The sequence below is a fragment of the Cupriavidus sp. 10L43_2 genome (assembly GCF_056395265.1).
In genome coordinates, this window is record NZ_JBFTJE010000025.1 from 1 (window position 1) to 57671 (window position 57671).

Below are 57671 nucleotides of genomic sequence, written 5' to 3' on the forward strand. Positions count from 1 at the left end.
TGTGCCGCCGATCTGTGTGCCGCCGATCTGTTACGGCACCACGGTGAGCGCCAGCGGCAGTGTGAGCAGCGGCAAGACGGATAGCACCTATGCATCCGTGGTGGAGCAAACCGGGCTCTATGCCGGCAAGGGCGGGTTCGATATCAACGTGGAGGGGAACACCGACCTGAAGGGCGCGGTGATCGCCAGCACGGCGGACAAGGACAAGAACACCTTGACTACCGGCACGTTGACGACGAGCGATATCGAGAATAAGGCCGAGTACAAGAGCGATACGTCGACGATTGCGGGGAGCTTTACGGCTGGCAGCAGCGTTCCAGCGAGCAATCCGATGGACGGCCCGGTCCAGCAGGCGCATACCAACTGGGGCAACACCGACGTGATGGGCGCCGCAGCCGCGACGGCAATCGCGACGCTGGCCGGCAATAGCAGTGCGCCGATCAAGGGCAACGCCGCTGGAACAACGCGGAGCGCGATTGCGGAGGGTACGGTAACGATCACGGACGCCGAAGGCCAGAAGGCGCGTACCGGCAAGACGGCGGAAGAAACCATTGCCAGCCTGAACCGCGATACGGAAAACGCCAACAAGAGTGTCGGCAAGATCTTCGACGCGGAGAAGATCAAGGAACAGCAGGCCTACGACCAACTGAAGCAGCAGACGCTTCAACAGGCTGCGCCCTATCTGTATGACGTGGTGGGCGATCAACTGAAGGGGGCGCCGGAGCCGGTAAAGGTGGCTGTCCACGGGCTGATCGGTGGGCTGGTGAGCAAGGCGCTGGGCGGCGAGTTTGGATCTGGAGCGGCAGGGGTTGCGGCGGCTACGGCGGCGATTATGTTGTTGGATGAGAACATGGGTAGCCTCGGCGTGGAACCTGGAACCCGCGACAAGATGTTGCAGGTTGTTGGTATGGCGATTGCCAAGATTGTTGGTGGCAATGCAACTGCGGCGACGGCAGGGATGGCGGATGCTTACAACCGGCAGTTGCATCCAGAGGAACGTGATCTGGCGAAGCGCATGGCGGCGAACAGCAACGGTAAGTACACCGTGGATGAGATCGAAGCCCAAATGCGCCTGTCCAACCGAGTAGACATGAGCGGCAAAGTGGTTGAGACAGGTGGGCCGGACCAGATTAATGCTGCTACAACGAAGCCTACAGATGATGGTGCTAAATGGATCAGCGTCGCTGGAACCACTCAAATCCGTGAAATACCGGCACAGGCAAACGCGGAGATCATTGCTTATATTGAGGCACAGCAAAAGCTCGCGTTAGGGGATGTACCCTACGAGACCCGTCAAGATTACTCGAGCGTTCCGAAGATCAGTTATACGACTCCCCTCCCGACCGCGCGATGCGGGTCTGGTCAAGCAGACTGCGTAGCCGGCTTAGCAATGCCATACGGCTCGGAAGAGCTCGCGCGTAGAAGACAGTTCGTTGCGGACGCCGCTAGCAACTTTGGTACTCAAGCGGGGCGCGTTGGTGCAATTTCGGGTGCCGTTGCGGGTGTGAGTAGCGCGAATCCCTTAATAGCCCTACCAGCCGGAGCTTTCTCCTATGCGATGACAGGGGCAAGTCTAATCGCCGGGGGGATCGAGCAAGTAGCAAGGCCCGACGTGGGGCAGTACACGGCCGAGTCTACGCTTGCAACGATGGGATTCTATTTCGGTGAGCGGTACCCCGTGGCAGGTCCAGTCATTAACGAAATGGGCGAAGCTGTGAAGTCGACTGATAGCATGGGTGCTATAAAGACATGGATAAATGATAAATGGAATGGAGTTTTTCAAAAATGAAGATATGTGTCGTAAAAAATGGGAATGTTAGCCCAATGTTCCGAACAATATTTATTGTGGGGGGGGTCGCTATTGGGTGGTCCGGCCTTTATTTTGAATGGCTCATGCCGATTCTAAGAGTCATCATGTTTATGGCTGGGTTCTTTTTAATGATAGTTGGAGGTGTTGCTTCTCGGGCGGCGTTGCTAGGAATTAGGCCATTTGAGAAGTCGGCGTGGAGGCGTGCAAAGGAGACGTACAAGGAGCGCGGTGAAGAGTGAGGGTTATTAATAAGATTCCAATTATTGTGGTATTACGCGCGCTGCTGGCAGCAGCGTTCTGGCGAGTGACCCCCACATCGATCTGGGCAAGACCGACGTGATGGGCGCGGCCGCCGCGACGGCAATCGCGACGCTGGCCGGCGACAGCAGTGCGCCGATCAAGGGCAACGCGGCTGGAACAACGCGGAGCGCGATTGCGGAGGGTACGGTAACGATCACGGACGCCGAAGGCCAGAAGGTGCGTACCGGCAAGACTGCGGAAGAAACCATTGCCAGCCTGAACCGCGATACGGAGAACGCCAACGAGAGCGTCGGCAAGATCTTCGACGCGGAGAAGATCAAGGAACAGCAGGCCTACGACCAACTGAAGCAGCAGACGCTGCAACAGGCTGCGCCCTATCTGTATGACGTGGTGGGCGATCAACTGAAGGGGGCGCCGGAGCCGGTAAAGGTGGCTGTCCACGGGCTGATCGGTGGGCTGGTGAGCAAGGCACTGGGCGGCGAGTTTGGATCTGGAGCGGCAGGGTTGCGGCGGCTACGGCGGCGATTATGTTGTTGGACGAGAACATGGGTAGCCTCGGCGTGGAACCTGGAACCCGCGACAAGATGCTGCAGGTTGTTGGTATGGCGGTTGCCAAGATTGTTGGGGGGGAAGGGGCGAGCGGAAATGCTGCTGCGGCGACGGCGGGGATGGCGGATGCTTATAACAGGCAGTTGCATCCGGATGAGCGGGCGCTGGCGCGGCGATAGCTGCGGCTAGCGGAGGGAAGTACACCGAGAAGCAAGTCAGTGACATTCTTCGGGCAGCCAGCAATGCGGAGCGGGGCGAAAACGTGACCACTGGGATGGTGGTGGACGGAGTCAGCAATCCGCAGGGTGTCTATGACAGTGGTGACGGCGGTGGGACGTTCACCGTGCCTTCGGGGGACGGGCGTACATTGGTGCAGTCTGTGCAGACTCAAGTTGATCCAGGGCTGGCCGCGTATGTTCAATTGATGACCGGTGGAAGCAATTCGCCGTATAGCTGGGATGCCGCGACGCTTGGGGCGGGTGCGCCTGTATTGGGCGACGGAGGAGAAAAGTACTCAGACTCTCGACCGTTTGTTCCCTCGGGCAATGGCTGTATATCGGCTGAGTGCATAGCACTGGGGAAGCCGCCAGTAGGTGTGCCTTGGTCGGTTGGCGCGGGCGTCTATTTCGGTTTGGGAGGCGAAGGCGAGATTGGGCTCGTCGGATGGACGCCAACTGATGTGAAAGTCGGATTCGGATTCGGTGCTGGAGGGCACGGTTGGGTGAAAGGTCAGTCCGCAGCGATTAAAGGCGACCTCTGGACGCAAGGAAGAGACGCTAATAGCGGGGAGTATCGAATTGGAACGTCGATAGGCGGGTCGGCCCTTGGTGTGGGCAGCGTTGAGACGTCCATCTCGGCTGGCGGCTGGTCCAATGTTACTGGCGCCGGCAAAGGAGTTGGAACATACACTCAAATGAAGGCGGGGGTGGCTGTAACACCCTCATATGGGCTGGTCCTTGAAGGTAAAGTCAATTTTATTGAGTTCACATATAAGCGAGGATTGAATGCTGGCATATAAAGATGACCTGCTAAGGTTTCATAGGGCTAGATGGATTTTAATAGGTGTAACCGAAATATTCATTTCCGTTTACTCCACGTTATTTGTAATTTCTGCGGGAATAATCTGGAATTTCGTCGTAGTGTTGGGGTATTTGCTGTGGATGTTTTATTGGGTATTTACGAAGTATAAATGTCCAAAATATAATTATATTCCTAGGTTGAGAGGGTTTAATGCCGTGGATTTGGCTCCGAAGACTTGCTGGAAGTGTGGCTTGAATTTTTACAATGGGGAGAGTCCTGGCAAGGACTCGTGAAAGCCTGATTTTCCAGCCACGATATCGCATATACCTGAAACAGGAGTACGCCTTTGAGGCGTTCCTGGCCCGAATTCGCCTGAAATGCATTCCATAACATTGCGGCTAGCGGTCGCGGCGTCGCTTGCGACTAGCATCGGCTTGCCTGTGTTCCCCGTTCTTGCACAGGCTCTTCCGTCACAATCCGCCGCCCTGACCAACGCCGAGCAGGACCAGCGTACGCGCCAGCAACAGGAAGCCCGTGAGCGCGCCGCGATCGTACAAGCGCCGGCCGTACGCGCCGAAGCCATCGCCGCAGCGGAGTTCCAGACGCTGCCCGAGGAAGCGCCGTGCTTCCGCATCGGCCGCATCCTGCTCGAAGTGCCGCAGGACCTGCCCGCCGATCTGCAGATCAGCGGCGCTTCCGCGCTGCCGATGGACCCGTTCGCCTTCGCGCAGCAATGGCTGGACCACTACACCGGTGCGTGCGTCGGCAAGGCCGGTGTGGAACTGCTGGTCAAGGGTATCTCGCAGGCGCTCCTGTCGAAGGGCTACGTCACCACGCGGGTGCTGGTGCCGGAGCAGGACCTGACCACGGGCACGCTAAAGCTGGCGCTGATTCCCGGTGTGGTCGGCGAGATTCGCTTCGCGGAGCCGGATCTATGGGGCACGTGGCGAACCGCGTTCCCGACCGGCCCTGGCGAACTGCTGAACCTGCGTGACCTGGAGCAGGGCCTCGAGCAGATGAAGCGCGTCGCCAGCCAGGATGTGGATATGCAGATCGTGCCGACTGCCACGCCGGGGCGCAGCGACGTCGTGATCGCGATCAAGCGCAACAAGCCGTGGACGGTGGTGGCGTCGGTCGACAACTCCGGCTCGCGTGGCACCGGGCGGTGGCAAGGGAATCTGAGCCTGGGAATCGATAATCCGCTCGGCCTGAACGACATGTTCAACGTCGGCTATAACCAGGACCTGATGCTGAGCAACAAGGAGCATGGCACGCGGGGCTGGAATGGCTATTACTCGGTACCTTGGGGTTACTGGACGGCCACGGTGTCCGCCTATAGCAGCAACTATTTCCAGCAGATCGCGGGGGTGAATACCACGTTCATATCGAGCGGGAAATCACAGAACGTTGATCTGAAGCTGCATCGCGTCCTGCATCGTAACCAGAACGATGTATTTGGTATGCAGGTCCGGCTAACGCGGCGCTTTGGCAAAAGCTATATCGAGGACACGGAGATTCCGCAACAGCGCCGCAACAACACGATCCTCGAGATTGGCGTAACAGATCGTCATTACTTCGGCCAATCGCAGCTAGACGCGTCATTCGGGTTTCGGCAAGGCATCGGCGCCTTGGGTGCCCAGCCCGATGCGTTGTCCGCCGAAGACGGTCCCACGTGGCGCTATCGGATGATGGTGCTGGACGCCAACCTGTCAGTGCCCTTCAAGATCGCAGAGCAGGGCTTCCGCTATGTGACCACGGTTCGCGGGCAATTCACCAATGATCGACCCTATTACGTTGACGATCTGACGATCGGCAGCCGCTATACCGTGCGCGGCTTCGATGGTGAAAGCCAGCTGGCTGGCGAACGCGGCTTCTACTGGCGCAATGAACTGCAGGCGCCACTCGGCGGCACTGGGCAGGCCATCTATGCCGGCATCGATTATGGGCGGGTATATGGACCCACTACCGCCGCCCTGGTCGGGACACAACTCGCGGGCGCGGTTGTCGGTCTCCGTGGTGGTCTCGGCTCCCGTTTCGGCAGTGTTTCCTATGACGTCTTTGTTGGAACACCTGTGTACAAGCCTGAAGCGTTCCATACCGCAGGCGTCACGGGCGGGATGCAACTCGTCTATCAGTACTAAAACGCCCCTGAAGACGGCATCAGACCGTTCTCTTTTCAATTTCCTATGGATGGGTCATTCATGAAGAAGTCACTCGTATTGACAATGGTTTCTGCCGCGGTGGCGATTGCGGCTTGCGGTGGTGGGTCGGACGACACCGGCAGCGCCGGTACATCCGCCGCACCGACGGACAACGGTCCCAAGGCGAGCAGCCGTTGGAGGCAGCGTGTTTGATGGCACCGGCACGACTTACACCAAATATCGCCGGTTCTCCTACTCGGATGTGACGTCGGGGGCATCCGGTGCGCCGAATCTGGTCGGGATGTTGCCGAACGAAACCCGCACCGTGACGATGAGCGAATTCCAAAAGTCCGCCTGTCGACCAACCCACAACCGGCCTTTTCCACCACGCCTAGTCGAACCGTGCAGTTGACGATCCAGTACCTGGGCCGGGAAGATGTCTCCGCCATGGGCAAGGCCTACCCAAATGCCTGCAAGGTGAAAGTCCGGTACGAGCGAGCAAACAGCCTGTTTCCCACGCTCGAAAGCACGGTCTGGCTCGCGCCAGGCGCGGGTCCGGTCAAGTTGACCGGCGCCCCGTTGCTGGGCGTGGAGACCATATCGGCCGAGACATCCGGCGTCGCCGTCAGCAACTGATTGCCGAAATGGGGTAACAGGCCGAAAGTGTGAGGGCGGCCCCATCTCTACCGCTGGCCACCCTCCCGCAACACCTCCGCCAACTTCCCCCGCACCAGTCCCAGCAAACAGTAAGCGTTATACGAAGGCTCGGACGTCTCGCTTTGCTTCTCCAGCAATTCCAGCACCCCGTCGAGGCCGGCCAGCACGGCCTCGGCATTGGCCGCGCGGCTCGATGGACCGGTTGTCGTCCCGGCGGGCGAAGGCAGTTTAGATTCGGACATACGCATCTTAGATCTGGGAGGTGGGCTGTTCAGTCGGATCAGTCTTCCCCATCCCACCCCGCCAGTCCATGAGACGATTCGCATTCTGTGGATCCCGGCACCTATACTCGACGGGCGCCCCAGAAGACAAGGCAAGCTATGACCCTGCCACCGCCCGCCCAGCAAGACGCCGCGTCCACCCCGCCCAAACCTCCCACGCCGCAAGTCGTTCCTTCCGGATTCCGACAAGGCATCATCACGGCGATCACGGTCCTACTTGGCTTCTCCCTGGCGTTCTGGAAATTCTGGGGGCTCGAGACACCGGGGCGATGGGGCACGCTCGCGATTCTCGCCGCTGCTGCACTGCTGATCGCCGTGGCGCTGCAGATCGTCGCGCTGTTTCGCGCGCTGCGCATCGAGGATGACGCCGTCGATGAATATCGGCAGACGGTGCGCTGGTTTATCGGCTCGGCCGTGGCCTTGCTCGTGGGGTTGGCTGTCGCGATGGTCGACGCCGCGTTGTAAAAAACAGCGCCCAAAACTTCAACCCGCGCAGGAATTCCACCCCGCACCGCATCACGTTTCTTGGTGTTCTTACACACCAGGCCTCAAGACAATGTGCCTTACATCACAGACGCGCGCAGTTCTTTCAAGCCATCGTTGCGAATTCGCACGCCCGTTGTAAAGCCCAAAACTGCCTCCTAAGCTGGCCTCAGGCAGCTGATCCATGACAGGGCTGTCTGGAACATTAAAAACATTAGGAGACTCCCCATGAAATCCATCAGGAGAATGCTCGGCGTTGCGCTCGCCGGCATTATGCTCATCGGCCTTTCGTCGTGCGGCGGAGGCGGGGATGATGACCCGGGCATCGCGCCCACCGTCCAACTGCTTTCGTCGCAACCCGACTATGTGACCGGCGGCAATGCGCTGATCGACATTGGCGTGCCCACCACGGTGAACAACGATCGCCCCCTCAAGGTTTCGCTGAACGGCAATGACGTCAGCGCCCAGTTCAAGACCAGCCCCACCGATTCCTCCCACCAGCAAGCCGTGCTGACCGGGCTCGTGAATGGCACGAACTCCGTGACCGCCAGTGTGGGCAAGGCTTCGAAGACCATCACGATGACCAACTACCCGATCACCGGTCCGGTGATTTCGGGGCCGTGGCAGACGCCGTTCATCTGCCAGACCAGCACGTTTGCGTTGCCGGATGGCTCCACGCTTGGCGCGCCGCTCGACGAGAACTGCAGCGTGGCTACGCGCGTGACCTATCTCTACCAGTCCACGCAGGGCGGGGCGCTGAAGCCGATGACCGACACCAGGACGCGCCCAGCGGACGTGGCGACGGTCACCACGCTCAGCGGCACCCAGGCGCCCTTCATCGTACGTGTGGAAACGGGCACCGTCGATCGCGGTATCTACCAGAACGCCGTCCTGCATGACCCGACGACGGAATCCGCGCCCACGCCGACTTCGCCGCCTAAAGCCTGGAACCGGCGCCTCATCGCCGTGGAAGGCTTCGGCTGCCCCGGCGGCTGGTATATCCAGGGCGGGGCGATTGGCAACATCCAGAGCGCCGGTTTCGACTTCAGCCTGTTGAACACGCAGCGGCTGGCCGAGGGCTATGCGACGTTCGCCAACACGCTCCAGCATGCGTCGAACAACTGCAACGCGGTGCTGGCCAGCGAGGCGGCGATGATGTCGAAGGAAGCCACGATCGAACGCTTCGGCGTGCCGGCGTTCACGGTGAGCGCGGGTTGCTCGGGCGGCTCCTATGGCAGCACGCAGCCGGCAGACCGCATCCCGGGACTGTTCGACGGCGTGCTCATCTCGTGCACCTTCCCCGACCCGCTGTCGATTGCTTTCGCCGGGTCTGATGGGCACCTGATCACGCACTACATCACGCTCTTCCCAACGGCGCTGACAGACGCGCAGATCGCGGCCGTAACCGGCTACAAGAGCCGCAAGGCCTTCGAGGACGCCGCCAACCAGGCTGGCCGGACCGATCCGGTGCCGGCGCGTGTGGACTACGCGGGCTACAACTCCGGCGTGTTCAACAGCGTGGTGCCGACGTCGGTGCGCTATGACCCGGTCAACAACAAGACCGGCGTGCGTCCCACGGTCTACGATGCCGCGAAAAACATCTACGGTGTCGACAAGGCCACCGGCTTCGCGCTCAGGCCCTACGACAACGTGGGCGTGCAGTACGGCCTCGCGGCGTTGAACAGCGGGGCGATCACCACCACGCAGTTCCTGGACCTGAACGAGAAGGTTGGCGGCTATGACCAGGATGCCAACTACGTGACCAATCGCACCGCGGGCGACCCCGGCGCTATCCTGCGGGCGCAGCAGAGCGGCCTGCAGATCGGCACCAACGGCGGGCTGGCGAGCATCCCCGTGTTCGACGTGACGGGTATCTACAACGACGACTCGGGTTACCACTACCAGTACTTCCACTTCGCCCTGCGCGAGCGGATGGTGGCGGCGAACGGCGACAGCAACAACCACGTGATGTGGCGCGGCAATCCCGTGCCGGCCGATACGGCGTGGAACACCTTCATCCAGTGGGTGGCGGCGTACAAGGCCGATGTGACGACCACCGCGCAGAAGGACAAGGTGGTCACCCACAAGCCGGCCACGGCGGTGGACGGCTGCTGGAGCGACGCCGCGACGTTCGTCAACGAGAAGCAGACGCTGAGTGCCATCGGCAACACCACCTGCAACGGGCTGTTCCCCTCGTGGACGGCCTCGCGCATCGCGGCGGGCGGACCTGTGGCGGGCAACATCATCAAGTGCACGCTGAAGCCGATTGCGGCGTCTGACTACACGGTGATGTTCTCGGGCGCCGAGATGACGCGCCTGCAGGCCATCTTCCCCAGCGGCGTATGCGACTGGTCGAAGCCGGGCGTCAACCAGTCCGGCGTGGTCCCGAACGGCTCGTTCGGCCCATCGCCGGTGAACGTGGTGTTCGATATCACCAAGTCCTAGGAGCGGGTAGGCGTAACAGGGGCGGACCGGCCGCAGAGCCGGCTCCCGCCCCACTTCATTTCCGAGCCGGTCAGAACCTTCCTATTCCCCTCCGGATCCCCCCCGAAAGCGGCGGATCTCGCCGCATCCCTTCCTTGATTTGCGCCAAAGATTTCTTCCTCGAATGGAGCGAAGGTGCCAGCCATCGTCTCTATAAGGAGGAAGGATCATGCGGGATATACGCTACGCACTGTTGAACGGGAACGCCACCACGACAGGTGGCGTGCTGATCGCGCTCAACACGTACACGATTCACCACGGCGTCAATGTTGGCGTGGAAGGCGACCATGCGACCTGCCCGGCGTGCAAGGTCGGCGGGCCGGTGTACAACGACTGCGATCCAAGATACTCGCTGCATGGGAAGCAGATTCTGGTTTCGGGGGCGCGCGTGTTCTGCAAGTGCAAGGAGCACCCGCGCGTGCTGCCGTCGCAGCATATCTTTTCGATCGAAGTAGACCGGTCGCCAGAGCAGGAGGAGGAAGCCGCGGTAGCCGCCACGCCGAATCCCGGTGTAACGCACTTGGCTGCGGAAAAACCGTCGACGAAGGAATACCTTCTGCGGCCGCGCGGGACGTTGTACTGGGGCGGAGCTGGGCTCGACGGAGACTACGTGCGGCCACAACTGGAGGCGTTCCGGAAGGCGGGGATCGAGCACTGTTTCGCTGGCTTGACGAACTCGGCGACAGCGGATTTGCCAGAGGGAACGGCGCCGGTTGGCATGATCCTGGACGCGATCAGATCCGGATTCAGTGTGCGCTATCGCGACGATGGCGAGTGGACGATTACGAGCGGAATGGTGCCTGAGGCGCCTCAGTTCAACCTTGTCGGCTACAGCTATGGCTCATTGCTCGCTGCGCAGACCGCGTGGTCATATGCGCGAGGAGGGCACGTGATAGACCATCTCGTCTTAATCGCGTCACCGATCGATGTCGAATTCCTGTCGGACCTACTTGCGCACCCGAACATCAGAAAGGTCGTGACGATCGATCTCGGGAGGCACGGTGACCCGATCTACGCGGGCATGCCTTGGGGTGAATTGATTGCCACTTCACCTGTTCTTGCAAAGCAGTTCATTGCCAATAAAGGGGAAGGCCACTTTTACTACGCGCATGTGATGGATGACAGCCCACGCCGCTGGACGGAGTTGGCAAAGCGACTGCGCCAAGAGGGGCTGCGATGAGGCCGAAAGCTGTGCTCCTGAGGGTTATGCAAGGGATCGCCGTGCTGTTTGCCCTGGACGGCATGATCTATTGCATCGCATTGATGCTGACACCGTTCAAGCGCAACGATCTGTACGTCGGACCTGCCGCCGCCTACTTCGCCATTGCCGCGTTCTTCGGACTCTTGCTTATCCTTGCCGGGCTGGTGGTGCTCGTGATCGCTTTCCTGAGGCGCCATGTTTATCGATGGCGAATGGTGGGGATGTTACTAGCCGGCATGCTCTTCTTGGTGATGTCGTACGCCGTCTCCGTGTTCTGGATTCGGGATCAGCTCAAACAAAAAAACCCCGGCAGCAATGCCGGGGTGGCCAGTACTACCGGTGTTTTCGGCGCCGGCACCTTCAAGATTCAGACGTCTAATCGGCCTGGATATTGAATTCCTTCACGAGTTTGGTGTAGCGCGCGGTGTCCGCCGCAATCAGCTTCTGGAGCACGGCGGGCTCGCCGCCGACTGGTGTGACGGCGATGGTCGCCATCCTGGCGATGACGTCGGGCTGCTTGAGGATCTCGTTCACATGGCCGTTCAGCGTGCGGACGATTTCCGGCGGCAGATTCTTCGGGCCCAGCATCGCCTGCCAGGCGCCAATCTCCACGTCCTTGTAGCCCAGCTCGCCCAGCGTCGGCACGTTCGGCGCGAAGGGGGAGCGCTTGGTGTCGGCCACGGCCAGCGGCACCAGGCTGCCGTTGCCGACGTACTGCGCCACGGCGCCGTAGGTGACGTAGGTCATCGGCACCTGCCCGCCCAGCACGTCGACGATGGCCGGCGCCGTGCCCCGGTACGGCACCTGCGCGATCTTCACGCTGGCCGACTTGTTGAACATCTCGCCCATGATGTGCATCGGCGAGCCATTGCCCGGCGTGGCGTACGTCTCCAGCTTGCCGGCCTTGGCGCGCGCCACGAGGTCGCTCATCTTGGTGATGCCGGTGGTCTTGGCCACCACCACGAACAGCGATTGCGTGCCGAGCTGCGCAATCGGCGTGAAGTCGTTCTGCACGTCGTAGGTGGCGCCGGTGCCGGACTTCAACACCAGCGGGGCGATCGACAACGTGTTGGGCGCCATCAGCAGCGTGTAGCCGTCGGCGGCGGCGCGCGCCACGTAGGCGCTGCCGATGGTGCCGGCGGCGCCGGTGCGGTTCTCCACCACTACCGATTGCTTCAGCCGCGCGCCGAGCTTGTCGGCCATCAGGCGGGCGAGCACGTCCACGTCGCCGCCGGCGGGGTAGGCCACCACGATGGTGATCGGCTTGTTGGGGTAGCCGCCCTGGGCCATCGCGGGCAGGGCGGCGAGCAGGGCAGCGGCGCCGAAGGCCGCACCCATGGCGGCGAGAACGTTGCGGCGGACAGTCTTCATGGTCGAAACACCTCTTGTCAGGGTTCGCGCCCGATGCGGGGGCATGGCGGCGCGAAGGAGTCGGGGAAACGGTGCTGTGCCGGATTTCCCATCGGGCTTGTGGCGAGCGGCGCGCAAGGCAGAGGACACGCTGCCCGGCGCCGCGTGCGTCCGCCGTTCTTAGAAGATGTGCTTGATGCCGAGCATGGCGCCAAACTGCTGGCCGCCCGGCTTCGTGTTGGCGCCGGCCTGCGCGCCGCTGACGGACAACGTCAGGTTGCCGTCGTTGTTGATAAAGCCGGCGGTCGCATACACGGCCGTGCGCTTGCTGAAGTTGTACATGCCGCGGATGGCGTACAGCATCGACTTGTTATCACTGCTGTTGTAGTTCAGATAGTAGACCTGGCCGGCCAGCGTGAAAGCGGGCGTGATGTCGTACGCGGCGCCGATGTAGTACAGCGCCGAGATCGGCGTGGCGCTGCCCTGGTTCTCGCGGCGGATCACGCCGGCGCCGATCTTGGTGCGATCGAGCAACACGTAGCCAGCCAGCGAGGCGCGGTCGTCACGGAGGCTGCTGCTGGTCAGGCCGGCGAAGGCGCCCGGACCGCCGCGCTGCGAGTCATACGCGGCGGTAATGCCCCAGGTCTTCTGGTCCCAGCCGATCATGGCGGACCACTCGCGGCACTGCGACTTGTCGGCCGGATTCTCGCCGGCGCAGTTCGTGCCGGCCGGGCTCGGACCGGCGTTGGCCACGTCGCGGCCGAAGCTGTACGTGCCGCCCACGGTCAGGCCGCCGAAGGTGCCCTTGTACGCGATGGCGTTGTCGGCGCGGGTGTTCGGGATGTAGCTGTCCAGCGAACCGGAGCCGAACGCGTTCGGCCCGAGGATGTCCGGATCGAGCACGGCCCAGAACAGCATGGTGTACTGGCGGCCGAACGAGACCTGGCCCCACTTGCCGCTCAGGCCGACCAGCGCCTGGCGCCCGAACAGGCGCCCGCCCTGGTTGGCGGTGCCGGAATCCGGCGCGAAGCCGGACTCCAGCACGAAGACGCTCTTCAGGCCGCCGCCGAGATCCTCGGTGCCGCGCAGGCCCCAGCGGGACGGCACGGTGCCGGTCAATGTATTCATGCGGGCCACGCTGTTGCCGGCCGCGCCGACGTTGTTGACGAACTCGACGCCGGTGTCCACCACGCCATACAGTGTGACGGACGATTGCGCCGAGGCCAGCAGGGGCGCTGCGGCCAGCAGGCCTGCCGCGTACTTTCCGATCTTCATCTACCGTTTCCTTCTCTAGTTTTCGTGGGCTCGTCTGCGTTTCCGTCCGGCCGGGGCATGTTGGGGGACCGATCCGTCTTTGAGTTTCATTAGTAAAACAATGAACTACATAGGAAACGTTCAGCGAAATATAGACAGGAGAGCCTGCGGCGTAGATCAGGGGGAACCCTAGTGAGGCGACATGGCGACGCCGTGGCATGGCGCGGATACCACAAAGGCCTGGAATCGTTGTGGTGCGCGGCTTCCAGGGCAGCGCACCGCCTTTGCGAAAGTGGCCGGGCGGGCGAAGTCAGTCCTCGCTCGGCAAACCGAGGCAGCAAGCCGCTTTCGGGTGAAATCTGACGATGCCCCGTTGCGGGGCATGCCGAGGCCGTCCGGACTGCGCGCGGCGGCGGCGCTTCAGACGTGGATTTTTTCTACTTGTTTACCCTGATCCCACCCCTCCCGGAACCCGGCCTATAGTCGAGGAGTTTTATTTATAAATACAGGTTTCACATATGGAACAAAACGCGCCCCATCGAGCACTTGAACCGGGCGCCGACCTGCTGGCGGCGCTGGACAACCATTTCGCCGCGCGTACCGTGATGGTCGATGCGCAAGGCACACGCGTGTCCTGCCGCGTCGGTGGCGCGCATGGTCCGGTGATCGTGTTGCTGCACGGCATCAGTTCCGGCGCGGCATCCTGGCTGCCCTGCGCGAGCCTGCTCGCCGCCGGCGCGCGGGTGATTGCCTGGGATGCGCCAGGTTACGGCGATTCCACCCCATTGCCGATGCCCGCCCCCACGGCCCGCGACTACGCCGCGCGGCTCGAGCAACTGATGGCCGCTCTCCAGATCCGCCCGGACCTGATCGTCGGCCATTCGCTCGGCGCGCTGATGGCCGCCGGCTACGCCGCCCAGGCCGCGCCGGACATGCAGCCGGCCAGCTTCCTTCTATTGAGTCCCGCACTCGGCTATGGCGCGCCGGGTAATGAGGCCAAGTCGCGCGAGGTCTCGGCCCAGCGCCTCGAAGCGCTCGACACCCTCGGCGTCGATGGTCTCGCCCAGCGCGGCCCCACCCGCCTGCTCAGCCCGGCTGCCACGCCCGATGCCCAAGCCTGGGTGCGCTGGAATATGCGCCGCCTGCATCCGGACGGTTATCGCCAGGCGGTCGCATTGCTCTGTGGCGATGACATCGATGAATACCTTGCCGATGCCTCCCGCCCCGTGGATGTCGGCTGCGGCGCGCAGGACGTGGTGACCACGCCCGCCGCCTCGTCCGCGCTGGCCGGGCGATGCCAGTTCCCGTTCCACCTGATCGCCGACGCCGGCCACGCCTGCTACATCGAGCAGCCCCAGGCCGTCGCCCAACGGATTCGCGCCACGCTGCACGACTAAGGCGAGGGTTTCAGCACTTCTCCGCCACGAACCGGCGCTTCACGGGGTTAACCCCAGTCAATTTTTGAAGCGTCGTTGTCTATAGTCGTACCTGTGTTCAATATTTAAACTCGTGTTTCACAGGTAAAACAAAGCGAGCCTGAGAACGCGAGCGCGGTTGAACCCGCCGTCCCCAACAAAGCCAGCCATGGAGCAAAGCGCAATGGAAAGCCTCTCGTACAACCCGAACCTGGTGCCGTGGGAGCGCCCCGCGCCGAACAACGTAGCGGGCAAGGGCCATATCGAGCAGCCGGGCAAGGTGGCCAACATCGTCTGGCAGACCCGTGCGGCGGCCCCCACCGCGTACGAGAACGCGCTCGCCGATGCGCTGGAGGCGGCCTTCGAGGGCGGCGCCAAGAACCCGGGCGACATCGTCCGCGCGCTCAACCGCACGAATTTCCTGGCCGCCGATGGCCAGCCGTGGACCGAGGAAGCCTTCCTCGCCGAAATGCGCCGCCTGGGCGCCTGACGCCGGAACCCCAGCGAGACAAGACATGGAATCGAACAAGCAAGCACGTGCCGAGGCGCGTCTGAACAGCGGCCTGCGCAACTACTGGTATCCGGTGGCGGCGTCGTGGCAGGTCACCCACGCGCCCATCGGCATCACCCGCCTGGGCCAGAACATCGTCGTGTGGCGTGATAACGCCGGCGCGCTGCACGCACTGGAAGACCGCTGCCCGCACCGTGGCGCGCGTCTGTCGATGGGCTGGAACCTCGGCGACCGCGTGGCCTGCTGGTACCACGGCGTGGAAGTGGGCGGCGACGGCCAGGTCAAGAGCGTGCCGGCCGTGGAGAGCTGCCCGCTGGAAGGCCGCACCTGCGTGCGCAGCTACCCGGTGCAGGAGCAGGCCGGCGCGATCTTCCTGTGGTTCGGCGACAGCGCCCCGGCCGAAGCCGATGCCCTGCGCCTGCCCGAGGAACTGGTCAGCGACGAACACACCAACTTCCTCTGCGTGGCCCACTGGGACTGCAACTACCGCTACGCGATCGACAACGTCATGGACCCGATGCACGGCGCCTACCTGCACGCCGTCTCGCACTCGATGGCCAGCGGCGAGAAGTCGGCCGTCATGCAGATCCGCGAGACCGACAGCGGCCTGATCTTCGAGAAGACCGGCCAGCGTGGCGTGAACTTCGACTGGGTGGAATTCGGCGAGACCGGCACGCTGTGGCTGCGCCTGTCCATCCCCTACCGCGACAAGGTCGGCCCCGGCGGCCCGTTCGGCATCGTCGGCATGGCCACGCCGGTGGACGAGGATCACTGCCTGGTGTTCTTCTGGCGCACCCGCCACGTGCAGGGCTGGGAGCGCGACGTGTGGCGCTTCCTGTATCGCAACCGCCTGGAAGGGCTGCACTGGGACGTCCTCGAGCAAGACCGCGTGGTGCTGGAGTCGATGGCGCCGAACGCGCGCGACCACGAGATGCTGTACCAGCACGACGCCGGCATCACCCGCGTGCGCCGCCTGCTGAAGCGCCGCGCCGATGCCGAAGTGGCCAACGAACCGGTGGCGATGCTGCAACCGGCAGGCGGAGTCCCCAGCCATGCGTGACGCCGCAACCGCCAACCTGCTGGCAGGGCGCAAGGTGCTGGTCACCGGCGCCGCGCGCGGCCTCGGGCTGGCCTTCGCCACCGCGATTGCCGAAGCCGGCGGCGCCGTGGCGATGGCCGACATCCTCGCGGACCGCGTGCAGGAATCGGCCGCCGCCTTGCAGGCGCGCGGCTTCAACGTGGTGCCGCTGACGCTGGACCTGAACGACCCGGCCTCGGTGCAGGCCTGCGCCGCCGCCGCCGCAGAGGCCCTCGGCGGCCTCGACGGCCTGGTCAACAACGGCGCGGTCACCGATTCCGGCGGCCGGGACCTGACCGCGCTGGACGTGGCCACCTGGGACCGCGTGATGAGCGTGAACGTGCGCGGCACCTGGCTGATGACCGCCGCCTGCACGCCCGCGCTGCGCGCCAGCGGCCGGGGCGCCGTGGTCAACCTGGCCTCGGACACCCCGCTGTGGGGCGCGCCCAACCTGCTCGCCTACGTGGCCAGCAAGAGCGCCATCATCGGCATGACCCGCTCGCTGGCCCGTGAACTGGGCGATGCGCAGGTCACGGTCAACGCCGTGGCGCCGGGCCTCACGCTGGTGGAAGCCACCGAATACGTGCCGCAGCACCGCCACGACCTGTACCGCAACCAGCGCGCGCTCCAGCGCGAGCAAGTCCCCGACGATGTCTGCGGCGCCGTGCTGTTCGCGCTGTCCGACCTCTCCCGCTTCGTCACCGGCCAGACCCTGGCCGTGAACGGCGGCTTTGTCATGCACTGAAACCAAGGAACCCGATCCAATGAGCGATATGTCCCAACAGGAAAACATCAAGCGTAGCTGGGAGCAACCTGCCGACGCCTCGTTCGACCAGTGGATGGAAAGCCGCGTGGCGCGCTTCTCCACCCGCCGGTACGACTGGGATGCCCTGAAGTTCCAGGCCGACTACGACCCGAAGTACCGCCGCGCCCAGATGCGCTACCTCGGTACGGGCGGCACCGGCGTGGCCGCGGACACCAACACGGTGCCGTCGGAGCATTTCACGTTCTCCACGATGATCATCCCGGCCGGCCACGAAGGCCCGTCGCACCTGCACACCGATGTGGAAGAGGTCTTCTTCATCCTGCGCGGCAAGATCAAGCTGGTCCTGGAGAAGGACGGCGAGCGCTTCGAGACCATCCTGACCGACCGCGACCTCGTGTCGGTGCCGCCGGGCGTGTACCGCGAGGAAATCAACATCGGCGACGAAGACGCGCTGATGTGCGTGATGCTCGGCGCCAAGAAGCCGATCACGCCGACGTACCCGCCCGAGCATCCGCTCACCCAGGTCAAGCGCTGAACCGCGCCGATCGTCGATCCATCCAGCCATCCGCCATGAGCACCCAACCACTGCCCGCCGAGATCCAGGACCGGTACATCGTGCCCGGCCTGGAGCGTGGCCTGCGCCTGCTGGCCGAGTTCAGCGCGCGTGACCGCGTGCTGTCGGCGGCCGACCTCGCGCGCCGGCTCGACGTGCCCCGCTCCACGGTGTTCCGCCTGCTGGCGACGCTGGAAGCCACGGGCTACGTGGAGCGTGCCGACGGCGGCCGCGAATACCGGCTGGGCCTGGCCGTGCTCCGGCTCGGCTTCGACTACCTGGCCTCGCTGGAGCTGACCGAACTGGGCGCGCCGCTGCTGAACAAGCTGCGCGATGAAATCGAGTACCCGTGCAACCTCGTGGTGCGCGATGGCCGCTCGGTGGTCTACGTCGCCAAGTCGGCGGCGTCGCGCCCGTTCGCCAGCAATGTCAACGTGGGCACGCGCCTGCCGGTGCATGCGACCGTGCTGGGGCGCGTGCTGCTGGAAGACCTCTCGCTGGCGCAGCTACGCGAGATCTATCCGGAGCCGCAGTTGCAGATCTACTCGGACAGCACGCCACGCACCGTGGACGCGCTGTTCGAGATGGTGCAGCAAGACCGCTCGCGCGGCTACGTGCTGCACGAAGGCTTCTTCGAAGCCAGCATCTCCACCATCGCCGCGCCGGTGCGCGACCGCACCGGCAAGGTCACCGCCGCGCTGGGCGCCACGATCCCGGCGTCGCGCATCGACCCGGAGCAGCTCGGGCTGATGGTGGAGCGGGTGAGGGAATCCGCGCGCGAGCTGTCGCGGCTGCTGGACTACCGGCCGCATCGCGCCAACGGGCACGGCAAGGTCGTGTCTTTACATCGGGAATGAGCAAAAGAGGGGAGTGAGGACGATGTCCATGATTCAACTCGACGGCAAAGTGGCCGTCGTGACCGGCGGGTCCTCCGGCATCGGGCTGGCGACCGTCGAACTGTTGCTGGAAGCCGGCGCCGCCGTGGCCATGTGCGGCCGTGACGAACGGCGCCTGCGCCAGGCCGAGGCCTCGCTGCGCGCGCGTTTCACCGGCTGCCGCCTCTACGCGGCCCAGTGCGACGTGCTGCAGGCTGCGCAGGTCAACGCCTTCGCCGCCGACGTGGCGCGCGAACTCGGCCCGGTGGACATGCTGGTCAACAACGCCGGCCAGGGCCGCGTGTCGACCTTCGCCAGCACCGAGGACGCCGCGTGGATGGAGGAGCTGCAACTGAAGTTCTTCTCCGTGATCCACCCGACCCGCGCCTTCCTGCCGCAACTCGAGCAGTCGGGGCAGGGCGCCGTGGTCTGCGTGAACTCGCTGCTGGCTACCCAGCCGGAGCCGCACATGGTCGCCACCTCGGCGGCGCGCGCCGGCGTGCACAACCTCGTGCGCTCGCTGGCCACCGAATTCGCGCCGCGCGGCGTGCGCGTGAACGGCATCCTGATCGGGCTCGTCGAGTCCGGCCAGTGGCGCCGCCGCTTCGACGCGCGCCCGGAGGAAGACCGCCACCTGGACTGGACCGCGTGGACCGCGCGTCTGGCCCGCCAGAAGAACATCCAACTGGGCCGTCTCGGCCTGCCGCAGGAAGCCGCGCGCGCCATCCTGTTCCTTGCCTCGCCGTTGTCTTCGTACACCACGGGCAGCCACATCGATATTTCCGGAGGACTCTCCCGTCATGCGTAACGAACAACAACAAGTCACCGTGGGCTGCGCCATCGCGGCCTTCCTCGAACAATGCGGTGTCAAGGCTGCCTTCGGCGTGATTTCGATCCACAACATGCCCATCCTCGACGCGATGGGCGAGCGCGGCAAGATCCGCTTCGTGCCGGCGCGCGGCGAAGCGGGCGGCACCAATATGGCCGATGCCTACGCCCGCACCACGGGTGGCCTGGGCGTGTGCCTGACCAGCACGGGCACGGCGGCGGGCAATGCCGCCGGCGCGATGGTCGAGGCCCTGACGGCCGGCACGCCGATGCTCCACATCACCGGCCAGATCGAAACGCCGTACCTGGACCAGAGCCTCGCCTATATCCACGAGGCCCCGGACCAGCTCACCATGCTGAAGGCCGTGTCGAAGGCCGCCTTCCGCATCCGCAGCGCCGACACCGCGCTCTCGACCATCAAGCTGGCCGTGCAGACCGCGCTGACGGCGCCGACCGGCCCGGTCAGCGTGGAAATCCCCATCGACATCCAGGCCGCGCTGATCCCGATGCCGGCCGACCTGCAACCGCTGCCGGTGCCGCAGCACCAGCCCTCGGCCCATGCGCTCGACGCGCTGGCCGACCAACTCGCCAAGGCCCGCCGGCCGATGCTGTGGCTCGGCGGCGGCGCGCGCCACGCCAGCCAGCAGGTCAAGCGCCTGCTGGACATGGGGTTTGGCGTGGTCACCTCCACGCAGGGTCGCGGCATCGTGGCGGAGGACGATCCGCGCTCGCTGGGCGCCTACAACCTCCACAAGCCCATCGAAACCTTCTACCAGACGTGCGATGCGATGCTGGTGGTCGGCTCGCGCCTGCGCGGCAATGAAACCCTGAAGTACGAGCTGAAGCTGCCGCGCCCGCTGCTGCGTATCGACGCCGATCCGGCCTCGGAAGGTCGCTGCTACCAGAGCGACCACTTCGTCAGCGGCGACGCCGCGCTGGCGCTGGATGGCCTCGCCGATCGGCTTGAAGGCCGCCTGAAAGTGGACTCCGGCTTCGCCGCCGACCTGCGCCGTGCCCACGACGTGGCCGTGGGCGCGCTGGTGGACGGCCTCGGCCCGTACAGCGCGCTGGTGCAGGCGCTCCAGCAGGCGGTGGGCCGCAACTTCAACTGGGTGCGCGACGTCACGGTGTCCAACAGCACCTGGGGCAACCGTCACCTGCAGATTTTCGATTCCCGCGCCGGCGTGCACGCGCTCGGCGGCGGTATCGGCCAGGGCCTGGCCATGGGCATCGGCGCCGCCATCGGCGCGGCGGCCACGGCTTCGGGCAAGAAGACCTTCACGCTGGCCGGCGATGGCGGGTTCATCCTGAACCTGGGCGAACTCGCCACGGCGGTGCAGGAGCGTGCCGACATGGTCATCGTGCTGATGAACGACAAGGGCTACGGCGTGATCAAGAACATCCAGGACGCGCAGTACGGCGGTCGCCGCCACTACGTGGACCTGCACACGCCGGACTACGCCCAGCTCTCGAAGTCGCTCGCGCTGCGTCACCGCCGTGTGAGCAACCTCGCCGACATCGGCGCGGCGCTGGAAGAGGCCACGGTCGAGCCGGGCCCGTTCCTGCTGGAAATCGACATGCTGTCCATCGGCAGCTTCAAGACCGTGTTCGCCGGCCCGCCGGTCAACAAGCAGCAGCCGATTGCAAGCCCGACTTCCAGCCCCGTATCGACCCCGGCGGCAGCAGCCGCTGCGGCGGCGGCTTAAGCCAACCAGGAGAACGTCCATGCTGCATGTGTCCATGGTGGGTTGCGGGGCGATTGGCCGCGGCGTGCTGGAACTGCTGAAGTCGGACCCGGATGTCGTGTTCGACGTCGTGATCGTGCCGGCGGGCACGATGGACGCGGCACGCGGCGCGCTGTCGGCGCTGGCGCCCAATGTGCGCGTGGTCACCGGGCTGGCCGATGGCGACCGTCGCCCGGACCTGCTCGTGGAGTGCGCGGGCCATCGCGCGCTGGAGGAGCATATCGTGCCGGCGCTGGAGCGTGGCATTCCGTGCATGGTGGTGTCAGTCGGCGCGCTGTCCGAGCCGGGCATGGCCGAGCGCCTGGAGGCGGCAGCCCGCCGTGGCAACACGCAGGTGCAGCTCCTGTCGGGCGCCATCGGCGCCATCGACGCGCTGGCTGCCGCCCGCGTGGGCGGTCTGGACGAAGTCATCTACACCGGCCGCAAGCCGGCCCGCGCCTGGGCCGGCACGCCGGCGGCCGACCTGTTCGACCTCGACGCCCTGACCGAAGCCACGGTGATCTTCGAAGGCACCGCGCGCGACGCCGCGCGGCTCTATCCGAAGAACGCCAACGTGGCCGCCACGGTCTCGCTGGCCGGGCTCGGCCTGGACCGCACGTTGGTCAAGCTGCTGGCCGACCCGCACGCGGAGGAGAACGTCCACCACGTGGAAGCACGCGGCGCGTTTGGCGGCTTCGAGCTGACCATGCGCGGCAAGCCGCTCGCGGCCAATCCCAAGACGTCCGCGCTGACCGTGTTCAGCGTGGTGCGCGCCCTCGGCAACCGCGCCCACGCGGTGTCGATCTGAAGTGAATCTGACATGAGCACACAACAAGTCCTCCCGATCTGCATCGCCGGCGCCTGGCGCCTGGGTTCGGGCGACCGCTACGCCACTCGCTACCCCGCCACCGGCGAAGTCGTGGCCGAACTGAACGCGGCCAGCCTGGCCGATGTGGAAGAAGCCGTGCAGGGCGCCCATCGCGCCTTCCTGACCAGCGGCTGGGCGCAGCGCAAGCCGCATGAGCGCGCCGCCGTGCTGTACCGCGTGGCCGAGATGATCCGCGCGCGCGCCGAGCCGCTGGCCCAGCGCCAGCGCCTGGACAATGGCAAGCCGATCAGCGAGACGCGTGCGCTCGTCGCCAGCGCCGCCGGCACGTTCCAGTTCTTCGCCGCCGCCTGCGAAACCATGGAGGAATCCATCACGCCGCAGCGGGGCGACTGCCTGACCATGAGCGTCTACGAGCCGATGGGCGTGGTGGCCGCCATCACGCCGTGGAATTCGCCGATTGCCAGCGAGGCACAGAAGATGGCGCCCGCGCTGGCCGCCGGCAACGCCGTGGTGGTCAAGCCGGCCGAGGTAACGCCGCTGATGGCACTGGAACTGGCCGCGATCTGCGAGGAAGCTGGCGTGCCCCGGGGCCTGATCAGCGTGCTGCCGGGCAAGGGCTCGGTGATCGGCGACGCCATCACCAAGCATCCGCTGGTGCGCCGCGTGTCGTTCACGGGCGGCACCACCACSGGCAAGCACATCGCCCACATCGCCGCGGACAAGATGATGCCGGTGTCGCTGGAACTGGGCGGCAAGTCCCCGACCATGATTTTCGACGACGCCGACCTGGACCACGCGGTGAACGGCGTGCTGTACGGCATCTTCAGTTCGTCGGGCGAATCGTGCATCGCCGGCTCGCGCCTGTTCGTGGCACGCGCGCAGTACGAGCCGTTCATGGACCGTCTGGCCGCCGCCGCCGCCAGGCTGCGCGTGGGCGATCCGGCCGACGAACGCACCCAGATGGGCCCGCTGATCACCGACCGGCACCGCGACAGTATCGAGTCCTACGTGGCGACGGGCGTGGAAGACGGCGGCCAGCTGCGCACGGGCGGCATGCGCCCGGACGTGGCGGGGCTGGCCAACGGCTACTTCTACACGCCGACCATCATCGAAGGGCTCGATAACCACGCGCGCATCTGCCAGGAGGAGATCTTCGGGCCGGTGCTGGTGGCGATGCCGTTCGACGACGAGGACGACCTGATCGCCCAGGCCAACGACAGCATCTACGCCCTGGCCGCCGGCATCTGGACGCGCGACTACAAGCGCGCCTGGCGGGTGGCACGATCCGTGCAAGCCGGGAACGTGTGGATCAACACCTACAAGCAGTTCTCGATCTCGACGCCGTTCGGCGGCTGGCGGGACAGCGGCCTGGGCCGCGAGAAGGGACGACTGGGCATCCTGCAATACATGGAACAGAAGGCCGTGTACTGGGGCCTGAACGAACAACCGCTGCCGTGGGCCAACTGAGCCCGGGTATCAACCGGCAGGACGGAGAAGCAAGATGAAGGTATTGGGAATCGACGAAATCACCTACGGCGCCGACGACTTCGACGCGTGCCGAGGCTTCTTCAGCGACTGGGGCCTCACGGTCAAGCGCGACGACGCCGAGGCGCTGGACTTCGAAACGCTGAACGGCTGCCGCGTGCTGGTGCGCAAGATCGCCGATCCGGCGCTGGCGCCGGCCATCGAGGACGGCCCCACGCTGCGCGAGGTGGTGTGGGGCGTGGCGGACCAGGCGTCGCTGGAGGCGATTGCCGATGCCATCGGCGCCGAGCCGACCTTCGTGCGCCAGCAGGACGGCGCGCGCGTGGGCTGCACCGACCCGAACGGGCTGGCCGTGCGCTTCCAGGTCTCGCGCAAGCGCGAGGTGGAGGTGGAATGCGCGGTGATGAACACGTGGAACGACAAGCCGCGCCTGAACCAGCGCAGCCCGGTCTACGAGCGCGCCGCGCCGATCGAGGTGGGCCACGTGGTGTTCTTCGTCACGGACGTGCAGGCCACCGAGCGCTTCTATGTGGAGAAGTTCGGCTTCGTGCAGTCGGACAACTATCCGGAGCGCGGCGCCTTCCTGCGCTGCGCGGCCGAGGGCGGCCACCACGACCTGTTCCTGCTGCAGCTGCCGCAGCCCAAGCGCGGCCTGAACCACGTCGCCTTCACGGTGCGGGACATCCACGAGGTCTTCGGCGGCGGCATGCACATGTCCCGCACGGGCTGGGACACCCAGCTCGGCCCGGGCCGCCACCCGATCTCGTCCGCCTACTTCTGGTACTTCAAGAATCCGGCCGGCGGCCTGATCGAGTACTACGCCGACGAGGACCAGCTCGACGCCCACTGGGAGCCGCGCGCGTTCGAGCCGGGCCCGACCGTGTTCGCCGAATGGGCCATCGAGGGTGGCATCGACGGCAATACGCGCCGGCAGAAGAACGCCGGCGGCCCGCAGGGCAAGTTCCTCACGGAAAAGCGTTGAATCGGTGTTGAAGTCGCTGTTGCCTCTGGCGAGGCAAGCATTGAGAAGGAAGCAGTCATGAGTGCCAGTCAATCCCTGACGATGCGCGTGCAGGCCATGCGGTTCGAGGCGCGCGGTGTGGTCAGCATCGAGCTGCGCGACCCCAGCGGCGCCACCTTGCCCGAATTCAGCCCGGGTGCGCATATCGACCTCCACCTGGCCAACGGCCTGGTGCGCAGCTATTCGCTGTGCGGTGCGCCCGAGGCGCGCGACCGCTACACCGTGGGCGTGCTGCAGGACCGCAACAGCCGGGGCGGCTCGCGCTTCGTGCACGAGCAGCTGCGCGTGGGCAGCACGCTCACCGTGGCGACGCCGCGCAACCACTTTGCGCTGGACGAGGATGCCGCGCACACGGTGCTCGTGGCCGGCGGCATTGGCGTCACGCCCATCGTCTGCATGGCGCGCCGGCTGGCCGAGCGCGGCCGGGCGTTCACGCTGGTGTACTGCGCCCGTTCGCGGGAGGAGGCGGCCTTCGTCGACACCCTGTCGGTCTATGGCGACGCCGTGCGCTTCCATTTCGATGACGAGCAGGGCGCGCCGCCGGACCTCCAGGCGATGCTGGCCGGGCAGGAGGCCGGCACGCATTTCTACTGCTGCGGCCCCGGCCCGATGCTCAACGCCTTCGAGGCCGCCTGCGCGGCCCACGGCTACGCCAACGTCCACATCGAGCGCTTTGCCGCCGACCCGGCCACCGAGGCGGTGCAGGAGGGCGAGTACAGCGTCACGCTGCAACGCACGGGCGCCAACGTGCGCGTGCCGTCCGGCAAGTCGCTGCTCGATGCCCTGCTGGAAGCCGGCGTGGCAATGGAGTACAGCTGCCGGGAAGGCGTGTGCGGCTCGTGCGAGACCGCCGTGCTCGACGGCTGCCCTGACCACCGCGACAGCGTGCTCAGCAACAGCGAGCGCGCCGCCAACAACACCATGATGGTGTGCGTATCCGGATGCAAGGGCCAGCGGCTCGTGCTGGATCTCTGAGCCGCCGAGGAAACCCCCACCGATGTATATCGATAGCGTAGACGGCGCGGCATCAGCCAGCGCCACGGCCCCCGCACACCCCCAGGCCAACCCCCGCGCCGTTACGCGCGGCCAGATCATCGCCCGTATCGAGCGGATGCCCGGCAACGCGATGCATATCCGCGCCCGGCTGCTGATCGGCCTCGCCACCTTCTTCGACGGCTTCGACGTGATCGCCATCGCGGCCACGCTGCCGCTGCTGATCGCCAACTGGTCGCTCACGCCGGGCCAGATCGGCTTCCTGATCGCGGCGCCCTCGGTGGGCCAGCTGGTCGGCGCGCTGCTGTTCCCGGCGCTGGCCGAGCGCTTTGGCCGGCTGCGTTCGGTGGGCTGGAGCGCGGGCATCATCGGCCTGATGAGCATTGCCTGCGGCTTCGCGCCGTCGTTCGAGATTTTCGCGCTGCTGCGCATCATCCAGGGGCTGGGGCTGGGCGGCGAACTGCCGGTGGCGGCCACCTATATCAACGAGGTCACCCGCGCGCATGGCCGGGGCCGCTTCGTGCTGCTGTACGAGGTGGTGTTCCCGATCGGGCTGATGGTGTCCAACGCGATGGGCGCCTTCCTGGTGCCGCGCTACGGCTGGGAGGTGATGTACTTCCTGGGCGGGGTGCCGATCGTGCTGTTCTTCGTGCTGCGCAAGCTGATTCCCGAGTCGCCGCGCTGGCTGGCCGAGAAGGGCCGGCTGGGCGAGGCCGACGCGGCGCTGAGCGCCTTCGAGGCCCGCGCCAAGCAGCCGCTACCACCAGTGGGCGATACCTCGGCCTTCGACGCCATGGCGGCCCGCCACCCGCGCCGCCGCGTGCGCGACCTCGTCGGCCGCGCCTATATCGGCCGCACGCTGGCTGTGTGGATGCTGTGGGCGACCTGCGGTTTCATCCAATACGGGCTGTCGACGTGGCTGCCCACGGTCTACAAGACCGTCTACCACGCGCCGCTGCAACTGGCGCTGAACCTCGCGGCGGGCGCCTCGGTGCTGGGCGTGGTCGGGTCGCTGATCTGCGCGATGGTGGTGGACAAGGTGGGCCGCAAGCCGGTGATCAACGTGTCCTTCGTGCTGTGCGCGGTGTCGCTGGTGCTGGCGGGCGTGTTCCACGCCTCCACGGTCTACGTGGTGGCCACGTTCTGCGCGCTGGCGATGGGCTTCCTGGCCTGCGGCTTCATCACGGCCTATGTCTACACGCCGGAGCTGTACCCCACCAGCATCCGCGCCATGGGCTGCGGGCTGGGCGGCGCGTGGCTCAAGATCTCGGCGATCTTCGCCCCGGGGCTGATCGCCAGCACCATCGGCAGCGGCAACCTGAGCCTGGCGTTCTACGGGCTGGCTGTGGTGCCGCTAGTGGCCGCCGTGACGGTGTTCTTCCTCGGCATCGAGACCAAGGGTCAGGTGCTGGAGGCGCTGGAGGCCTAGCCTCGGCAACGCTGAAGGGGGTCAGTCGCGGCCGGCGCCGGTGCAGATGCCGTGCAGCTTGCGCAGGCCCGTGTACAGCCCGTGGCGCTCCTCGGGCGTCAGCAGGCGGATCACCGATGCCTGCCCGCGCTGCGCCAGCGGAATCACCTGCGCATGGAGCGCCTCGCCAGCGGGCGTGATGCGGCAGATCAGGCGCCGGCGCGGCGTGCTGCCTTCCGACTCCAGTGTGACGAGCCCCCGGTCCTCCAGCAGCCGCAGGGTGCGGCTGACCAGCGCCTTGTCCGAGGTGGACTGCTTGACCATCTCCGCGAAGGACAGCTCCTTGCCATGCGCCAGCAGCGCCAGCATGCGCCATTCCGGCACGGTCAGTTCGAACTGCGTGGCGTACGGCTCGGTCACGCTGCTGCGCAGCGCCGTCACTAGCTGGCTCAACATCGTCGTCAGGAAGTCGTTGACGGTCAGTCCCGTGCCCGCCTCGTCGAGTTGGGACCAGGGATCTGCGGCCGGAGTGGCTTGTTCGTGTGCGGAGGTGGGGCTGGACATGGCGAAGTGGAAGGCGGGAAAGGATGCCGCGGAATGTCGCGGGATGCCGCAAGACGGCCGGAAACCGGCGGCGATTGTCTCACAGCTGGCGGGGCCCGCAACTTTGTACCACGCAGCAAAACACGACAGATCACAAGGGCTATGTCAATCCGGGATTAACTTAAGTTGAGTCATCAACAAAGTCGCCCTAATCTGAATTCGTTCCTGATGTGAATCCGGGTTTCATAGATAAAACATATCTGCTAGGGTTCGGAGTGGAGACGTGCGGGGGCTCGTGCTGTGCGCGACGCCGCATGTTATACGGATCCGTTGCCAGCCGGCTGAAGTGCGAAAAGCCGGCGGCAGGACCGAACGCTACGCAGAGAGAGACCATGAACCAGGACCTTCCCAGAGAGGAAACGCAGCAGGAAACGCAGCAGGAAGTACAGGACACACAAGATAAGTACATCGTGCCGGGGCTCGAACGCGGGCTCAGGCTGCTGGGCGAGTTCAGCAGCAAGGACCGCACGCTGTCGGCGGCGGAGCTGGCGCGGCGGCTGAAGGTGCCGCGCTCGACGGTGTTCCGGCTGCTGGCCACGCTGGAGATGATGGGCTTCGTGGAGCGGACCGACGGTGGGCGCGAGTTCCGCCTCGGCATGGCGGTGCTGCGGCTGGGCTTCGACTACCTGGCCTCGCTGGAGCTGACCGAGCTGGGCCGGCCGTTGCTGGACCGCCTGCGCGACGACATCCACTACCCGTGCAACCTGGTGGTGCGGGATGGCCGGTCGATCGTGTACGTGGCCAAGTCGGTGGCGGCGCGGCCGTTCACCAGCACGGTGAACGTGGGCACCCGCCTGCCGGCGCATGCCACGGTGCTGGGACGCGTGCTGCTGGAAGACCTCTCGCTGGAGGCGCTGCGGGAGCTGTATCCGGAGCCACGGCTGGAGGTGTACTCGGACAGCACGCCGCGCACCGTGGAAGAGCTGTACGAGATGGTGCAGCGTGACCGCCAGCGCGGCTACGTGCTGCACGAAGGCTTCTTCGAGGCCAGCATCTCGACCATCGCCGCGCCGGTGCGTGACCGCACCACGCGCGTGGTGGCGGCGCTGGGGGCGACCATCCCGGCAGCCCGGATCGATCCGGCGCTGCTCGATTCGATGGTCGAGAAGGTGCGCGAGGCGGCAGGGGAGCTGTCGCGCCTGCTGGATTACCGGCCGACCCTGCAGGGCAGGGTGGCCAACGAATGACGCCGGGCTGATGCCCCGGCGGATGGCGAAATCACGGAAGGAACGGGGCTGGCATGAGGAAAGCACGGTGGATGGGGATGGCGGCAGTGCTGCCGATGGTGGTGATGGTGGCGATGGGAGCAGCGGGTATGGCACAGGCCGCCCCGGCCTGTCACACAGTGCGGATCGTGGTGCCGTTCCCGGCCGCCGGCCCGGCCGACCAGCTTGCACGCACGCTGTCGCAGGGGCTCCAGCAGCTACCCCACCGCAAGGCCGCCACGATGGTCGTCGACAACAAGCCCGGCGCCAACGGCAATATCGGCATCGACGCGGTGCGCCGTGCGACGGGCGATGGCTGCACCTGGCTGGTGGTGCCGGCCGGCAACCTGACCATCAACCCCACGCTGTTCCCCGCGCTGTCCTATCAGGTCACGCGCGATTTCCGGCCCGTCTCGCTGCTGGCCAGTTCGCCCAACGTGCTGGCCGTGAACCCGGCGGTGAAGGCGCGCACCGTGCCGGAACTGATCGCGCTGGCGAAGCAGGCGGATCAGGCGAAGTCGCCGCTCGGCTACGCCAGCCCCGGCGTCGGCAGCGGCCTGCATCTGGCCGGCGAGCTGTTCCGCAACAAGGCCGGCGTGACCATGCTTCATGTCCCTTATAAAGGCACCACCCAGGCCGTGACCGATGTGGTGGGCGGGCAGGTGCCCGTGCTGTTCGGCACGTGGCCCACGCTGGCGCCGTTCATCCAGTCCGGCGCGCTGCGCGCGCTGGCCGTCACCCAGTCGAAGCGCTCCCCGGCGGCGCCGGACGTGCCGTCGCTGGCCGAGCAGGGCATGCCCGGCATCGACGTCAGTTCCTGGTACGCCCTGCTGGTGCCGTCCGCCACGCCCCAGCCGCTGGCCGATGCGCTGGCCGCCGATGTCCGTACGCTGTTCGCCACCGCGAGCGTGCGCGATGACCTGAAGCGCCAGGGCCTCGAGCCCGTGGCCAGCACCCCCGACGCCCTGGCCGCGCGCATCCGCGACGACACCGCGGCGTGGGCCACGCTGATCCGCACGTACCACATCACGGCGGAATAGCCTCCGGGCGTCCCTCAGACGCCCCTCCCCAAGTTTCCAACCCAGTCGTACCTGGCCGCACCCTGCGCCGTGCAGGGTGGCCTGCGGCCGTCATTTCAGCGTGACTTCTTGCACGAGCGAGGGCAATCATGGATTTTGTGTTGAACGGAAAAGCGACCCGCTTCGACGGCGACGGCGATACGCCGCTGCTGTGGGTGATTCGCGATGACGCCGGCCTGACCGGCACCAAGTACGGCTGCGGCATCGGCGCATGCGGCGCCTGCACCGTGCATGTGGATGGCAACGCGCAGCGGTCGTGCGTGACGCCGGTCTCCAGCGTGGCGGGCCGCAAGGTCACCACCATCGAAGGGCTCTCGCCGGACCGCTCGTCCAAGGTGCAGCAGGCGTGGATCGCCAAGGACGTGCCGCAGTGCGGCTACTGCCAGTCCGGCATGGTCATGGCGGTGACGGCGCTGCTCAAGCAGAATCCGCACCCCACCGACAAGGAGATCGACGCCTCGGTCAGCAACCTGTGCCGTTGCGCCACCTACCACCGCATCCGGGAGGCCGTTCATGCTGCCGCAAAGTAACCCCATCGCCAGCCCCGCGCGGCGCGGCTTCCTGAAGGGCGGCATGGCGCTGGCCGGCGCGCTTTGCATTCCGCTGCCGGCGCTGGCCTCCCGCACCGTGGACAGCGGCCCGCACGGCACGCACGAGATCACGGACTGGATCTGGATCGAGCCGAACGGCAAGATCACGCTCGGGCTGTCGCAGTGCGAGTGCGGGCAGGGCGTCTATACCGGCATGCCGCAGGTGCTGGCCGATGAACTGGACGCCGACTGGCAGCAGGTGGCCGTGACCTTCGTGACCGGCCGGGACGCCTACCGCACCGGCGCCGCGTACGAGGAGCCGCAGCAGTTCGTTGGCGCGTCGATGTCCGCCACGCTGTTCTACCAGCGGCTGCGCGTGGCCGGCGCGCAGGCGCGCGAGGTACTGGTGATGACCGCCGCCAAGCGCCTGCAGGTGCGCCCGGGCCAGTGCTACACGGAGAAGGGTCGCGTCTATCACGGCGCCACGGGCCGCTCGTTCAGCTATGGCGAGCTGGCCGAAGAGGCGGCGAAGCTGCCGCTGAACCCCACGCCGCGTCTCAAGAACGAAGCCGCGCACCAGCTCATCGGCAAGGACCTGCAGCGGCTGGACACCCCGGCCAAGGTCGATGGGTCCGCCGAATTCGGCATCGACGTGAAGGTGCCGGGCATGCTGTACGGCGCGCTGAAGTTCGCCCCCACCGTGACGGGCAAGGTCACCGGCCTGCGCAACGCCGAAGCCGTCAAGGCCATGCCGGGCGTGCAGGCCGTGGTGCAGGCGCCGGACGCGGCCATCGTGGTCGCCACGAGCTACTGGCTCGCCAAGAAGGGCGCCGATGCGCTGGAGCTGGAGGTCGATCCCGGCCCGTCCAGGTCGCTCGACAGCGACCAGATCCTGGCCGCGCGCCAGGCCGCGCTCGGCGCCCCCGAGGCCGTGGTGGCGACGCAGCTGGGCGACCCGGACGCGGTGCTGGCCGCCGGCGGCAAGCTCGTCGAGGCCGATTACCACACGCCGTACATCGTCCACGCCACGATGGAGTCGGTGAACGCCACCGTGCACGTGCGCGAGGACGCCATCGAGGTCTGGGGGCCGATCCAGGGCCAGGACTTCGTGCGCAACGCGCTCGGCAAGCTCTACCAGCGCAAGCCCGAGACGATCATCGTCCACACCACCTTCCTTGGTGGCAGCTTCGGGCGCAAGTTCCTGCCGGACTTCGTGGTGCACGCGGCGCGCGCCTCGGCGGCGGTGGGCAAGCCGGTCAAGGTCATCCGCTCGCGCGAGGACGACATCCGCCATGGTTTCTACCGGCCCGGGGTGTCGGGGCGCTTCCGCGCCGTGCTCGACGACAAGGGCCTGCCGCGCGCGCTGCATGCCCGGCTGACCGGCCAGTCGCTCTACGGCGTGATCAAGGCCGAGCGCATGGCCAAGCAGGGCGGCTGGGACGAGACCATGCTGGAAGCGCTCTACGACTGCGTCTACCGCGTGCCCAACCTGAAGGTCGACATGATCGACATGAAGCAGCCGATTCCGGTCAGCTTCATGCGCAGCGTGGGCTCCACGTCGAGCATCTTCATGCTGGAGAGCTTCGTCAACGAGATGGCCGACGCGGCCGGCATGGACCCGTACCGCTACCGCCGCGCGCTGCTGGCGCACAACCCGCTGGCGCTGCGGGTGCTGGACGCGGCGGCCAAGGCGGCGAACTGGGACCGCAAGCCGGCGCCCGGGGTGTCGCGCGGGTTCACGTTCAACCTCTACACGGGGCGGGGCGAGGCGTTCCAGACCTATGTGGCGATGGCGCTGGAGCTGGAGCGCAGCGGCAAGGCGTTCCGGGTGCGGCGCGTGGTCTGTGCGGTGGAGTGCGGGCGGGCGATCAACCCGAACCTGATCCGCGCCAATATCGAGGGCGGCATCGGCTTTGCGCTGACCAACACGCTCAAGAGCGAGATCACGTTCAAGGCGGGCGTGGTGCAGCAGAGCAACTTCCACGACTATCCGCTGCTGCAACTGGCGGAGATGCCGAAGATCGACGTGGTGATCGTGCCGAGCGACCGGCCCCCGCAGGGCTGCGGCGAGGTGTCGCTCGGCCCGGTGGCGCCCGCCGTGGCGCACGCGCTGTACTTGGCGACCAAGGCCCGGCGCAGGTCGATGCCGATGAAGCTGGAGGCTTGACGGTGGCCCGCTAGCGGGAGAGGGGCCGGGGGAGAGGGGCGGCGTATCCCGAAGCCGTTTAGCGCTTGCCCGCCCGATACCCCAGCAGCGCCGACAGGTCCTTCGCTGCCGCTTTCACTTCCTTTTCCACCCGTTCGCGCAGCGTGCCGTCCGCTTCGAAGCGCTGCTGCGGGCCGGCCACGCTGATCGCGGCGATCACGTCACCCGTGGCATCCATCACCGGCGCGGCGCAGGCGTCGATGCCCGGCTCGAAGGCCGAGAAGCTCCACGCGCAGCCGCGCTCCAGGTCCGCGCCGAGGATCTCCGCCAGCCTGGCGTGCGTGGCGGGGCTCTGGCCGGTCACGGTGGGCAGCGGGTCATCGCCCAGCCGCTCGCGCAGCGCCTCGGGCGACAGGTGCGCAATCAGCATCCGTCCCGGCGTGGTCAGGTGCGCCGGCACGCGGCTGCCGACCTGGATGTTGCTGACCAGCCCGGTGTTGGGCATGTCCCGCAGCAGGTAGAGCACGTGGCCGCCGTCCGGTACCGCCAGATAGGCCGACAGTTGCAGTGAGCCGCTCAGCTGCGCCAGCACGCGCCGCGCGAAGGTGGTGAGGTCGTTCGCCGCCAGCACGCGTGACGCCAGCTTCAGGAACGAGAACCCCACCGTGTGCCCGCCCTGCGGCAGCCGCTCGACCATGCCCTCGTGCTCCAGCGTGGCCAGCAGGCGCATCACCGTCACGCGGTTCACGTCGATGCGCCGGCCCACCTCGCTCAGATTGGCCGTCGAACCGCCTTCGGCAATGAAGCGCAGCAGCCGCAGGCCGCGCATGACCGGGGTCACGAGCGCCTGCGACGCGCCGCTGGCATCGTCGCTATCGAACGCATTGGGGTTGTCGAGGGAGTCGTCTGGCGCGGCGGTCTTGGGCATCGGCACGTGGAAAAGAAAAACGGAACGGGTGCAGGCAGGATCAGCCGAGCGCCACGTTCCAGGCGTTGTAATCGTACACCCAGTCCGCGTTGCCGCCGGCCTTGAGCCACTCGTTGCCGCGCGAGCCGATCTGGATGCGGCTGGTGCGGTCATGGCGGGCCGCCTGGTAGCGCGCCAGCGCCTCGGGGATGGTGTCGTCGCTGGCCTCGGCCAGGCAGCGCGCCAGCACCACGCCGTCCTCGATGGCCATGCCGGCGCCCTGCGCCATGAACGGCATCATCGGATGGCAGGCATCGCCCATCAGCGCGATATGGCCGGTCGACCAGGACGGCAGCGGGTCGCGCACGTACAGCGCGGAGATCAGCACGTCGTCGCAGGCGTCGAGCAGTGCGCGGGCATCGGGATGGAAGCCGGCGTAGGCGGCGCGCAGGTCCTCGACCCGGCCCGGCGTGGTCCAGGACTCGTTGCGCCAGCTGTCCTGCGCCACGGTGGCGAACACGAAGATCTCGCGGCCACGATTGAGCGGGAAGGTCACGATCTGGCTGGTCGGCTCGGGCCCCCACCACTTGGTGAAGGCGCCGAGATTGGGCACGCCGGCCAGCTTCTCCGCCGGCACCACGGCGCGGTAGGCCACCACGCCGGTGAAGATCGGGTGTTCCTCGCCCAGCAGGGCCGTGCGGACGATCGAGTGGATGCCATCGGCGCCGATCAGCACGTCCACCTCCTCGGTATTGCCGTTGGCGAAGCGCAGCGTGGCGCCGCGCCCGCCGTCCTTCGGCGCGATGTGGGTGGCCTTATGCGCCAGCCGCACGCAGGCGCCCGGCACGGCGGCTTCCAGCGCGGCCATCAGGTCGCCCCGGTGCATGGTGAGCTGCGGCGCGCCGTAGCGCTGCTCGGCTTCGTCCGACATGGCGAGGCGGGAGGTTTCCGCGCCGGTGTCCCAGGTGCGGCTGATGCGGTGCGTGGGCCGGGCCGCCGTTTCGCGCAGCGCGGCGCCCACGCCCAGGCCGTCCAGCGCGCGCACCGCGTTCGGCGTGAGATTGATGTCCGCGCCGACACGCGCGAACCGCGCCGCCTGCTCGTAGACCACGACATCCATGCCGAGCTTGCGCAGGGCGATGGCGGCGGCCAGTCCGCCGATGCCGGCACCGTTGATGCCGATCTTTCCTGAAACCATGGGGGCGCTCCGTCTTGTGGCCGATGCGTTACGCGTCGGCCGGCTGCTCAATGAAATGTTCAAATATGAACGACAAGTTCATAAAAAGAATATTGAGCATGGCGCGCCCCGTCAAGCGAGGAATCGAGCTATCTATTTAGGTGGCATCGCGGCGTGACGGTTCGATCGCCTGCTGAAGCGTGCGCGTCACCGGCGTATCGGTGGGGCTGACCACCGCATAGGAGTAGCGGCCCTGCCGCCAGTACTGCGCCAGCAGGTTGCCGTCCTGCCGGTTGCCGTTGCCGAAGCGCAGCAGGTTGCCCGGCGGCCGTACGTAATAGACGATGGTCTGGCCCTGGTCGTTGCGGTACAGGACCATCGCCGCCGTGCCCTGCTCGGTCGGCATCAGCCGCCCGCCGGCGGGCCGGAAGCCGTACTGGGTGAAATCGGGCAGCGGGGCGGGCTGGACGAAGTGACGGTCGAGCCAGGACTGGAGCGCGCGCGGATCGGTCGCGCTCACATCCACCACCTGCGGCCCCTCGCTGGCCGCGAACATGCGGTAGGCCTGCACGGCGTCGGCCATCGGCAGATAGTTCTGGCGCATGGCGAGTTCGCGGGTCTGCCAGCCGCCCACGCCGCCGATGCCGAGCGCCATCACCAGCGAGGCGGCCACGGCCATGCGGCGCTGCGCGCGGTCGCGCAGGGTGCGGCGGATGCGGAAGGGGTCGAGCCGCGCCGGGGTGTCCGCCGGGGAGGGCTCCGGCAGGCTCGCGCGCAGTTGCTGGGCGGCGGCACGGATGGCGTCGATCTGGCGGGCGAGGTCCGGGTGCGTGGGCAGCAGCGCGTCGATCTGGGCGCGGCGCGCAGTGTCGAGTTCGCCATCCACATAGGCGTGGAGTTCGGCGTCGGCGGGCATCAGGGAGTGTTGGGTCGTCTTGTGGATGGTCATTTCAGGACCTGGACGGTGGGACGGGCGGGTTGGCCTTCGGTCATGTCGCGCATGGCTTTGCGGGCGCGCGACAGCCTGGACATGATGGTGCCGATGGCCACGCCCAGCGTATCGGCGGCTTCCTGGTAGGTCAGGCCCTCCACGGTGATCAGCGTGAGCAGCGCACGCTGCTCGGCCGGCAGGTGGTTGAAGGCTTGCAGCGCGGAGCGGGCCAGCACCACGTCCTCGGTGGAGGGCGCCATGTCGGCATCGTCACCCACGCCGAACAGCGCCAGCACGCCGGCGTAGCGCTTGGCGCGGCGCTGGCCGTCGAGGAACTGGCGGTACAGGATTGTGAACAACCATGCGCGCAGGTCGCCGTCGTGGTGGCGGGCGGCGCCGCGCGACAGCGCGCGCTCCAGGCACGCCTGCACCAGGTCGTCGGCGCTCGCCTCCTGCCGGGTCAGCGTGAGGGCGAAGCGACGCAGGCGCGGAATGACTTCGCGCAGGGCGTCGTCGGTCAAGGTCTGGCTCATGGCGAGTGTCCGGAAAAGTTCTTGTACCGCTTGCAGCGTAAGACGAACGGCATGGGCGCTTATTCCCGCCATGCCCGACTTTATTCCATCGCCACTGAATAAAAATGTGAAGTGTCGGAATTGTCTTACGTACATTTCAGCAGCGGTCTTCTGCTTCGATCTGGTGGGGAAACGTAACCTGCAAGTACAGCGTGGCCATGACGCAGCGAGTGTGATGCAGCGTGTGGCTAGAACAGGGTTCCGTCCAAAGGATCCACCAAGAAAAGGAGCACGACATGATGACCAAAAAGTGGCTTGCCGCAGCAATGTGTTCGATGATGTTCGCCGCCCCGGCAGGCGTCGCCTACGCCCAGGCCGGCTCCAAAGCCGACTACGACGCCGCCACGAAGCAGGCGGATGCGGACTACAAGGCGGCCAGCAGCAAGTGCGATGGCCTCAAGGCCAACGCCAAGGACGTCTGCAAGGCCGAAGCCAAGCGTGACCGTGACGTGGCCAAGGCCAACGCCGAAGCCAAGCGCGACGGCACCGAGAAAGCCCACGCCAAGGCCATGAAGACCAAGGCCGACCGTGACTACGACGTCGCCAAGGAAATGTGCGACGACAAGAAGGGTAACGACAAGGACGTGTGCGTGAAGGAAGCCAAGGCCACGCACGAACGTAACCTGGCCCCGGCCAAGACTGAGAAGGCCGCCGCCACGGGCACCAGCACCGATGTGGCCGAAGCCCGCGCCGACGCCAAGAAGGACACCGTGGACGCCGCCTACAAGGCTGACAAGGAAAAGTGCGATGCGATGTCCGGCGATGCCAAGGACAAGTGCCAGGCCAACGTGAAGGCCAAGTACGCCAAGTAATCCAATCCGTCGGATAGCCAACAGGAGTGGTACATGAATTGGGACCAGATCGAAGGCAAGTGGGAACAGGCCAAGGGCAAGGTCAAGGAGAAGTGGGGCCAGCTCACCGACGACGACCTCACGGTCATCAACGGTAAGCGGGACCAGCTCGCTGGCCGCATCCAGGAGCGCTATGGCTACACCAAGGAGCGCACCGAGGAAGAACTGAAGGCCTGGGAACGCGACACGCGCTGGTAATCCAGCACGGGCCGGCAGCGATGCCGGCAGGCATTCCGCACGGCGGGACGATCAGTCCCGCCGTTTTTGTTTCCCCACGGAGCACCATTCCCCTTCGGTGGGGCAGGGCCGTAACCGTTGCGAATTCAGCGCGGCTTAGGTCTGAATACAGCCAATTTTAGTGCGGACAGATCACGCACGCCGTACCATGGCGGTCCCTCCTGCTGCGCCGCGCGCATCGCGGCTGTGCATGTACGCGATCCTTCCCGCCTTCGTTTCCGCGATCTTCCTTGGGTATGGGCTCTATGTGCTCGTGACCCAGGGCGTGACACGCGTGTCGGCGGCGTTCTTCCTGATGTGCGTGACCACTTTCGCGTGGCAGGGCACCTGGGCGTTCCTGTTCCAGGCCACGCACCCGGACGTGGCGGTGGTGCTCGCCAAGGTCGGCTACCTGTTCATCCTGTTCCTGCCGACCACGTTCTATCAGTTTATTTGCGAGGTCACCGAGTGCCGCCGCGAGCGGCCCGCCGTGCTGGCCTCATACGGCCTGAGCCTGATCCTCGCCGTGCTGCTGCTGACCACGAGCCAGGTGGTGTCCGGCTACTACACCCTGTTTTTTGGCGATTATCCGAAGGCCGGGCCGCTGCATCCGCTGCATGTGGCGCAGACCGCGGTGCTGGCGTGCCGGTGCGCATGGCTGCTCTGGGTGGCGCGCGCCAATGCCACCGTGGAGCGCCGCCGCCGCTTCAATCTCTGTCTGGTAAGCCTGGGCCTCTATTCGCTGGCTGCGGTCGACTACGCGGTCAACTACGGCTACGCGTTCTATCCGCCGGGCGTGGTGTGCATCGCGCTGAGCCTGGGCATCCTCGCCGTGACCGTGGTGCGCTACAACCTCATGCATCCGTACTCGCTGGCGGCCACCGTGGCGCACGAGGTGCGCACGCCGCTGGCCACCATCCGCATGCAGGCGCAGGAGATGGCGCGGACCTTCCCGCAGGTCATCGAGGGCTACCGGCTGGCCGTGGCGCACGGGCTGATCGAAGATCGCCTGCGGCCGGGGCAGCTTGAGCGCATGGGCACGGTGGTGGAGGGCATCACGCGCGAGGTGGATGGCACCAGCACGGTCATCGACATGGCGCTGGCCTCGGTCACGCTGGAGCGTGTGGATCGACGCAGCTTTGCCCCGCACGGGCTGGCGGCCTGCGTGGAGGCGGCGCTGGCGCGCTACCCGTTCCAGCCCGGCGAGCGCGAGCGCGTGCACCTGGCGCCGATGCCGGCCGGCTGGCGCTTCGTCGGCTCGGACACGCTGCTGGTCTACGTGCTGTTCAATCTGCTGAAGAACGGCCTCTACGCCGTGCGTGCGCAGGGCGAGGGCGGGATCGAGATCTCGGGCGCGGCCGAGGGCGGCTTCTACCTGCTGCGCTGCCGCGATACGGGTTCGGGCATTCCCGCCGATGTGCTGCCGCGTATCTTCGACCCGTTCTTCTCGACCAAGGCGCACGGGAGCGGCAACGGCCTCGGGCTGGCCTTCTGCCGTCGCGTGGCCGAGGCGTTTGGCGGCCGCATCGACTGTGAGTCCGTGCCGGGCGTGCACACCACCTTCACGCTGCGGCTGCCGCGCTTCCACGCCACGGTGGAGCCGGACAGCCCCTTCCCCACGCGCGCCACCGGCTGAACCAGCCCGACGGCGCGCGACTCATCAGTTAGTCAGCGGCGGCAGCACCAGCTCGTATTCCTTCACCTTGTCGATGATTTCCTTCGGGAAGCGCGTGATGCGCTTGTCCCGGTCCGCGAACACGATCTGCTGGTAGCCCAGCGACACCGGCCGCCCCTCCACGCAGAAGCGGAACAGCAGGTAGGCCGAGCACTGGCGCACCTGGAAGGTGTTCAGGTAGCAGTCCACGCGCTGGAACGGGAAGGTTTCCTCCACGTACTCCTGGTGGGCGCGCTTGGTCACGAACACGCCGCCGGCGGCCAGCAGGTTGCCGTGGATGCACTCGTGGAACCAGCGCTCGCGGCAGATGCCCTGCCATTCGAAGTACCGGGCGAAGTAAGTGTTCATGAACGCATTCGAATCCTTGAGATAGATGTCGATCGCATGGTGGAAGGTCTTTTGAGGCGGGGTCTCCAGTACGTCCTGGCCAAGCAGGGCCGTACCGCGGTTCAGCACTTGCGGGATCACGTCTCGCATCAACATGGAATGACTCCTTTAGATGGCTGCAAAGCGGCAGCCACGCCCGCCCCGGCGTCGCGCGGGGCATGGAGGCATTCTGCGGGGCTTTGTCACCGGCCATGGGCGGACGTGGAGGGGTAAACACACGCGAGAGCGGCGCCAGATAAGGGGGAGAGGAAGGGGTTTGCCGTAAACCCTAGTAGTCTAGCCAACTAGACTTTTATAAAGTCGCCTTATCTTATTAGTGCGCATCTCGCGCCGCGCATGTCCGACGCCGCCGCCCAACTTCTCTCCCGCAGCCGCGAGCCGGTCTATCTCCAGCTCGCCACGATCTTCCGCCGGCAGATCGAGAGCGGCGCATGGCGGCCCGGTGAGCAGATTCCGTCACTCGAGGCGCTGTGTCGCGAATACGGCGTCGCGCGCATGACCATGCACCACGCCATCTCCCAGTTGGATGCCGAAGGGCTGGTCGCGCGCTCGCGCGGGCGGGGCACCTTCGTCAAGGCGGCAGGGCGTGACCGTCGCCCGCTGGCGCTGCCGACCAGTTGGGATCAGGCCGTGGCCGTGGGCGATCGCCTGTCCACCGAGGCCATCGTCGAATCCACCGCCGACGTGCCGCTGCCGGATGACCTCGGCATGCCGTGCGACGCCCGCCGCGCCGCCGCCTATCACTTCCTGCATCGCGCCCATCGGCTGGACGGCCGGCCGTTCGCCGTGGGCGAGGTCTATATAGAAGCAGCCGTGTTCGCGCGCGAGCCCGAGGCATTCCGCCAGGGCGCCTCGGTGCCGGTGCTGGACCGCTTTCCCGGCCTCCAGGTTTCGGCGGCGCGCCAGCGGCTGTCCATCGTGGCGGCCGGCGGCGACGCCGCCAAGGCGCTGGAGCTGCCAGTCGGCGCGCCGGTGGCGGAGTTGCGCCGCTTCGCCTGCGTGGACGACGTGATCGTGTACTACGCGCGCATCGAGTTCCCGACGGAATTCGTCTGCCTAGATTTCGACTTGCTGGCATCACGTGGTTGATGCCGCACATTATTCAGATCCCACTCAACAAATAACCCGAACGGAACCCGAGACATGGAGACGACCCAATCCCCGATGAACGGCGCGGAAAGCCTGGTCAAGACGCTGCTGGCCTGCGGCGTGGATACCTGCTTCGCCAACCCCGGCACCAGCGAGATGCATTTCGTGGCCGCGCTGGACCGCATTCCCGGCATGCGCTGCGTGCTGGGTTTGTTCGAGGGGGTGGTGACCGGCGCCGCTGACGGCTACGCCCGCATGGCCGACAAGCCGGCCGCCACGCTGCTGCACTGCGGCCCGGGCCTCGCCAATGGGCTGGCGAATCTCCATAACGCACGGCGCGCGCAGACGCCCATCGTCAACATCATTGGCGATCAGGCGACCTACCACCGGCCGCTCGACGCGCCGCTGACCGCCGATACCGAAGGCTGGGCGCGCCCGGTGTCCGTGTGGACGCGCACGGCCACCCGTGCCGCCTCGGTAGGGGCTGACGCCGCCGTGGCGGTGCAGGCTGCGCGCGGCGCGCCGGGTGGTGTCGCCAGCCTGATCCTGCCGTCAGACGTGTGCTGGGATGCCGGCGGCCAGGTGGCCGCGCCGCTGCCGGCGCTGCCGGTGCCCAAGGTTTCCCCGGACGCCGTGCAGAACGCCGCGCGCGTRCTGCGCAGCGGCCAGCCCACGCTGATCGTGCTGGCCGGCAGCGCGCTGCGCGAAGCCGCGCTGGCCGATGCGCACCGCATCGCCGCCGCCACGGACGCGCGCCTGATCACGCCGATGTCCAACGCCCGCGTCACGCGTGGCCGGGGCCGGCTGGCCGTCGACCGGATTCCGTATTCGGGCGATGTCGCGCGCGCCAAGCTCGCCGGCATCCGCAACGTGATCCTGGTGGGTGCGCCGGCGCCGGTGACGTTCTTCGCCTACCCGGGCCAGTCGCCGCGCCCGTACCCCGAGGACGCCAATATCCATGTGCTGGCCCGTGCCGAGGAAGACCTGGCCGAGGCGCTGGCCCGGCTGGCCGACGAACTGGGTGCCCGCAACGCCGCGCTGCCGGCTGCCGCCACCCAGGTGCCGCGCGAGACCGCCAAGGGCGCCGTGACCTCCGAGGCCGTGGCGCAGACGCTGGCCGCGCTGCTGCCGGAGCAGGCCGTGGTGGTGGAGGAGAGCGTGAGCTTCGGCCGCGCCTTCTATCCGGGCACCGTGCACGCCGCCCCGCACGACTGGCTGCAACTGACGGGCGGTGCGATCGGCGCCGGCCTGCCGCTGGCCACCGGCGCCGCCATCGCCGCACCGGACCGCCGCGTGGTGGCCCTGCAGGCCGATGGCTCGGGCATGTACACGCTGCAATCGCTGTGGACCATGGCGCGCGAGAAGCTCGACGTCACCATCGTGCTGCTGGCCAACCGCAAGTACGCGATCCTGCTGGGTGAGCTGGCCGGTGTGGGCGCCAACCCGGGCAAGACCGCGCTCGACATGCTCGACCTCGGCAATCCGGACCTGGACTGGGTCAAGATGGCCAACGGCATGGGCGTGGAGGCCGCGCGCGCGGACAACATGGAAACCTTTGCCGATCTCTTCGCGATGGCCAACCAGCGCAAGGGCCCGTTCCTGATCGAACTGGTGATCTGACCCGCCTTCCGGAGACCCCATGCCGCAATCCATTCCTGCCGTGACCGATCCCGGTCCGGACAAGCAGTACGCCGAGGCGCTGGCCGCCGGCCAGTTCCGCATCCAGCTTTGCGGGGGCTGCCATCGCCATGTCTTCTATCCGCGCAATATCTGCCCGCACTGCGGCGGTGATGCGCTGGCCTGGACCACCCCCGCCGGCACCGGCACGGTCTACTCGACCAGCGTGGTGCGCCGCAAGCCCGACGCGGGCGGCGACTACAACGTGGTGCTGGTGGACCTGGACGAAGGCGTGCGGATGATGAGCCGGGTCGAGGGCATCGCCCCGGCCGAGGTGCGCATCGGCATGCGCGTCAAGGCGCGTGTGGCGCCGGCAAAGAGCGATACCGAACCGGCGCTGGTCGTGTTCGATCTGGTTGGGGAGGGCTGAACCATGGCAAGCAACGGATCGCACCTGCGCGGTGGCGTGGCCATTGTCGGCGTGGGCCAGGCCGGCCTCGGCGAGGCCCATGGCAAGACCGAGATGGAAATCCTCGTGGAGGCGGCCAAGGCGGCCGTGAAGGATGCGGGGATGTCGATGCGCGACATCGACGGCATCGCCACGGCCAGCGTCGGCGCCACCATGTGGGTCATGCCGGTGGCGGAGTACCTCGGCATCCAGCCGAAGTTCGTCGACAGCACGATGATCGGCGGCTCGAGCTTCGTCTCGCACATGCTGCCCGCGATGATGGCGCTGGAAGCCGGCCTCTGCGACGCCGTGCTGGTCTGCTACGGCAGCAACCAGCGCACCTCCACGGTGGGCCGGGCAGGCATCGGCAAGGTGCGCGCCGTGCTGGACCCGCAGCCGTACGAGAACCCCTACCAGCCGCTGGCGCCGATCACCTCCTACGCGCTGGCCGCCGCGCGGCACATGCACCAGTACGGCACCACGCGCACGCAGCTGGCCGAGGTGGCCGTGGCGGCGCGCCAGTGGGCGCGGATGAACCCCGAGGCGATGATGCGCGACCCGCTCTCCATCGAGGACGTGCTGGGCGCCCGCATGGTGTCCGACCCGCTCTCGGTGCGCGACTGCTGCCTGGTGACCGATGGCGCCGGCGCTTACGTGATGGTGCGGGCCGACCGCGCGAAGTCGCTGGCCAAGCCGCCGGTGTACGTGCTCGGCAACGCCACGGCCACCTGGCACCGGCAGATTTCGTCGATGCCGGACGTAACGGTGACGGCGGCGCAGGAAAGCGGCGCCCGGGCCTTCGCGATGGCGGGGCTCAAGCCGTCCGACGTGGACGTGCTCGAACTCTATGACGCCTTCACGATCAACACGATCCTGTTCCTCGAGGACCTGGGCTTCTGCGCCAAGGGCGAGGGCGGGGCGTTCGTCAGCGGCGGGGCCATCGCCCCGGGCGGGCGGCTGCCGGTGAACACCAACGGTGGCGGCCTGTCATGCGTGCATCCGGGCATGTACGGCATGTTCATCACCATCGAGGCGGTGCGGCAGCTGCGCGGCGAGTGCGGCGAACGGCAGGTGGCGGGGGCGGAGATCGCGCTCGTGCACGGCAACGGCGGGACCTTGTCCAGCCAGTCCACCGCGCTGCTGGGTACGGCGGCGGCGCTCTGACCGGCGTCCCTCACCCGTGCGGGGGGCGACCCCACACGCGGTGAGGGATGACCCATCATCGTCCATTGTCCCGTCGGGACCATGGCGGGAACATCCTTCGCATCCACACAGCGAGGGGGGTTCCATCATGAAAAGTCGCCTGTATTACTCGATCGCGGTGCTCTGCGGCGGCGTGTTGCTGGCCGCCGTGTGGTTCGGCGCCCCAAGTGCGCGCGGCGAGGCGATTGGCGAGGGGGCCGCCAACGTCAGCTGCACGTACTCGCACCGCCTGCCGGACGATCCGATCATCTACCCGGGCAAGCCGGGGATCGCGATGTCGCATGACTTCTTCGGCCATACCACTACCACTGGTAACACCACGGCGGAAGACCTGTACACGGAGCACAGTTCCACCTGCGAGAACGCGGCGGACAACACGTCCTACTGGGCGCCTTCGCTGAAGCTGCCGGATGGGCGCGTGGTGGCGCCCCAGTACCAGAAGACCTACTACCAGAACCGGGCCTTCCCGGCGAACACGCACCGGCGGGTTACGGTGATTCCGCCCGGGCTGCAGATGCTGGCCGGCGATCACCGTGGCACGGGGCCCAGCGTGGCGGTCAACTTCCTCTGCACGGGATCGAAGAAGGGCTACACCCGCACGCCCCCGAACGATTGCGTGCCGGACGCGAATGGCAACGTCCAGCTGAATATCGCGCTGGCGTTTCCGAACTGCTGGGACGGGGTGCACCTGCATCCGTTCCGAAGCGGCCGGAACAACATCGCCTATGCCAACGCCGACGGGGTCTGCCCGACGGACTACCCCGTGCCGCTGCCGCACCTGAGCTTCAATCTCGCCTACCAGATTGGTGATGTGAGGGATCTGACGGACGCGCAGCTCTCGATGGACCCGACGCTGGACAAGAACGGGAATGTGGAGAGCCTGAACTGGGGCTCGATCTACACGGCCCACGCCGATTTCTTCAATGGCTGGACCGAAGACGCGATGCGGTACATCGTTGAATACTGCCTGAACCTCAGCCGTTCCTGCTCCCGCACCGTGGCCTATGCGTTCACCCGGCCTACCGCGGATGCCACCGTCCGTGGCGGCGAGACCGCGAACGATAACTTCGGGCAGGAGGCATCGCTGTTTACCCAGCGTGCGGTCGGCAGCGAGCCGGAATCGAAGATCTACATCATGATGCCGATTCCGAAGGGCGCCGTGGAGATCCCGCCCGAGTTCACGCCGGAGTACCGGCTGATGATCTGGGGCGGCGGCGTGGATGCTACGGCCATCATCAGTGCGCAGAGCACGGCGACCAACTGGCACGAGGACCATATCAACAACCATAACGCGCCGACCTGCAGCGGGCCGTCCGCCACGCTACACCTGGATACGGCCAAGCACTACCGGTACTTCAACGTCACGGATCTGGTCAAGACGGCCATTGCCGGTGGCCACGACACCATTTCGTTCTGCATCCGTGGCAACCCGTCCGGCAACGGCTTCAAGTTCGACAGCAAGGAGGGCGCGAACGGCGCCATCCTGTACCTCTATGCATTGAATCCGCTCTGAGCGCGCTGGCTCAGCGCGCCACCTCGGCCCAGGCCTGCATGGCCTGGCCGCCGGCATCGTCGCCGGTCCACAGGATGACCCGGCCATCGCGCTCCGGGTCGTCCTGCCCGCCTACGCTCACCGTGTCCTGATGGAACAGCGGCGCCACGCCACGGAAGCCGAAGCGCGCCACCCGTGCCTCAGGCCGGGCGTGCCGCAGCAGTTCCAGCATCAGCATGGCCTGCAGGGGGCCGTGGACGATCAGCCCGGGATAGCCTTCCACGTCACGCACGTAGTCCAGGTCGTAGTGGATGCGGTGCCCGTTGAACGTGAGCGCCGAGAAGCGGAACAGCATGACCGGATCGGCCTGCAGCGTGCGGCCGAACTGCGCCGTGTGGGGCAGGCGTGGGCGCGGCGGCTGGGGGGTGCCGCGCTCGGGCATGGCGCGATAGACGATGTCGTGCCGCTCGGTCAGCGCGGTCTCGCCGTCCACGGTCAGCACGTGGTCCACCGTCACGAACCAGAGTTCGCCGGTGCGGCCGGACTTGTGCTGCACATCGGTGATGGTGGAGGTCTTGGTCACCGTGTCGCCCACGCGCAGGCCGCGCGTGAACGTCAGCTCGCCGCCGGCCCACATGCGGCGCGGCAGCGGCACGGGCGGCAGGAAGCCGCCCAGCGCGGGATGGCCATCGGCGCCGAGGTCGCGTTGCGGGGCGCGCGGCAGGAAGTAGAGCCAGTGCCATAGCGGCGGCAGGGGCTGGCTGGCGACGGCTTCGCCATCGAGGTCCAGCGTGGCGGCCAGCGCGAGGACTGGTTCGGGCGCGAGGGTCTCGGTGCGCGTCTCCGAGCGGCCGATCCATTCGCGCAGTTGTTCGAGCGTGGGGGTCTGGGTCATGGGATTGGATTCCTTCCTGTCAGCGGGCGAACGGCAGCCAGTCGCGCACGTCGGCCGCCTGTTCGAGTTGCCAGACGCGCGCGATGATCGTGCGCATCTCGGCTTCCGTGGCGCCGTGCCGGAACGCGCCGAGCTGGATTGCCTTGGCCTCCAGTTCGGGGCGCGACAGCGTGTTGTCCGGATCACCCTTGGGTACGTCCACGCGGGCGCCTAGCGTGCGGCCATCGTTGGTGCGCACGGTCACGCGGCCAATCCACTGGCGCGGATAGGCGGCGTTGATCTCGTCGTCCAGCTCCATGGTGACCTTGTCGCGGAACGCGGCCACCTCGGCGTCGCGCAGCGCGTGCTCCTCGAACTCGCCCAGGCCCGCATGGGCGTACCACGCGACCAGCCCGAGTACGGTGCCCATCGAGAACTTGGCCTGATGGATGGTGCGCGGGTCCACCACCGGGCCGAGCACGTCGATGGCGCCCTGATGTACATGGGCGGTGACGGCGGCGATGTCGCTGGCGCGCAGGCCATCGCGCTGCATCAGCGCCTTGAGCGCGTCGGCGGCGGGGTGCGTATGGCGGCACGAGGCGAAGAACTTGAACGAGGTCTCTGCCGTGGCCCAGCGCGTGCCCAGGCCATCGGTCAGCGCGGCGGGGTTGGCATCGCTCGACATGCCGGCAGCCATGCCCTGCGCCCCTTCGAGGATCTGCCGGGCGCCGGTAAAGCCCGCGCGGGCGAGCCAGGCCGACTGGAGCCCATCGGCGGCGGCCTTGGCCGTGTGCAGTTGCTTGGAGTCGGCGGCGTCGCGCAGGAATTCCCACAGGCCGGCGGCCTGCGTGCCGGCGGAGCCGAGCGCCTGGTTGATGCCTTCCGCATCCAGGCCAAACAGCTTGGCCACCRCCGCCGCAGCCGCCAGCGTGCCGACCGTGCCGGTGGTGTGGAACACCCGGTAGTGCGAGCGGCCCATGAATTCGCCGATGCGGATACCGGCCTCGTAGCCGGCGATGCTGGCCAGCAGCACCTCGGCGCCGGTCTTGCCCTCGGCCTGCGCGGCGGCCACCACGGCCGGGAACACCACGGCGGCCGGATGCAGCACCGAGCCGTTATGCACATCATCCTGTTCCACCACGTGGGACGAGGCGCCGTTGATCAGCGCGGCGAAGTAGGGCGAGGTGCGGCGCCGGTCGACAAAGACCTCGGCGTCGCCGCCCTGCGGCCCCATCGCGGCGGCGAATTCCTGGATGCGGCGCACGGCGGGCGCGTCCTTGCCGGCGATGGCCGATGCCATCCAGTCGAGAAACAGGTCCTTGGTGCGCTCGATGACCGGCGCGGGGACGTCGTCGAGCGTCAGGCGGGCCAGGAAGTCGCAAAGCTGGCGCGTCGGGTATTGCGGTGCGGCTTGGTCGGACATGGGAATCTCGGCAATCTCAGTAGGAACGGGGCAGGTCCAGCACGTGTTCGGCCACGTAGGACAGGATCAGGTTGGTCGAGATCGGCGCAACCTGGTACAGGCGCGTCTCGCGGAACTTGCGCTCGATGTCGTACTCGGCGGCGAAGCCGAAACCGCCGTGGGTCTGCAGGCAGACGTTGGCGGCCTCCCACGAGGCATCGGCGGCCAGCAGCTTGGCGATATTGGCCTCCTTGCCGCAGGGCTTGCCGGCGTCGAACAGCTGGGCGGCCTTGTAGCGCATCAGGCTGGCCGCCTCCACGTTGACGAACGAACGGGCGATGGGGAACTGCACGCCCTGGTTCTGGCCGATGGGGCGGTCGAACACGATGCGCTCGCGCGCATAGCTGCTGGCGCGCTCGACGAACCAGTAGCCGTCGCCGATGCACTCGGCGGCAATCAGGATGCGCTCGGCGTTCAGGCCGTCGAGGATGTACTTGAGCCCACGGCCTTCCTCGCCGATCAGGTTCTCGGCGGGGATCTCCAGGTTGTCGAAGAACAGCTCGTTGGTCTCGTGGTTGACCATGTTGCGGATCGGCTGGACGGTCAGGCCCTTGCCGATGGCCTCGCGCAGGTCCACCACGAACACGGACAGGCCCTCCGACTTCTTCTTCACCTGATCCAGCGGCGTGGTGCGGGCCAGCAGCAGCATCAGGTCCGAGTGCTGCACGCGCGAAATCCACACCTTCTGGCCGTTGACGATGTATTTGTTGCCCTGGCGCACGGCGGTGGTCTTGAGCTTGGTGGTGTCGGTGCCGGTGGTCGGCTCGGTCACGGCCATCGACTGCATGCGCAGCTCGCCGGAGGCGATGGCCGGCAGCCAGCGCTGCTTCTGGGCCTCGGAGCCATGGCGCAGCAGGCAGCCCATCACGTACATCTGGCCGTGGCAGGCGCCCGAGTTGCCGCCGCTGCGGTTGATCTCCTCCATGATCACCGACGCCGCCGTCAGCGGCAGGCCGGAGCCGCCGTAGGCTTCGGGAATCAGCGCGGAGAGCCAGCCGGCCTGCGTCAGCGCCTGGACGAAGGTCTCCGGAAACGCGTTCTGTTCCTCCACCCGCTGCCAGTAGGCGGAGTCGAAACCCGCGCAGAGGTCGCGCACGGCTTCGCGGATTTCCGGGTAAATCTGGTCTTGGTCCTGTTCGGGAAGCATGGCAATGTCGGTCCGTGTCGAAGTGTGGCCATTATTCCCGAGGGGCCACGCCGGGGACATTCGGATTTGCCGAAGCGAGGCTTTGGGGCGGGGCCAGGGGGTTTGGGAAATCTGGCCCGGCCGGTCCGGGGGGGGCAGGGACCCATTAGGGGGAACCCTTGCACTTCACGGGCGCCGTGCTCCGCCTTCGGCAAATCGGAATTGTGCCGCGCGGCGATTGCTTCCACGCTGCGGCCATCGATTCTCAAACCAGACGCGTGGAACACGCGCACCCAGGAGACGCTGTATGAAATCATCCAGGCCGAAGACCRCCGTGATCGCCCATCATTGCCGAAACGTGCTGTGGGCGGCACTTGGCATGGCCGCCGCCGTGGCCCTGACCCTGCCGGGACGCAGCCACGCGGCAGATCCGTATCCGGCCAAGCCCATCACCATGGTCGTGCCATTCGCGGCGGGCGGCCCCACGGACGTGGTGGCGCGCTCGGTGGCGGCGGCGATGTCGAAGTCGCTGGGCCAGACCGTGGTGGTGGAAAACCGCCTCGGGGCGGGCGGCACGGTGTCCGCCGCCTACGTGGCCAAGGCCGCGCCGGACGGCTACACGATCCTGATCCATCACAACGGCATGGCCACGGCGCCGGCGCTGTACTCCAAGCTGTCGTACAAGCCGCTGACGGACTTCAGCTTCGTCGGCCAGGTGGCGGACGTGCCGATGACGCTGCTGGGCCGGCACGACCTGCCGGCCAACACGCTGCCGGAGCTGATTACCTATATCAAGCAGAACCAGAACAAGGTGAACCTGGCGAACGCCGGGCTGGGCGCCGTGTCGCAGCTATGCGGCATGCTGTTCCAGAAGGCCATCGGCGTGGAATTGCAGACGATTCCGTACCAGGGCACCGCGCCGGCGCTGACCGCGCTGCTGGGCGGTCAGGTGGATGTGCTCTGCGACCAGACCACGCAGACGCTGCCGCATATCAAGGCGGAGAAGGTGAAGCTGTACGGCGTGACCACGGCGGAGCGGATTCCCGCGCTGCCGAATACCCCCACGCTGCGCGAGGGCGGGCTGAAGGGCTTCGAAGTCAAGGTCTGGCACGGCATCTACGCGCCCAAGGGCACGCCGCCGGCGGTGATCGACAAGCTCAACGGCGCGCTGCGCGCCTCGCTGAAGGACCCGGCGGTGGCGGCGCGGCTCCAGGAACTCGGCGCGGTGATCGTGCCGGCGGACAAGCAGACGCCTGAGGGGCTGCGCACCTGGCTGGCGGCGGAGATCGACAAATGGTCGCCGATCATCAAGGAAGCCGGGGTGAAGGCGGACTGACGGCCCGCTGACCCCGGGGCGGCGGGAGACCGGCTAGACCGGCTCCCGCGCCGCCTCCACCAGATACTGGATCAGCGTTTCGGCGAACTGGGGCAGTTCGCGCCCGGGCCGGCGCACGAGCCGCAGCTCGCGGCGCGCCCAGTCGTCCTCCAGCCGGATAAAGCGCAGCACCTTGCGGCTGGCGTAGCGGCGCGCGCAACTGTTCGGCACGATGGCGATGCCGGCGCCGGCTTCCACCATCCGGCACACCGCGTCGAAGCTGCCCACCTGGATCCGCAGGCTGATGCGCTTGCCCATGCCATTGGCAATCCGGTCCAGGAAGGACTGGATCGCCGAGAACTGGTTCAGCCCGACGAAGCGGCAGCTATCGAGCAGATCGGCGAAATGCAGCGTCTTGAACGCCGGCAGCGGATGGTTGACCGGGGCGATCACGATCAGTTCGTCGCTGCAGAGCTGCATCGCGTCCAGGTCCTGCGTGGCCACCTCGCCGGCCACGATGCCCAGGTCGGCCGCGCCCGCGCCGATGGCCGAGACGATTTCGGCGGACAGGTGCTCCTCCAGCTCGACATCGACATCGGGGTTCTCGGACAGGAAGCGCGACAGCGCCGTGGCCAGGAAGGAGTTGGTGGCCGTGGTGTTGGCCAGCAGCCGGACCCGCCCCTTCACGCCCTTGGCATAGGGCCGCAAGTCGGAATGCATGCACTCCAGCTCGCGGAACACCTCCCGCGCGTGGCGCAGCAGGGCGTCGCCGGCCGGTGTCAGGCGCACGCCTTTCACCTGGCGGATCAGCAACTGGGTCTGGAACGCCTCCTCCAGCTGCTTGATGCGCGTGCTGGCGGCAGGCAGGGACAGGAAGCTGCGTTCGGCCGCCCGCGTCAGGTTCTCGGTCTCCCCCACATTGAGGAAGAGGCGCAGGTCGGTCAAATCGTAGTGCATGGTTTCGTTCGTGCCAAAGGCCACTTTTGTGATTTGTGAATTCCAAAGTCAGCGCCGACAATCTATCGTATCTTGCGCCGCAATAAAACGGGGATGTTCCCCGGTGCGGCGGCAATGGCGCGCCAGTGCGCAGAACAGGAGCGAGACGATGAGCGGTTTGATGGCAGGCAAGGTGGTGGTGGTGACGGGCGCGGGTGGCGGCATCGGGCGTGGGATTGCCCTCGGCATGGCGGCGGCCGGCGCCAAGGTGGTGGCGAACGACCTGGGCGTGAGCATGACCGGCGAGGGCGGCGACGCCGGCCCGGCCGAGCGCGTGGCGGCGGAGATCCGCGCGGCGGGCGGCGAGGCCGTGGCCAACACCGAYAGCGTGTCTGGCTGGAGTTCGGCCAATGCCATCGTGCAATGCGCGCTGGACCACTTTGGYCGCATCGACGCGGTCGTCAACAACGCCGGCAACCTGCGCGATCGCATGTTCTTCAAGATGAACGAGGAAGAATGGCGCTCGGTCATCGACGTGCACCTGAACGGCACGTTCTATGTCAGCCGCGCGGCGGCCAACTACTTCAAGGACCAGGAGAGCGGGGCGTTCGTTCATATGACGTCGACCTCGGGCCTGATCGGCAACCTCGGCCAGGCCAACTATTCGGCGGCGAAGCTGGGCATCGCGGCGCTCTCGAAATCCATCGCGCTGGATATGGCGCGCTTCAACGTGCGTTCGAACTGCATCGCGCCATTCGCCTGGAGCCGCATGACCAGCTCGATTCCGTCCGAGACGCCGGAGGAGAAGGCGCGCGTGGCGCGGCTGCAGAAGATGGAGGCGGGCAAGATCTCGCCAGTGGCCGTGTTCCTGGCCAGCGACGCCGCGCACGAGGTCAACGCCCAGATCTTCGCCGTACGCGCCAACGAGATCATGCTGATGAGCCAGCCGCGCCCGGTGCGCTCGGTGCATACCAGCGAGGGCTGGACGCCGGAGACCGTGGCGGAGATCGCCATGCCGGCCATGCGCAGCAGCTTCTTCGCGCTCGATCGCTCGCCCGACGTGATCAACTGGGATCCGATCTGATCCACGCCAAGCCGTTGGCGGCGCCACACGTGTGATCGTGTGTGCGCCCGCTTCGGAAATTGCTGCGACGCAAAACGCCGCGCGCGCGGACCGTGGCACGCAAAGTGCTCGTACCGTCCCGCAGGGTGGCGGGCCAGCGCCGCGCGCACTTGCGCGGTGCGTGGCGCAGGCTGCCACCGGGAGCAAACGCAATGTCGGTGCATGCGCGCCGGGTCGGGCGTGCAGTGGGGCGTGCCATGCGAAGTCCGATTGGCACTCGGTGGTCGACACTGCTGACGGCCCCTCATGAATCTTCACGCGGCAACTAGCCGCAGTGAAAACACCAACGTCCGCGTGGTCATCATCGCCATGCGCGCGGTGGTCGAAAGCTATGTCATGAAGGCAGGCGCGAAGCTTGCCCGTCATGCTGCTGTGCGCACGCATTGCGCATGACGTCATGCGCGGATCGTTCGTTTGCACGATGGCGGATGGCCACGTGTCGCGGCATAGTGAAAGCGCTCTGCAGAAGCGATGTCGGTGCATGACCGACAGACGTGTCAGACGTTACTGGATTCGATGCATCGTTACACACGGCGTTGTGCACTTCACGCCGGAAAGGTGTAAGGTGTGTCACAAGCATGGTCAATGGCCCGTCGCAGCGGGATGAGAACAGCGAGGGATTCGTGCAGTGCGAAACGCGAAGCGAGTTGTGTTGCGTTGCGTGTCGCAAGGAACGAACGGACGTGCATCACACGTCAACTCTGTCCTCATGAACGCCGTTATTTGACTATGATGAAGTAAAGACTTCGCAACATGGCAACTCCGCCAGGCCGGGGTGGTGGAACGCAAAATTGCCGCGAATGTCTTAGGGGAGTCAAACTGCCTTCGCCTCGGACGTGGGACTCTGACGGGAGTGAGGTATGGACATTTTTGGCCACTACGCCACGCGCTTCGAAGCACGCAAGGAAGAGGAATACAGCATCCAGGAGTACCTGGAGATCTGCAAGAAGGATCCTACTGCCTACGCGACTGCTGCCGAACGTATGCTCGCCGCAATCGGACAGCCTGAACTGGTGGATACCCACCACGATCCTCGACTGTCCCGACTGTTCTTCAACAAGGTCATCCGGGTCTACCCGGCCTTCCGCGACTTCTATGGAATGGAAGACACGATCGAGCAGATCGTCTCCTTCTTCAAGCACGCGGCGCAGGGCCTTGAGGAACGCAAGCAGATCCTGTATCTGCTCGGGCCCCCGGGCGGCGGCAAGTCGTCTCTCGCGGAAAAGCTCAAGGCGCTGATGGAAGAGATTCCCATCTATGCGCTGAAGGGTTCCCCCATCCATGAATCGCCGCTCGGGCTGTTCTCTTCCGACGAAGACGGCAAGATCATGGAGGAGGACTATGGCATTCCGGTGCGCTACCTGAATACCATTCCCTCGCCGTGGGCGGTCAAGCGCCTGCACGAGTTCAATGGCGATATCACCAAGTTCCGCGTGGTCAAGCTCAGGCCATCGGTGCTGTCGCAGATCGCGATTTCCAAGACGGAGCCTGGCGATGAAAACAACCAGGATATCTCCTCGCTGGTCGGCAAGGTCGACATTCGCAAACTGGAGGATTTCCCGCAGGACGATCCGGATGCCTATTCCTATTCCGGCGGACTTTGCCTGGCCAACCGTGGCCTGCTTGAGTTCGTGGAAATGTTCAAGGCGCCCATCAAAGTCCTGCACCCGTTGCTGACCGCTACGCAGGAAGGCAACTACAAGGGTACGGAAGGCTTCGGCGCGATTCCGTTCGATGGCGTGATCCTCGCCCACTCGAACGAGGCGGAATGGCAGACCTTCAAGGCTGACAAGAACAACGAGGCATTCCTCGACCGGATCTATATCGTGAAGGTGCCGTACTGCCTGCGCGTGTCGGACGAGGTCAAGATATACGACAAGCTGCTGCGCAGCAGTTCGCTCTCGGCGGCGCCCAACGCCCCGAACACGCTCAAGATGATGGCGCAGTTCGCGGTGCTCACGCGGATCAAGGAGCCGGAGAACTCGAACGTGTTCTCGAAGATGCGTGTCTATGACGGTGAAAGCCTCAAGGACGTGGACCCGAAGGCGAAGTCGTACCAGGAGTACCGCGACTACGCCGGCATCGACGAAGGCATGAACGGGCTGTCCACGCGCTTCGCGTTCAAGGTGTTGTCCAAGGTGTTCAACTTCGACAATACCGAGGTCGCGGCCAACCCGGTGCACCTGCTCTATGTGCTCGAGCAGCAGATCGAGCGCGAGCAGTTCCCGCCGGAGCAGGAAGCCAAGCTGCTCTCGTACATCAAGGAGTACCTGACCACGCCGTTCGTGGAGTTCATCGGCAAGGAGATCCAGACCGCTTACCTGGAGTCGTATTCCGAGTATGGCCAGAACATCTTCGACCGTTACGTGGTGTTCGCCGACCTGTGGATCCAGGACCAGGAGTACCGCGATCCGAACACCGGCGAAATCCTCGATCGCAACGCGTTGAACGATGAACTCGAGAAGGTGGAGAAGCCCGCGGGGATCTCGAACCCGAAGGACTTCCGCAACGAGATCGTCAACTTCGTGCTGCGGGCGCGCGCCAACAACGGTGGCAAGAACCCGGTCTGGACCAGCTACGAGAAGCTGCGGATGGTGATCGAGAAGCGCATGTTCTCCACCACGGAGGACCTGCTGCCGGTGATCTCGTTCAACGCGAAATCGACGCGGGAGGATCAGGACAAGCACGAGAACTTCGTCAACCGGATGGTGGAGAAAGGGTACACGCCGAAGCAGGTTCGACTACTGGTGGAGTGGTATCTGCGCGTCAGGAAATCGTCGTAACAGCAACCGGACGCGGTCTCCTTCATCCACGCGACCTGGCGGTTGCGGCTTATCAAGGCGGGCGGACGGCTTATGGCTACGGTCATCGATCGGCGCGAAAACGGCGGCAACAAGAGTGCCGTCAACCAGCAACGCTTCATCAAGCGATACCGCGAGCAGATCCGGCAAGCGGTGGCGAAGGCGGTGTCCGGCCGGAAGATCATGGACATCGAGCAAAGTGGCCAGGTGTCCATTCCGGTCAAGGACATCACCGAGCCGGTGTTTCATCACGGCCAGGGCGGCAAGCGCGAGTGGATTCACCCCGGCAACAAGAAGTTCGTCCGGGGTGACAGCTTCGACCGCCAGCAGCAGGGCAGTGGTGGCGGCGGCTCGCGGGCCAGCGACAGCGGGGAGGGCGAGGATGATTTCGTCTTCACCCTGTCGCGCGAGGACTTCCTGAATTTCTTCTTCGAGGACATGGCGCTACCGGACCTGGCCAAGCGCCACCTCGCCAAGATCGCCGAGGTGCGCAAGGTGCGCGCCGGGTTCTCGATCGACGGCACCCCATCGAATCTCTCCATCCTGCGCACGATGCGTAGCTCGCTCGGCCGCCGGATCGCGCTGTCGAGCCCGTACCAGAAGCGTCTGCGCGAACTCGAAGCTGCCTACAGCGAGGAAATCGAGGCGCACGGCCCCTATACGGACACGGCGGTGGAGATGATGGAGAAGATGCGGCACCTGCGCGCCTGCGTGGACCGCGTGCCCTTCATCGAAAAGCTCGACCTGCGCTACAACAACCGCGTGCTCAAGAAGCGCCCGCAGGCCCAGGCGGTGATGTTCTGCCTGATGGACGTGTCCGGCTCGATGGACGAGAGCCGCAAGGACCTGGCCAAGCGCTTCTTCATGTTGCTGTACCTGTTCCTGAAGCGCAACTACGAGCGGATCGACGTGGTGTTCATCCGTCACCACACGGTGGCCAAGGAAGTGGAGGAGGAAGACTTCTTCCACTCGCGCGAATCGGGCGGCACGGTAGTGTCCAGCGCGCTGAAGCTGATGGTGGAGGTGATTCACGACCGCTATCCGGCGAGCCAGTGGAACATCTACTGCGCGCAGGCGTCCGATGGCGACAACTGGGCGGGGGACTCCGAACTGTGCGGCCGGCTGCTGCGCGAGTCGATCCTGCCGCTGGTGCAGTACTACGCCTATGTGGAAGTGGCATCCGAGGAGCCGCAGAACCTGTGGGAGGAATATCTCACGGTGAAGAACCAGTTCGAGCACTTCGCGATGCAGCGCATCATCGGTGCCGACGAGATCTACCCGGTGCTGCACGATCTCTTCCAGAAGCGGGCCGCCTGGCCCGGCAGGTAGCGGCGCGCCGGCACGGCGGCGCATCCGCGTACGTTCATGGGATAAGGGAGGAAGTTCATGGCTTACCTATCCACAGGCTCGGAGTGGACCTTCGAGCTGATCCAGCGCTATGACCGCGAGATCGCCCGCATTGCCGGCGAGTTCGGGCTCGACTCGTATCCGAACCAGATCGAGATCATCACCGCCGAGCAGATGCTCGACGCGTATGCATCGGCCGGGCTGCCGGTGGGATACAACCACTGGTCGTACGGCAAGCATTTCCTCTCCTCGGAGCGCAGCTACCAGCGCGGCCACATGGGGCTGGCCTACGAGATCGTGATCAACTCCAATCCGTGCATCGCGTACCTGATGGAGGAGAACACGATGCCGATGCAGGCGCTGACCATCGCGCACGCCTGTTACGGGCACAACTCGTTCTTCAAGGGCAACTACCTGTTCCGCACCTGGACCAACGCCGACGCGATCATCGACTACCTGCTCTTCGCCAAGAACTACGTGGCCGAGTGCGAGCAGCGCTACGGCGAGCAGGAAGTGGAGTTGCTGCTGGACTCGTGCCATGCCTTGCAGAACTACGGCGTGGACCGCTACAAGCGGCCCAAGAAGCTGTCGATCACCGAGGAGCAGGCACGCCAGACCGAGCGCGAGAGCTACCTCCAGATGCAGGTGAACGATCTCTGGCGCACCTTGCCCAAGCACCGGTCGCATCTGCTCAAGGAGGAAGAGGAGGCGATGGAGCCGGAAATCGCCTTCCCGCCGGAGCCGCAGGAGAACCTGCTGTACTTCATCGAGAAGAACGCGCCCAAGCTCCAGCCGTGGCAGCGGGAGATCGTGCGCATCGTGCGCAAGATCGCGCAGTACTTCTATCCGCAGCGCCAGACCAAGGTGATGAACGAAGGCTGGGCCACGTTCTGGCACTACACGATCCTGCACCAGCTCTACGAGGAGAAGCTCGTCAACGACGCCTTCATGCTCGAACTGCTGCAGGCCCACACCAACGTCATCTACCAGCCGCCGTACCACAGCCCCTACTACAGCGGCCTGAACCCCTACACGCTGGGTTTCCTGATGTTCCAGGACCTGCGCCGCATGTGCGAGAACCCGACCGAGGAGGACCGCCGCTGGGCGCCCGAGATCGCGGGCAGCGACTGGCGCCAGACGCTGGACTTCGCGATGCGCAACTTCAAGGACGAAAGCTTCCTGCTCCAGTTCCTGTCGCCGCGCGTGATCCGCGAGCTGAAGCTGTTCTCGGTCCTCGACGACGATCGCGAAGGCAAGCTGCGCGTGACGGCCATCCATGACGACGAAGGCTATCGCGCGATTCGCCAGCTGCTGGCGAACCAGTACGACCTCTCCAACATGGAGCCCAATATCCAGGTGACGAACGTGGATGTGGGCGGAGACCGCTCCCTGACGCTGCGCCACCTGCAGAGCGACCGCCGCCCGCTGGCACACAGCTTCGACGAAGTGGTGCGCCACGTGACGCGCCTCTGGGGCTTCACCGTGCGGCTCGAGGTGGCCTACGAGGACGGCCGGCGCGAACTCAAGTACGAGTGCAAGCCGGAGCGGAAGCACCAGCATCGGAAGGCGGCTTAAAAAACTG

At 66.1% G+C, this 57671-nt stretch carries 51 protein-coding genes and 1 pseudogene; 39 read left to right on the forward strand and 13 right to left on the reverse strand.

The features are described 5' to 3' along the window. The 4 genes and pseudogenes from AC1DEL_RS25490 to AC1DEL_RS25505 all read left to right on the forward strand — a co-directional run. Positions 1–1789: pseudogene (locus AC1DEL_RS25490) on the forward strand (hypothetical protein); the annotation flags it as partial. Between the two features lie 360 nt (positions 1790–2149). Continuing rightward, positions 2150–2809, forward strand: coding sequence for a hypothetical protein (locus AC1DEL_RS25495; RefSeq protein WP_477126381.1), 660 nt, complete (start codon positions 2150–2152; stop codon positions 2807–2809). Between the two features lie 1208 nt (positions 2810–4017). Beyond that, positions 4018–5781 carry a ShlB/FhaC/HecB family hemolysin secretion/activation protein gene (locus AC1DEL_RS25500; protein ID WP_477126382.1) on the forward strand — a complete coding sequence of 588 codons (1764 nt, stop codon included), beginning with the start codon at positions 4018–4020 and terminating at the stop codon, positions 5779–5781. A 408-nt stretch (positions 5782–6189) separates the two neighbouring features. Then, positions 6190–6417 (forward strand): hypothetical protein, encoded by a 228-nt coding sequence (locus tag AC1DEL_RS25505; protein WP_092293463.1) that lies wholly within the window; start codon positions 6190–6192, stop codon positions 6415–6417. Positions 6418–6464: 47 nt separating this feature from the next. Here AC1DEL_RS25505 and AC1DEL_RS25510 read toward each other — a convergent pair whose 3' ends face one another. Then, complete coding sequence (locus tag AC1DEL_RS25510; protein WP_255370769.1) at positions 6465–6686, reverse strand: DUF1484 domain-containing protein; 222 nt, start codon at positions 6684–6686, stop codon at positions 6465–6467. Between the two features lie 132 nt (positions 6687–6818). Between AC1DEL_RS25510 and AC1DEL_RS25515 the strand changes: the two genes are divergently transcribed. The 4 genes from AC1DEL_RS25515 to AC1DEL_RS25530 all read left to right on the forward strand — a co-directional run bounded on the left by AC1DEL_RS25515 (position 6819) and on the right by AC1DEL_RS25530 (position 11282). Next, on the forward strand, positions 6819–7184 hold the full coding sequence (locus tag AC1DEL_RS25515) for a hypothetical protein (RefSeq protein ID WP_092293461.1): 366 nt from the start codon (positions 6819–6821) through the stop codon (positions 7182–7184). Positions 7185–7430: 246 nt separating this feature from the next. After that, positions 7431–9647, forward strand: coding sequence for a DUF6351 family protein (locus AC1DEL_RS25520; protein ID WP_477105108.1), 2217 nt, complete (start codon positions 7431–7433; stop codon positions 9645–9647). Positions 9648–9855: 208 nt separating this feature from the next. Further along, positions 9856–10866 (forward strand): PAAR domain-containing protein, encoded by a 1011-nt coding sequence (locus tag AC1DEL_RS25525; RefSeq protein WP_369823402.1) that lies wholly within the window; start codon positions 9856–9858, stop codon positions 10864–10866. A 26-nt stretch (positions 10867–10892) separates the two neighbouring features. After that, positions 10893–11282 (forward strand): hypothetical protein, encoded by a 390-nt coding sequence (locus AC1DEL_RS25530; protein WP_143093872.1) that lies wholly within the window; start codon positions 10893–10895, stop codon positions 11280–11282. Here AC1DEL_RS25530 and AC1DEL_RS25535 read toward each other — a convergent pair. Both AC1DEL_RS25535 and AC1DEL_RS25540 read right to left on the reverse strand, forming a co-directional pair. Beyond that, positions 11263–12258, reverse strand: a complete 996-nt coding sequence (locus AC1DEL_RS25535; RefSeq protein ID WP_092293455.1) for a Bug family tripartite tricarboxylate transporter substrate binding protein — start codon at positions 12256–12258, stop codon at positions 11263–11265. The two genes, AC1DEL_RS25530 and AC1DEL_RS25535, sit on opposite strands and share 20 nt — an antisense overlap. A gap of 159 nt (positions 12259–12417) precedes the next feature. Next, the gene (locus tag AC1DEL_RS25540; protein ID WP_092293453.1) at positions 12418–13512 is read right to left on the reverse strand and encodes a porin; all 1095 of its coding nucleotides are present in this window, start codon (positions 13510–13512) and stop codon (positions 12418–12420) included. Between the two features lie 497 nt (positions 13513–14009). Between AC1DEL_RS25540 and AC1DEL_RS25545 the strand changes: the two genes are divergently transcribed. From AC1DEL_RS25545 to AC1DEL_RS25605, 13 genes are all read left to right on the forward strand, one after another. Further along, on the forward strand, positions 14010–14888 hold the full coding sequence (locus AC1DEL_RS25545) for an alpha/beta fold hydrolase (RefSeq protein ID WP_477126383.1): 879 nt from the start codon (positions 14010–14012) through the stop codon (positions 14886–14888). Between the two features lie 187 nt (positions 14889–15075). Next, a complete protein-coding gene (locus AC1DEL_RS25550; protein WP_092293449.1) occupies positions 15076–15396 on the forward strand; it encodes a recombinase-like helix-turn-helix domain-containing protein in 321 nt (106 codons plus the stop codon). A gap of 25 nt (positions 15397–15421) precedes the next feature. Beyond that, complete coding sequence (locus AC1DEL_RS25555) at positions 15422–16477, forward strand: aromatic ring-hydroxylating dioxygenase subunit alpha (RefSeq protein ID WP_477105104.1); 1056 nt, start codon at positions 15422–15424, stop codon at positions 16475–16477. Beyond that, the gene (locus tag AC1DEL_RS25560; RefSeq protein WP_441593656.1) at positions 16470–17240 is read left to right on the forward strand and encodes an SDR family oxidoreductase; all 771 of its coding nucleotides are present in this window, start codon (positions 16470–16472) and stop codon (positions 17238–17240) included. Before AC1DEL_RS25555 ends, AC1DEL_RS25560 begins: the two co-directional genes overlap by 8 nt. A gap of 19 nt (positions 17241–17259) precedes the next feature. Then, the gene (locus AC1DEL_RS25565) at positions 17260–17796 is read left to right on the forward strand and encodes a cupin domain-containing protein (RefSeq protein WP_092293443.1); all 537 of its coding nucleotides are present in this window, start codon (positions 17260–17262) and stop codon (positions 17794–17796) included. A 35-nt stretch (positions 17797–17831) separates the two neighbouring features. Next, positions 17832–18671 (forward strand): IclR family transcriptional regulator, encoded by an 840-nt coding sequence (locus AC1DEL_RS25570; RefSeq protein WP_477108577.1) that lies wholly within the window; start codon positions 17832–17834, stop codon positions 18669–18671. Positions 18672–18693: 22 nt separating this feature from the next. Next, complete coding sequence (locus AC1DEL_RS25575) at positions 18694–19497, forward strand: SDR family oxidoreductase (protein ID WP_092293439.1); 804 nt, start codon at positions 18694–18696, stop codon at positions 19495–19497. Next, the gene (locus AC1DEL_RS25580) at positions 19490–21223 is read left to right on the forward strand and encodes a thiamine pyrophosphate-binding protein (RefSeq protein WP_092293437.1); all 1734 of its coding nucleotides are present in this window, start codon (positions 19490–19492) and stop codon (positions 21221–21223) included. Before AC1DEL_RS25575 ends, AC1DEL_RS25580 begins: the two co-directional genes overlap by 8 nt. A gap of 19 nt (positions 21224–21242) precedes the next feature. Next, the gene (locus AC1DEL_RS25585; protein WP_477126384.1) at positions 21243–22049 is read left to right on the forward strand and encodes an aspartate dehydrogenase; all 807 of its coding nucleotides are present in this window, start codon (positions 21243–21245) and stop codon (positions 22047–22049) included. Positions 22050–22061: 12 nt separating this feature from the next. After that, on the forward strand, positions 22062–23537 hold the full coding sequence (locus tag AC1DEL_RS25590) for an aldehyde dehydrogenase (protein ID WP_441593660.1): 1476 nt from the start codon (positions 22062–22064) through the stop codon (positions 23535–23537). A 34-nt stretch (positions 23538–23571) separates the two neighbouring features. After that, entirely contained in the window at positions 23572–24537 is a 966-nt protein-coding gene (locus AC1DEL_RS25595) for a VOC family protein (RefSeq protein ID WP_477126385.1), read from the forward strand. Between the two features lie 57 nt (positions 24538–24594). After that, a complete protein-coding gene (locus AC1DEL_RS25600; protein ID WP_477108580.1) occupies positions 24595–25551 on the forward strand; it encodes a PDR/VanB family oxidoreductase in 957 nt (318 codons plus the stop codon). A gap of 22 nt (positions 25552–25573) precedes the next feature. Then, entirely contained in the window at positions 25574–26998 is a 1425-nt protein-coding gene (locus AC1DEL_RS25605; protein ID WP_477126386.1) for an MFS transporter, read from the forward strand. Positions 26999–27019: 21 nt separating this feature from the next. Here AC1DEL_RS25605 and AC1DEL_RS25610 read toward each other — a convergent pair whose 3' ends face one another. Beyond that, complete coding sequence (locus AC1DEL_RS25610) at positions 27020–27541, reverse strand: MarR family winged helix-turn-helix transcriptional regulator (RefSeq protein ID WP_092293426.1); 522 nt, start codon at positions 27539–27541, stop codon at positions 27020–27022. Positions 27542–27912: 371 nt separating this feature from the next. Here AC1DEL_RS25610 and AC1DEL_RS25615 point away from each other — a divergent pair, with 371 nt between their 5' ends. The 4 genes from AC1DEL_RS25615 to AC1DEL_RS25630 all read left to right on the forward strand — a co-directional run bounded on the left by AC1DEL_RS25615 (position 27913) and on the right by AC1DEL_RS25630 (position 32561). Then, a complete protein-coding gene (locus AC1DEL_RS25615; protein ID WP_092293424.1) occupies positions 27913–28767 on the forward strand; it encodes an IclR family transcriptional regulator in 855 nt (284 codons plus the stop codon). A gap of 95 nt (positions 28768–28862) precedes the next feature. Continuing rightward, a complete protein-coding gene (locus AC1DEL_RS25620; RefSeq protein ID WP_477126397.1) occupies positions 28863–29825 on the forward strand; it encodes a tripartite tricarboxylate transporter substrate binding protein in 963 nt (320 codons plus the stop codon). Between the two features lie 128 nt (positions 29826–29953). Then, positions 29954–30394, forward strand: coding sequence for a (2Fe-2S)-binding protein (locus AC1DEL_RS25625; protein WP_092293420.1), 441 nt, complete (start codon positions 29954–29956; stop codon positions 30392–30394). Beyond that, complete coding sequence (locus AC1DEL_RS25630; RefSeq protein WP_477126387.1) at positions 30378–32561, forward strand: xanthine dehydrogenase family protein molybdopterin-binding subunit; 2184 nt, start codon at positions 30378–30380, stop codon at positions 32559–32561. Before AC1DEL_RS25625 ends, AC1DEL_RS25630 begins: the two co-directional genes overlap by 17 nt. Before the next feature lie 58 nt (positions 32562–32619). Here the strand turns inward: AC1DEL_RS25630 and AC1DEL_RS25635 are convergent, their stop codons facing one another. The 4 genes from AC1DEL_RS25635 to AC1DEL_RS25650 form a co-directional block, all read right to left on the reverse strand. Beyond that, positions 32620–33468: an IclR family transcriptional regulator gene (locus AC1DEL_RS25635; protein WP_441593665.1), complete on the reverse strand. Its 849-nt coding sequence runs from the start codon at positions 33466–33468 to the stop codon at positions 32620–32622. Between the two features lie 40 nt (positions 33469–33508). Further along, positions 33509–34645, reverse strand: coding sequence for an FAD-dependent monooxygenase (locus AC1DEL_RS25640; RefSeq protein WP_477108583.1), 1137 nt, complete (start codon positions 34643–34645; stop codon positions 33509–33511). Positions 34646–34781: 136 nt separating this feature from the next. Then, positions 34782–35573 (reverse strand): anti-sigma factor family protein, encoded by a 792-nt coding sequence (locus AC1DEL_RS25645; protein WP_092293412.1) that lies wholly within the window; start codon positions 35571–35573, stop codon positions 34782–34784. After that, entirely contained in the window at positions 35570–36088 is a 519-nt protein-coding gene (locus tag AC1DEL_RS25650) for a sigma-70 family RNA polymerase sigma factor (protein WP_441593667.1), read from the reverse strand. Before AC1DEL_RS25650 ends, AC1DEL_RS25645 begins: the two co-directional genes overlap by 4 nt. A gap of 278 nt (positions 36089–36366) precedes the next feature. Here AC1DEL_RS25650 and AC1DEL_RS25655 point away from each other — a divergent pair, with 278 nt between their 5' ends. From AC1DEL_RS25655 to AC1DEL_RS25665, 3 genes are all read left to right on the forward strand, one after another. After that, a complete protein-coding gene (locus tag AC1DEL_RS25655; RefSeq protein WP_092294329.1) occupies positions 36367–36939 on the forward strand; it encodes a hypothetical protein in 573 nt (190 codons plus the stop codon). Between the two features lie 33 nt (positions 36940–36972). Continuing rightward, positions 36973–37176 (forward strand): CsbD family protein, encoded by a 204-nt coding sequence (locus AC1DEL_RS25660; RefSeq protein WP_092293408.1) that lies wholly within the window; start codon positions 36973–36975, stop codon positions 37174–37176. A 229-nt stretch (positions 37177–37405) separates the two neighbouring features. Further along, a complete protein-coding gene (locus AC1DEL_RS25665) occupies positions 37406–38830 on the forward strand; it encodes a sensor histidine kinase (protein ID WP_477126388.1) in 1425 nt (474 codons plus the stop codon). A 24-nt stretch (positions 38831–38854) separates the two neighbouring features. Here AC1DEL_RS25665 and AC1DEL_RS25670 read toward each other — a convergent pair whose 3' ends face one another. After that, complete coding sequence (locus AC1DEL_RS25670; RefSeq protein WP_092293404.1) at positions 38855–39352, reverse strand: acyl-CoA thioesterase; 498 nt, start codon at positions 39350–39352, stop codon at positions 38855–38857. A 240-nt stretch (positions 39353–39592) separates the two neighbouring features. Between AC1DEL_RS25670 and AC1DEL_RS25675 the strand changes: the two genes are divergently transcribed. The 5 genes from AC1DEL_RS25675 (at position 39593) to AC1DEL_RS25695 (ending at position 45126) form a co-directional block, all read left to right on the forward strand. Then, positions 39593–40345 carry a GntR family transcriptional regulator gene (locus AC1DEL_RS25675; RefSeq protein WP_092293402.1) on the forward strand — a complete coding sequence of 251 codons (753 nt, stop codon included), beginning with the start codon at positions 39593–39595 and terminating at the stop codon, positions 40343–40345. A 75-nt stretch (positions 40346–40420) separates the two neighbouring features. Beyond that, positions 40421–41965, forward strand: a complete 1545-nt coding sequence (locus AC1DEL_RS25680; RefSeq protein WP_092293400.1) for an acetolactate synthase large subunit — start codon at positions 40421–40423, stop codon at positions 41963–41965. 19 nt (positions 41966–41984) lie between these two features. After that, positions 41985–42392: a Zn-ribbon domain-containing OB-fold protein gene (locus tag AC1DEL_RS25685; protein ID WP_092293398.1), complete on the forward strand. Its 408-nt coding sequence runs from the start codon at positions 41985–41987 to the stop codon at positions 42390–42392. A 3-nt stretch (positions 42393–42395) separates the two neighbouring features. Continuing rightward, positions 42396–43574 (forward strand): thiolase, encoded by a 1179-nt coding sequence (locus tag AC1DEL_RS25690; RefSeq protein ID WP_477126389.1) that lies wholly within the window; start codon positions 42396–42398, stop codon positions 43572–43574. Positions 43575–43701: 127 nt separating this feature from the next. Continuing rightward, positions 43702–45126, forward strand: a complete 1425-nt coding sequence (locus tag AC1DEL_RS25695; RefSeq protein WP_477126390.1) for a DUF1996 domain-containing protein — start codon at positions 43702–43704, stop codon at positions 45124–45126. A gap of 10 nt (positions 45127–45136) precedes the next feature. On the opposite strand, the gene AC1DEL_RS25700 is transcribed toward AC1DEL_RS25695, so the two are convergent. From AC1DEL_RS25700 to AC1DEL_RS25710, 3 genes are read right to left on the reverse strand one after another with little or no spacing between them, the layout of a single operon-like run. Continuing rightward, positions 45137–46000: an HTD2 family dehydratase gene (locus AC1DEL_RS25700; RefSeq protein WP_092293392.1), complete on the reverse strand. Its 864-nt coding sequence runs from the start codon at positions 45998–46000 to the stop codon at positions 45137–45139. 19 nt (positions 46001–46019) lie between these two features. Continuing rightward, on the reverse strand, positions 46020–47402 hold the full coding sequence (locus tag AC1DEL_RS25705) for an MmgE/PrpD family protein (RefSeq protein ID WP_477159214.1): 1383 nt from the start codon (positions 47400–47402) through the stop codon (positions 46020–46022). Between the two features lie 16 nt (positions 47403–47418). Continuing rightward, positions 47419–48588: an acyl-CoA dehydrogenase family protein gene (locus AC1DEL_RS25710; protein ID WP_477126391.1), complete on the reverse strand. Its 1170-nt coding sequence runs from the start codon at positions 48586–48588 to the stop codon at positions 47419–47421. A gap of 286 nt (positions 48589–48874) precedes the next feature. Here AC1DEL_RS25710 and AC1DEL_RS25715 point away from each other — a divergent pair, with 286 nt between their 5' ends. Next, on the forward strand, positions 48875–49903 hold the full coding sequence (locus AC1DEL_RS25715; protein ID WP_477159215.1) for a tripartite tricarboxylate transporter substrate-binding protein: 1029 nt from the start codon (positions 48875–48877) through the stop codon (positions 49901–49903). 33 nt (positions 49904–49936) lie between these two features. On the opposite strand, the gene AC1DEL_RS25720 is transcribed toward AC1DEL_RS25715, so the two are convergent. Further along, positions 49937–50839 (reverse strand): LysR substrate-binding domain-containing protein, encoded by a 903-nt coding sequence (locus AC1DEL_RS25720; protein WP_144197788.1) that lies wholly within the window; start codon positions 50837–50839, stop codon positions 49937–49939. A gap of 148 nt (positions 50840–50987) precedes the next feature. Between AC1DEL_RS25720 and AC1DEL_RS25725 the strand changes: the two genes are divergently transcribed. From AC1DEL_RS25725 to AC1DEL_RS25745, 5 genes are all read left to right on the forward strand, one after another. Further along, a complete protein-coding gene (locus AC1DEL_RS25725) occupies positions 50988–51902 on the forward strand; it encodes an SDR family NAD(P)-dependent oxidoreductase (protein ID WP_092293384.1) in 915 nt (304 codons plus the stop codon). Positions 51903–52187: 285 nt separating this feature from the next. After that, positions 52188–52334 carry a hypothetical protein gene (locus AC1DEL_RS25730; protein WP_477126392.1) on the forward strand — a complete coding sequence of 49 codons (147 nt, stop codon included), beginning with the start codon at positions 52188–52190 and terminating at the stop codon, positions 52332–52334. A gap of 467 nt (positions 52335–52801) precedes the next feature. Beyond that, entirely contained in the window at positions 52802–54724 is a 1923-nt protein-coding gene (locus tag AC1DEL_RS25735; protein ID WP_441593671.1) for a PrkA family serine protein kinase, read from the forward strand. 72 nt (positions 54725–54796) lie between these two features. Continuing rightward, complete coding sequence (locus tag AC1DEL_RS25740) at positions 54797–56071, forward strand: YeaH/YhbH family protein (protein ID WP_092293380.1); 1275 nt, start codon at positions 54797–54799, stop codon at positions 56069–56071. A gap of 57 nt (positions 56072–56128) precedes the next feature. Next, positions 56129–57664, forward strand: coding sequence for a SpoVR family protein (locus AC1DEL_RS25745; RefSeq protein WP_092293378.1), 1536 nt, complete (start codon positions 56129–56131; stop codon positions 57662–57664). The last annotated feature ends 7 nt before the right edge of the window (positions 57665–57671 follow it).

Coding starts and splice junctions, on each gene's coding strand:
- AC1DEL_RS25495 (WP_477126381.1), top strand. CDS start 2,150: ATGGGCGCGGCCGCCGCGACGGCAATCGCGACGCTGGCCGGCGACAGC.
- AC1DEL_RS25595 (WP_477126385.1), top strand. CDS start 23,572: ATGAAGGTATTGGGAATCGACGAAATCACCTACGGCGCCGACGACTTC.
- AC1DEL_RS25650 (WP_441593667.1), bottom strand. CDS start 36,088: ATGAGCCAGACCTTGACCGACGACGCCCTGCGCGAAGTCATTCCGCGC.
- AC1DEL_RS25500 (WP_477126382.1), top strand. CDS start 4,018: ATGCATTCCATAACATTGCGGCTAGCGGTCGCGGCGTCGCTTGCGACT.
- AC1DEL_RS25730 (WP_477126392.1), top strand. CDS start 52,188: ATGAATCTTCACGCGGCAACTAGCCGCAGTGAAAACACCAACGTCCGC.
- AC1DEL_RS25545 (WP_477126383.1), top strand. CDS start 14,010: ATGGAACAAAACGCGCCCCATCGAGCACTTGAACCGGGCGCCGACCTG.
- AC1DEL_RS25615 (WP_092293424.1), top strand. CDS start 27,913: ATGAACCAGGACCTTCCCAGAGAGGAAACGCAGCAGGAAACGCAGCAG.
- AC1DEL_RS25735 (WP_441593671.1), top strand. CDS start 52,802: ATGGACATTTTTGGCCACTACGCCACGCGCTTCGAAGCACGCAAGGAA.
- AC1DEL_RS25685 (WP_092293398.1), top strand. CDS start 41,985: ATGCCGCAATCCATTCCTGCCGTGACCGATCCCGGTCCGGACAAGCAG.
- AC1DEL_RS25690 (WP_477126389.1), top strand. CDS start 42,396: ATGGCAAGCAACGGATCGCACCTGCGCGGTGGCGTGGCCATTGTCGGC.
- AC1DEL_RS25700 (WP_092293392.1), bottom strand. CDS start 46,000: ATGACCCAGACCCCCACGCTCGAACAACTGCGCGAATGGATCGGCCGC.
- AC1DEL_RS25585 (WP_477126384.1), top strand. CDS start 21,243: ATGCTGCATGTGTCCATGGTGGGTTGCGGGGCGATTGGCCGCGGCGTG.
- AC1DEL_RS25555 (WP_477105104.1), top strand. CDS start 15,422: ATGGAATCGAACAAGCAAGCACGTGCCGAGGCGCGTCTGAACAGCGGC.
- AC1DEL_RS25660 (WP_092293408.1), top strand. CDS start 36,973: ATGAATTGGGACCAGATCGAAGGCAAGTGGGAACAGGCCAAGGGCAAG.
- AC1DEL_RS25575 (WP_092293439.1), top strand. CDS start 18,694: ATGTCCATGATTCAACTCGACGGCAAAGTGGCCGTCGTGACCGGCGGG.
- AC1DEL_RS25530 (WP_143093872.1), top strand. CDS start 10,893: ATGCAAGGGATCGCCGTGCTGTTTGCCCTGGACGGCATGATCTATTGC.
- AC1DEL_RS25565 (WP_092293443.1), top strand. CDS start 17,260: ATGAGCGATATGTCCCAACAGGAAAACATCAAGCGTAGCTGGGAGCAA.
- AC1DEL_RS25570 (WP_477108577.1), top strand. CDS start 17,832: ATGAGCACCCAACCACTGCCCGCCGAGATCCAGGACCGGTACATCGTG.
- AC1DEL_RS25720 (WP_144197788.1), bottom strand. CDS start 50,839: ATGCACTACGATTTGACCGACCTGCGCCTCTTCCTCAATGTGGGGGAG.
- AC1DEL_RS25520 (WP_477105108.1), top strand. CDS start 7,431: ATGAAATCCATCAGGAGAATGCTCGGCGTTGCGCTCGCCGGCATTATG.
- AC1DEL_RS25540 (WP_092293453.1), bottom strand. CDS start 13,512: ATGAAGATCGGAAAGTACGCGGCAGGCCTGCTGGCCGCAGCGCCCCTG.
- AC1DEL_RS25605 (WP_477126386.1), top strand. CDS start 25,574: ATGTATATCGATAGCGTAGACGGCGCGGCATCAGCCAGCGCCACGGCC.
- AC1DEL_RS25640 (WP_477108583.1), bottom strand. CDS start 34,645: ATGGTTTCAGGAAAGATCGGCATCAACGGTGCCGGCATCGGCGGACTG.
- AC1DEL_RS25515 (WP_092293461.1), top strand. CDS start 6,819: ATGACCCTGCCACCGCCCGCCCAGCAAGACGCCGCGTCCACCCCGCCC.
- AC1DEL_RS25745 (WP_092293378.1), top strand. CDS start 56,129: ATGGCTTACCTATCCACAGGCTCGGAGTGGACCTTCGAGCTGATCCAG.
- AC1DEL_RS25550 (WP_092293449.1), top strand. CDS start 15,076: ATGGAGCAAAGCGCAATGGAAAGCCTCTCGTACAACCCGAACCTGGTG.
- AC1DEL_RS25580 (WP_092293437.1), top strand. CDS start 19,490: ATGCGTAACGAACAACAACAAGTCACCGTGGGCTGCGCCATCGCGGCC.
- AC1DEL_RS25675 (WP_092293402.1), top strand. CDS start 39,593: ATGTCCGACGCCGCCGCCCAACTTCTCTCCCGCAGCCGCGAGCCGGTC.
- AC1DEL_RS25695 (WP_477126390.1), top strand. CDS start 43,702: ATGAAAAGTCGCCTGTATTACTCGATCGCGGTGCTCTGCGGCGGCGTG.
- AC1DEL_RS25630 (WP_477126387.1), top strand. CDS start 30,378: ATGCTGCCGCAAAGTAACCCCATCGCCAGCCCCGCGCGGCGCGGCTTC.
- AC1DEL_RS25645 (WP_092293412.1), bottom strand. CDS start 35,573: ATGACCATCCACAAGACGACCCAACACTCCCTGATGCCCGCCGACGCC.
- AC1DEL_RS25525 (WP_369823402.1), top strand. CDS start 9,856: ATGCGGGATATACGCTACGCACTGTTGAACGGGAACGCCACCACGACA.
- AC1DEL_RS25665 (WP_477126388.1), top strand. CDS start 37,406: ATGTACGCGATCCTTCCCGCCTTCGTTTCCGCGATCTTCCTTGGGTAT.
- AC1DEL_RS25610 (WP_092293426.1), bottom strand. CDS start 27,541: ATGTCCAGCCCCACCTCCGCACACGAACAAGCCACTCCGGCCGCAGAT.
- AC1DEL_RS25510 (WP_255370769.1), bottom strand. CDS start 6,686: ATGCGTATGTCCGAATCTAAACTGCCTTCGCCCGCCGGGACGACAACC.
- AC1DEL_RS25655 (WP_092294329.1), top strand. CDS start 36,367: ATGACCAAAAAGTGGCTTGCCGCAGCAATGTGTTCGATGATGTTCGCC.
- AC1DEL_RS25635 (WP_441593665.1), bottom strand. CDS start 33,468: ATGCCCAAGACCGCCGCGCCAGACGACTCCCTCGACAACCCCAATGCG.
- AC1DEL_RS25710 (WP_477126391.1), bottom strand. CDS start 48,588: ATGCTTCCCGAACAGGACCAAGACCAGATTTACCCGGAAATCCGCGAA.
- AC1DEL_RS25620 (WP_477126397.1), top strand. CDS start 28,863: ATGGTGGTGATGGTGGCGATGGGAGCAGCGGGTATGGCACAGGCCGCC.
- AC1DEL_RS25560 (WP_441593656.1), top strand. CDS start 16,470: ATGCGTGACGCCGCAACCGCCAACCTGCTGGCAGGGCGCAAGGTGCTG.
- AC1DEL_RS25600 (WP_477108580.1), top strand. CDS start 24,595: ATGAGTGCCAGTCAATCCCTGACGATGCGCGTGCAGGCCATGCGGTTC.
- AC1DEL_RS25670 (WP_092293404.1), bottom strand. CDS start 39,352: ATGTTGATGCGAGACGTGATCCCGCAAGTGCTGAACCGCGGTACGGCC.
- AC1DEL_RS25625 (WP_092293420.1), top strand. CDS start 29,954: ATGGATTTTGTGTTGAACGGAAAAGCGACCCGCTTCGACGGCGACGGC.
- AC1DEL_RS25740 (WP_092293380.1), top strand. CDS start 54,797: ATGGCTACGGTCATCGATCGGCGCGAAAACGGCGGCAACAAGAGTGCC.
- AC1DEL_RS25535 (WP_092293455.1), bottom strand. CDS start 12,258: ATGAAGACTGTCCGCCGCAACGTTCTCGCCGCCATGGGTGCGGCCTTC.